56 protein-coding genes and 2 tRNA genes (1 of these 58 only partly in view) are annotated in these 57,671 nt (G+C 36.4%); 6 read left to right on the top strand and 52 right to left on the bottom strand.

The window, feature by feature from the left end:
- The 10 genes from HMPREF0072_RS06220 to HMPREF0072_RS06175 all read right to left on the bottom strand — a co-directional run.
- Positions 1 to 1,957 carry the 5' portion of an AAA family ATPase gene (locus HMPREF0072_RS06220; protein WP_004828401.1) on the bottom strand. Its footprint begins 1,082 nt before the window's first position, so the window shows 1,957 of its 3,039 coding nt (coding positions 1-1,957); its start codon is at positions 1,955 to 1,957; its stop codon lies beyond the left edge, outside the window.
- A complete protein-coding gene (locus HMPREF0072_RS06215) occupies positions 1,947 to 3,068 on the bottom strand; it encodes an exonuclease SbcCD subunit D (protein WP_004828399.1) in 1,122 nt (373 codons plus the stop codon). The genes HMPREF0072_RS06220 and HMPREF0072_RS06215 overlap by 11 nt, the downstream gene beginning before the upstream one ends.
- Positions 3,065 to 3,793, bottom strand: coding sequence for a YaaA family protein (locus tag HMPREF0072_RS06210; RefSeq protein ID WP_004828397.1), 729 nt, complete (start codon positions 3,791 to 3,793; stop codon positions 3,065 to 3,067). Before HMPREF0072_RS06210 ends, HMPREF0072_RS06215 begins: the two co-directional genes overlap by 4 nt.
- Before the next feature lie 56 nt (positions 3,794 to 3,849).
- Positions 3,850 to 4,827 (bottom strand): hypothetical protein, encoded by a 978-nt coding sequence (locus HMPREF0072_RS06205; RefSeq protein ID WP_004828395.1) that lies wholly within the window; start codon positions 4,825 to 4,827, stop codon positions 3,850 to 3,852.
- A gap of 9 nt (positions 4,828 to 4,836) precedes the next feature.
- A complete protein-coding gene (locus tag HMPREF0072_RS06200) occupies positions 4,837 to 5,802 on the bottom strand; it encodes a helix-turn-helix transcriptional regulator (protein ID WP_004828392.1) in 966 nt (321 codons plus the stop codon).
- A 22-nt stretch (positions 5,803 to 5,824) separates the two neighbouring features.
- Positions 5,825 to 6,835 (bottom strand): hypothetical protein, encoded by a 1,011-nt coding sequence (locus HMPREF0072_RS06195; protein ID WP_039931185.1) that lies wholly within the window; start codon positions 6,833 to 6,835, stop codon positions 5,825 to 5,827.
- 390 nt (positions 6,836 to 7,225) lie between these two features.
- Positions 7,226 to 8,083, bottom strand: coding sequence for a CPBP family intramembrane glutamic endopeptidase (locus tag HMPREF0072_RS06190; RefSeq protein ID WP_004828388.1), 858 nt, complete (start codon positions 8,081 to 8,083; stop codon positions 7,226 to 7,228).
- 324 nt (positions 8,084 to 8,407) lie between these two features.
- Complete coding sequence (locus HMPREF0072_RS06185) at positions 8,408 to 9,223, bottom strand: metal ABC transporter permease (protein WP_004828385.1); 816 nt, start codon at positions 9,221 to 9,223, stop codon at positions 8,408 to 8,410.
- Positions 9,217 to 9,876, bottom strand: a complete 660-nt coding sequence (locus tag HMPREF0072_RS06180; protein ID WP_004828383.1) for a metal ABC transporter ATP-binding protein — start codon at positions 9,874 to 9,876, stop codon at positions 9,217 to 9,219. Before HMPREF0072_RS06180 ends, HMPREF0072_RS06185 begins: the two co-directional genes overlap by 7 nt.
- Before the next feature lie 7 nt (positions 9,877 to 9,883).
- Positions 9,884 to 10,960, bottom strand: a complete 1,077-nt coding sequence (locus HMPREF0072_RS06175) for a metal ABC transporter solute-binding protein, Zn/Mn family (protein ID WP_004828382.1) — start codon at positions 10,958 to 10,960, stop codon at positions 9,884 to 9,886.
- A gap of 90 nt (positions 10,961 to 11,050) precedes the next feature.
- Here HMPREF0072_RS06175 and HMPREF0072_RS06170 point away from each other — a divergent pair, with 90 nt between their 5' ends.
- Entirely contained in the window at positions 11,051 to 11,473 is a 423-nt protein-coding gene (locus HMPREF0072_RS06170) for a Fur family transcriptional regulator (RefSeq protein ID WP_004828380.1), read from the top strand.
- A gap of 276 nt (positions 11,474 to 11,749) precedes the next feature.
- On the opposite strand, the gene HMPREF0072_RS06165 is transcribed toward HMPREF0072_RS06170, so the two are convergent.
- The 6 genes from HMPREF0072_RS06165 to HMPREF0072_RS06145 form a co-directional block, all read right to left on the bottom strand.
- Complete coding sequence (locus HMPREF0072_RS06165; RefSeq protein ID WP_004828378.1) at positions 11,750 to 12,016, bottom strand: type II toxin-antitoxin system RelE family toxin; 267 nt, start codon at positions 12,014 to 12,016, stop codon at positions 11,750 to 11,752.
- Positions 12,006 to 12,233 (bottom strand): type II toxin-antitoxin system RelB family antitoxin, encoded by a 228-nt coding sequence (gene relB, locus HMPREF0072_RS06160; protein ID WP_037328504.1) that lies wholly within the window; start codon positions 12,231 to 12,233, stop codon positions 12,006 to 12,008. Before relB ends, HMPREF0072_RS06165 begins: the two co-directional genes overlap by 11 nt.
- 69 nt (positions 12,234 to 12,302) lie before the next feature.
- Positions 12,303 to 12,376: transfer RNA gene (locus HMPREF0072_RS06155), tRNA-Arg, on the bottom strand.
- Positions 12,367 to 13,161: a metallophosphoesterase gene (locus HMPREF0072_RS11085; RefSeq protein ID WP_004828375.1), complete on the bottom strand. Its 795-nt coding sequence runs from the start codon at positions 13,159 to 13,161 to the stop codon at positions 12,367 to 12,369. Before HMPREF0072_RS11085 ends, HMPREF0072_RS06155 begins: the two co-directional genes overlap by 10 nt.
- Positions 13,151 to 14,941, bottom strand: a complete 1,791-nt coding sequence (gene nadE / locus HMPREF0072_RS06150) for an NAD(+) synthase (protein WP_004828372.1) — start codon at positions 14,939 to 14,941, stop codon at positions 13,151 to 13,153. Before nadE ends, HMPREF0072_RS11085 begins: the two co-directional genes overlap by 11 nt.
- Before the next feature lie 86 nt (positions 14,942 to 15,027).
- Entirely contained in the window at positions 15,028 to 16,698 is a 1,671-nt protein-coding gene (locus HMPREF0072_RS06145; protein WP_004828370.1) for an acyl-CoA dehydrogenase family protein, read from the bottom strand.
- Positions 16,699 to 16,855: 157 nt separating this feature from the next.
- Here HMPREF0072_RS06145 and HMPREF0072_RS06140 point away from each other — a divergent pair, with 157 nt between their 5' ends.
- Positions 16,856 to 18,073, top strand: a complete 1,218-nt coding sequence (locus HMPREF0072_RS06140) for an FprA family A-type flavoprotein (RefSeq protein ID WP_004828366.1) — start codon at positions 16,856 to 16,858, stop codon at positions 18,071 to 18,073.
- A 264-nt stretch (positions 18,074 to 18,337) separates the two neighbouring features.
- Here HMPREF0072_RS06140 and HMPREF0072_RS06135 read toward each other — a convergent pair whose 3' ends face one another.
- The 9 genes from HMPREF0072_RS06135 to ispE all read right to left on the bottom strand — a co-directional run bounded on the left by HMPREF0072_RS06135 (position 18,338) and on the right by ispE (position 27,616).
- On the bottom strand, positions 18,338 to 19,705 hold the full coding sequence (locus tag HMPREF0072_RS06135; RefSeq protein WP_004828364.1) for an aldehyde dehydrogenase family protein: 1,368 nt from the start codon (positions 19,703 to 19,705) through the stop codon (positions 18,338 to 18,340).
- Between the two features lie 53 nt (positions 19,706 to 19,758).
- Positions 19,759 to 20,166 (bottom strand): hypothetical protein, encoded by a 408-nt coding sequence (locus HMPREF0072_RS06130; protein WP_004828363.1) that lies wholly within the window; start codon positions 20,164 to 20,166, stop codon positions 19,759 to 19,761.
- A 235-nt stretch (positions 20,167 to 20,401) separates the two neighbouring features.
- Entirely contained in the window at positions 20,402 to 20,887 is a 486-nt protein-coding gene (locus tag HMPREF0072_RS06125) for an NUDIX hydrolase (protein WP_039931183.1), read from the bottom strand.
- A gap of 450 nt (positions 20,888 to 21,337) precedes the next feature.
- Positions 21,338 to 21,709, bottom strand: coding sequence for a RidA family protein (locus HMPREF0072_RS06120; RefSeq protein WP_004828359.1), 372 nt, complete (start codon positions 21,707 to 21,709; stop codon positions 21,338 to 21,340).
- 8 nt (positions 21,710 to 21,717) lie between these two features.
- On the bottom strand, positions 21,718 to 22,716 hold the full coding sequence (locus tag HMPREF0072_RS06115; RefSeq protein WP_004828356.1) for a M15 family metallopeptidase: 999 nt from the start codon (positions 22,714 to 22,716) through the stop codon (positions 21,718 to 21,720).
- A 231-nt stretch (positions 22,717 to 22,947) separates the two neighbouring features.
- Positions 22,948 to 25,125 (bottom strand): RNA degradosome polyphosphate kinase, encoded by a 2,178-nt coding sequence (locus tag HMPREF0072_RS06110; protein WP_004828354.1) that lies wholly within the window; start codon positions 25,123 to 25,125, stop codon positions 22,948 to 22,950.
- 2 nt (positions 25,126 to 25,127) lie between these two features.
- Complete coding sequence (locus tag HMPREF0072_RS06105) at positions 25,128 to 26,033, bottom strand: Ppx/GppA phosphatase family protein (protein ID WP_004828352.1); 906 nt, start codon at positions 26,031 to 26,033, stop codon at positions 25,128 to 25,130.
- 1 nt (position 26,034) lies between these two features.
- Positions 26,035 to 26,784 (bottom strand): glutamate racemase, encoded by a 750-nt coding sequence (murI, locus tag HMPREF0072_RS06100; protein ID WP_004828351.1) that lies wholly within the window; start codon positions 26,782 to 26,784, stop codon positions 26,035 to 26,037.
- On the bottom strand, positions 26,777 to 27,616 hold the full coding sequence (ispE, locus tag HMPREF0072_RS06095; protein WP_004828349.1) for a 4-(cytidine 5'-diphospho)-2-C-methyl-D-erythritol kinase: 840 nt from the start codon (positions 27,614 to 27,616) through the stop codon (positions 26,777 to 26,779). Before ispE ends, murI begins: the two co-directional genes overlap by 8 nt.
- A 137-nt stretch (positions 27,617 to 27,753) precedes the next feature.
- On the opposite strand from ispE, the gene HMPREF0072_RS06090 reads away from it, so the two are divergent.
- Positions 27,754 to 27,843: transfer RNA gene (locus tag HMPREF0072_RS06090), tRNA-Leu, on the top strand.
- Between the two features lie 409 nt (positions 27,844 to 28,252).
- Here the strand turns inward: HMPREF0072_RS06090 and HMPREF0072_RS06085 are convergent.
- The 6 genes from HMPREF0072_RS06085 to rpsF all read right to left on the bottom strand — a co-directional run bounded on the left by HMPREF0072_RS06085 (position 28,253) and on the right by rpsF (position 32,342).
- Positions 28,253 to 28,477 carry a hypothetical protein gene (locus HMPREF0072_RS06085; protein ID WP_004828346.1) on the bottom strand — a complete coding sequence of 75 codons (225 nt, stop codon included), beginning with the start codon at positions 28,475 to 28,477 and terminating at the stop codon, positions 28,253 to 28,255.
- An 11-nt stretch (positions 28,478 to 28,488) separates the two neighbouring features.
- Positions 28,489 to 28,971, bottom strand: coding sequence for a helix-turn-helix domain-containing protein (locus HMPREF0072_RS11080; protein WP_004828345.1), 483 nt, complete (start codon positions 28,969 to 28,971; stop codon positions 28,489 to 28,491).
- Between the two features lie 227 nt (positions 28,972 to 29,198).
- The gene (locus tag HMPREF0072_RS06075) at positions 29,199 to 31,163 is read right to left on the bottom strand and encodes a sodium-translocating pyrophosphatase (RefSeq protein ID WP_004828343.1); all 1,965 of its coding nucleotides are present in this window, start codon (positions 31,161 to 31,163) and stop codon (positions 29,199 to 29,201) included.
- A gap of 130 nt (positions 31,164 to 31,293) precedes the next feature.
- Positions 31,294 to 31,518 (bottom strand): 30S ribosomal protein S18, encoded by a 225-nt coding sequence (gene rpsR, locus HMPREF0072_RS06070; protein ID WP_004828342.1) that lies wholly within the window; start codon positions 31,516 to 31,518, stop codon positions 31,294 to 31,296.
- 25 nt (positions 31,519 to 31,543) lie between these two features.
- Positions 31,544 to 32,056, bottom strand: a complete 513-nt coding sequence (locus tag HMPREF0072_RS06065) for a single-stranded DNA-binding protein (protein ID WP_004828339.1) — start codon at positions 32,054 to 32,056, stop codon at positions 31,544 to 31,546.
- Between the two features lies 1 nt (position 32,057).
- Positions 32,058 to 32,342, bottom strand: a complete 285-nt coding sequence (gene rpsF / locus HMPREF0072_RS06060) for a 30S ribosomal protein S6 (protein ID WP_004828337.1) — start codon at positions 32,340 to 32,342, stop codon at positions 32,058 to 32,060.
- A 164-nt stretch (positions 32,343 to 32,506) separates the two neighbouring features.
- Between rpsF and HMPREF0072_RS06055 the strand changes: the two genes are divergently transcribed.
- A complete protein-coding gene (locus HMPREF0072_RS06055) occupies positions 32,507 to 33,256 on the top strand; it encodes an SDR family NAD(P)-dependent oxidoreductase (protein WP_004828336.1) in 750 nt (249 codons plus the stop codon).
- A 156-nt stretch (positions 33,257 to 33,412) separates the two neighbouring features.
- Here the strand turns inward: HMPREF0072_RS06055 and HMPREF0072_RS06050 are convergent, their stop codons facing one another.
- The 21 genes from HMPREF0072_RS06050 to HMPREF0072_RS05950 form a co-directional block, all read right to left on the bottom strand.
- The gene (locus HMPREF0072_RS06050; RefSeq protein WP_004828333.1) at positions 33,413 to 33,697 is read right to left on the bottom strand and encodes a ferredoxin family protein; all 285 of its coding nucleotides are present in this window, start codon (positions 33,695 to 33,697) and stop codon (positions 33,413 to 33,415) included.
- Positions 33,697 to 34,992 (bottom strand): FAD-dependent oxidoreductase, encoded by a 1,296-nt coding sequence (locus HMPREF0072_RS06045; protein ID WP_004828331.1) that lies wholly within the window; start codon positions 34,990 to 34,992, stop codon positions 33,697 to 33,699. The genes HMPREF0072_RS06050 and HMPREF0072_RS06045 overlap by 1 nt, the downstream gene beginning before the upstream one ends.
- Positions 34,993 to 35,019: 27 nt before the next feature.
- Positions 35,020 to 35,709: a ubiquinone/menaquinone biosynthesis methyltransferase gene (locus HMPREF0072_RS06040; protein ID WP_004828328.1), complete on the bottom strand. Its 690-nt coding sequence runs from the start codon at positions 35,707 to 35,709 to the stop codon at positions 35,020 to 35,022.
- A gap of 1 nt (position 35,710) precedes the next feature.
- Positions 35,711 to 36,631, bottom strand: a complete 921-nt coding sequence (locus HMPREF0072_RS06035; RefSeq protein WP_004828325.1) for a prenyltransferase — start codon at positions 36,629 to 36,631, stop codon at positions 35,711 to 35,713.
- Positions 36,631 to 37,623 (bottom strand): polyprenyl synthetase family protein, encoded by a 993-nt coding sequence (locus HMPREF0072_RS06030; protein ID WP_004828324.1) that lies wholly within the window; start codon positions 37,621 to 37,623, stop codon positions 36,631 to 36,633. The genes HMPREF0072_RS06035 and HMPREF0072_RS06030 overlap by 1 nt, the downstream gene beginning before the upstream one ends.
- Positions 37,624 to 37,625: 2 nt before the next feature.
- A complete protein-coding gene (ldhH, locus tag HMPREF0072_RS06025; RefSeq protein ID WP_004828321.1) occupies positions 37,626 to 39,785 on the bottom strand; it encodes an L-lactate dehydrogenase (quinone) large subunit LdhH in 2,160 nt (719 codons plus the stop codon).
- 23 nt (positions 39,786 to 39,808) lie between these two features.
- On the bottom strand, positions 39,809 to 40,345 hold the full coding sequence (locus HMPREF0072_RS06020; RefSeq protein WP_248601172.1) for a LutC/YkgG family protein: 537 nt from the start codon (positions 40,343 to 40,345) through the stop codon (positions 39,809 to 39,811).
- Positions 40,346 to 40,384: 39 nt separating this feature from the next.
- A complete protein-coding gene (locus HMPREF0072_RS06015; RefSeq protein WP_004828316.1) occupies positions 40,385 to 41,548 on the bottom strand; it encodes an ArsA family ATPase in 1,164 nt (387 codons plus the stop codon).
- Positions 41,545 to 42,729: an ArsA family ATPase gene (locus tag HMPREF0072_RS06010; protein WP_004828315.1), complete on the bottom strand. Its 1,185-nt coding sequence runs from the start codon at positions 42,727 to 42,729 to the stop codon at positions 41,545 to 41,547. The genes HMPREF0072_RS06015 and HMPREF0072_RS06010 overlap by 4 nt, the downstream gene beginning before the upstream one ends.
- Before the next feature lie 23 nt (positions 42,730 to 42,752).
- Positions 42,753 to 43,493 (bottom strand): LrgB family protein, encoded by a 741-nt coding sequence (locus HMPREF0072_RS06005; RefSeq protein ID WP_004828313.1) that lies wholly within the window; start codon positions 43,491 to 43,493, stop codon positions 42,753 to 42,755.
- 1 nt (position 43,494) lies between these two features.
- Positions 43,495 to 43,842 carry a CidA/LrgA family protein gene (locus tag HMPREF0072_RS06000; RefSeq protein ID WP_004828312.1) on the bottom strand — a complete coding sequence of 116 codons (348 nt, stop codon included), beginning with the start codon at positions 43,840 to 43,842 and terminating at the stop codon, positions 43,495 to 43,497.
- Between the two features lie 655 nt (positions 43,843 to 44,497).
- Entirely contained in the window at positions 44,498 to 45,430 is a 933-nt protein-coding gene (locus tag HMPREF0072_RS05995) for a P1 family peptidase (RefSeq protein ID WP_004828310.1), read from the bottom strand.
- Positions 45,430 to 46,107, bottom strand: coding sequence for a beta/alpha barrel domain-containing protein (locus tag HMPREF0072_RS05990; protein ID WP_004828308.1), 678 nt, complete (start codon positions 46,105 to 46,107; stop codon positions 45,430 to 45,432). The genes HMPREF0072_RS05995 and HMPREF0072_RS05990 overlap by 1 nt, the downstream gene beginning before the upstream one ends.
- Positions 46,108 to 47,268 (bottom strand): nucleotide sugar dehydrogenase, encoded by a 1,161-nt coding sequence (locus HMPREF0072_RS05985; protein WP_004828305.1) that lies wholly within the window; start codon positions 47,266 to 47,268, stop codon positions 46,108 to 46,110.
- A 142-nt stretch (positions 47,269 to 47,410) separates the two neighbouring features.
- Entirely contained in the window at positions 47,411 to 48,028 is a 618-nt protein-coding gene (locus HMPREF0072_RS05980; RefSeq protein WP_004828304.1) for a class I SAM-dependent methyltransferase, read from the bottom strand.
- Positions 48,029 to 48,117: 89 nt separating this feature from the next.
- Positions 48,118 to 48,909 (bottom strand): putative ABC transporter permease, encoded by a 792-nt coding sequence (locus HMPREF0072_RS05975; RefSeq protein ID WP_004828303.1) that lies wholly within the window; start codon positions 48,907 to 48,909, stop codon positions 48,118 to 48,120.
- A 76-nt stretch (positions 48,910 to 48,985) separates the two neighbouring features.
- Positions 48,986 to 50,251, bottom strand: a complete 1,266-nt coding sequence (locus tag HMPREF0072_RS05970; protein WP_039931180.1) for a YkvI family membrane protein — start codon at positions 50,249 to 50,251, stop codon at positions 48,986 to 48,988.
- 177 nt (positions 50,252 to 50,428) lie between these two features.
- Positions 50,429 to 51,109, bottom strand: a complete 681-nt coding sequence (locus HMPREF0072_RS05965) for a Crp/Fnr family transcriptional regulator (protein ID WP_004828299.1) — start codon at positions 51,107 to 51,109, stop codon at positions 50,429 to 50,431.
- 9 nt (positions 51,110 to 51,118) lie between these two features.
- Positions 51,119 to 51,838 carry a pyruvate formate-lyase-activating protein gene (gene pflA, locus HMPREF0072_RS05960; protein WP_004828298.1) on the bottom strand — a complete coding sequence of 240 codons (720 nt, stop codon included), beginning with the start codon at positions 51,836 to 51,838 and terminating at the stop codon, positions 51,119 to 51,121.
- Between the two features lie 14 nt (positions 51,839 to 51,852).
- Positions 51,853 to 54,108 carry a formate C-acetyltransferase gene (gene pflB, locus HMPREF0072_RS05955; protein ID WP_004828295.1) on the bottom strand — a complete coding sequence of 752 codons (2,256 nt, stop codon included), beginning with the start codon at positions 54,106 to 54,108 and terminating at the stop codon, positions 51,853 to 51,855.
- A gap of 234 nt (positions 54,109 to 54,342) precedes the next feature.
- Complete coding sequence (locus tag HMPREF0072_RS05950) at positions 54,343 to 54,540, bottom strand: hypothetical protein (protein ID WP_004828294.1); 198 nt, start codon at positions 54,538 to 54,540, stop codon at positions 54,343 to 54,345.
- A gap of 249 nt (positions 54,541 to 54,789) precedes the next feature.
- Here HMPREF0072_RS05950 and hcp point away from each other — a divergent pair, with 249 nt between their 5' ends.
- Together hcp and HMPREF0072_RS05940 are read left to right on the top strand one after the other, a co-directional pair.
- Positions 54,790 to 56,406 (top strand): hydroxylamine reductase, encoded by a 1,617-nt coding sequence (hcp, locus tag HMPREF0072_RS05945; protein ID WP_004828293.1) that lies wholly within the window; start codon positions 54,790 to 54,792, stop codon positions 56,404 to 56,406.
- A gap of 277 nt (positions 56,407 to 56,683) precedes the next feature.
- Entirely contained in the window at positions 56,684 to 57,325 is a 642-nt protein-coding gene (locus HMPREF0072_RS05940) for a Crp/Fnr family transcriptional regulator (protein WP_004828291.1), read from the top strand.
- The last annotated feature ends 346 nt before the right edge of the window (positions 57,326 to 57,671 follow it).

Here is a 57,671-nt window from a genome sequence, read left to right as displayed (position 1 = left end):
TATCAAGACCTGCCATGGTCTTTTCCCCTGACAAATATTTGATCTTAAGGTCTGCCAAATTTTTAAGCTTAGCTGATATTTCCTCGCAAGCTTTCTCCTTTTTTTCTCTCGCTTTTTTAAGGTCCACGCCCTTTTTGCCGATTTCATTCGCCTTTTCTGTCAAAGTCTTAATCTTTTCCTTGGTTTTTCCTCCCAAGTCCTGATAAGATTTTAATAGGTCCTTATTGTCGGCAATTATTTTTTCAATTTCACCTAGCTTATAGGCTGTGCCAAGGTCTTTGAGGTTTCGCTCGTAAATGGCCTTGGTTTTTTCTAAATCAATCCTTATATCAGCCAATTCTTGACTAATTTTTTCCAAATCGAGGTCGGAAACTGCAAGCTTTTCCCTCTCACCCTGGTGGGCCTTGCCACAAACCGGGCAAAGTCCCTCGGCATTTAACCTGTCAATGAGCTTATTTATCTCCAAATTTTCTCGGTCTTCATCTGCCTTATTTTTTAGATTTTCGGTCTTTTCGAGGTCTTTAGCAAGACTTGCTAGCTTTTCCTCATAGGTCTTATTTTCCTTGATTTTTTGGTAGTCTTTGGCCAAATTTTCAAGCCTAGTTTTGATTTCAGAAATCTTCTCCTTGTTGGCAAAGTCCTCTTCCTTGGCCCTTGCTAAATCCTTGCTTATTATATCATAAAGATTTCTAAGCTCATCTAGATTTCTTTCATCATTTTTTATCTCGGTTTGAAGCCTTTCCAAATCCTTATCCAAGTCCTTGATGGCTTCGTAAGATTTTTTCACTCTAAGAAATTCTTCCAAATCAGCAATTTCTTTGACTTTTTTTGAATGAGAAATTTTTGCCTGATCAAGTTTGTTCTTAAGGGATGGGAGCTTTTCGACTTCTTTTTCAACTTCAACTAAGGCTTGATTTTTTTTCGCTAAATTTTTTTCTATCCCGAGCTTATTTTCCTCAAAATCCCCAAGATCGGCCTTGGTTTTTTCAAGCCTATCCTCATAAATTTTTATGGAAAGCGCATAGAAAAGCAAGTCCAAATCTCTTTTAAGGTCGGTATTTTTATCAAAATCTACCAGCAAGGCCTGGTAGGTTTCCTCTGACTTCTTGTATTTTACAATGTTTTCATTGAGAGTCTTGGCCTTTTCCAAGTCACTTATAAGATTTTTTTCATTTTTCTTAAGCTTATCCAAGGATTTTAGAATTTCTTTCAAAAAACCTTCCTGGTCAGCCTCAGTTTGGGCAATTATTTGAAAAATATTTTCAAAATCACGTCTTAAAATGAGGTCTTCGCTGATTTTCCCTTGCAAAAGCTCATTATCACTTAGGACATTAGCTAGGTCCTTATCAACCTGAGCAAGCATTTTTTTGTTTTCATTGGCCCTCTTTTTAAGCTCATCCTGGATGGCTCTTAGGGCATCAGTCTTGAAAATATCTGACAAAAGTGCTGCTTTTTCATCCGATTTTGAAATCAAAAATTTTTGAAATTGACCCTGGGCGAGGAGCATAACCTTAGAAAATTGGTTCTTATCAAGACCTACCAAATCTTTGATCCTTTCGTCAACTTCTTTTATCTTATCAGCTATGAGGGTTTTTTCTCCTGTAATATCGTAAAGCTCAACCCTATGGCCAATATTTTTTGGATTTTTAAGCTCTACTGCCCTCTGACTTGGGATTCTTACAATTTTATAAACCCTGTCAGCAAGAGAAAATTCCAAGTCTACATAGGTGAAATCGTCATCTTCTGAAAGGTAGTCGCTCCTTAAATCTTCCATGGCAATTTCTCTTGGCACTTCCCCGTAAAGGGCAAAGGAAATGGCGTCAAAAATCGTAGTCTTGCCTGATCCAGTTGGGCCCGATATCAAAAATATTTTTTTGTCGAAAAGTCTGGTAAAGTCGATTGTGACCTCGTCTTTGTAGGTCAAAAATCCCCTTAATTTTACCTTCCTAACCTTCATTGATTACCCCTATCACGTCTTCTAGGACGGTTTTTTCATCAGCTGTCATCTGGCGTTTATCCTTGTAGGCAACAAAGTCCTCAAAAAGTTCCAAGGTCGACTTATTTTCTATATCTATATTTATGTCTTCATCATTCATGGCAAAAACAGACCTTGATGCGTAATTTATAAGGACTGCGTTTGGAAATTTTTTCTTAAATTTCGCCATGGCATTTTCAATTGTTGCCCCATCTTCGAGGATAAATTTGATATAAGAATCACTTGCCGGCTCTCCTATCAAATCGTCAAAAAATCCTGTCCTCACTTCAAAATCTCTCAAAAGTTTGATAGGAATTTTCTCAATCTCGATACTTTCAGACCCCAAATCAACAATAGTCACCGATTTATTATTATCTTTTTTATCGAAAGAGTAAGGCATAAAGGTGCCCGAATACCTGATTTTTGGATCTAAAACGTAGTGGGCAGAATGAAGGTGGCCCAAGGCGACATAGTCAAAGCCCATAAAAAGTCCTGCATCCATACAGTCTGAACCCCCGATTGTCAGTGGTTTTTGGCCCTCATTGTAATCTTTTTCTAAGCTCTGGTTAAATTCTGTCGCATAGCAGTGGGTGATTAAAATATTCCTGTCCTCATATTTATAATCCTTAAGAGCCTCTCGGTATAAATCGGTAAAATCAGCGAGATCTTCTCCAAAAATCACCCTAGCCTTGGCAAGAGACATAAAGGGCAAGAGGAAAAAGTGGATTGGCCCGTTTTCGTCTTCTAAGGTCACGACTTCTTTTGTGTATTCTCCTGCCAGATAATATTTATTGGTCTTATAAAACCTCTTATTCACATCCAAACGCTTGGCAGAATCGTGGTTTCCGGAAATAGCTAGAACTGGAATTTTTATGTCAAAAATAATTTTTTCTATGAAATAATTATATAAATCAAGGGCATCAGCCGATGCAACAGCTGTGTCAAAAATATCGCCAGCAATCATTACAGCGTCGATTTTTCTCTCCTCGATGATGTCTAAAATCTGATCTAAAACATATTTTTGATCTTCAAGAAAGGAAAAATTACCCAAAGATTTGCCTATATGAAGGTCCGATAAGTGGAGGAGTTTCATTTTTCATCTCCCTTTCTCACAAAGGTTAGGGTATCTTTTGTCGAATTGTATGGGTCATAGACATAACCATTGACATCAAGCCCTTTAATTTCCTCAACATCCTCGATTTTTCCTGAAATTATTTCCCTAAGCATGGCACCCCTCGCCTGTTTTGTGTAGGAAACAACAGATTTCAATTTCCCATCACGATTTTCCTTAAAATCCACAGTCAAAAACTTATCAGTTTCCTTCAAAAATGGCATTAAGGTCTTGGTATATTCCTTGCTCGCAAGGTTTAAAACCAAATCTCCGTCCTCAAAAAGTTTTTTATACAAATCATCGCCCCAAAATTCGTAGAGGTCATACATGGTGTTGTCAAAATATAGCCTATAATCTCTAATCCCTGTCATTGGCTTTAATAGACCATAAAATGCATCAAGAATGTAGACATGGTCATTTAGATAGTCTATATCATCGAAATCTTCCATGGAAAATTGCTTAAAAACCAAACCATCAAAGGAAAAAAGTGCTGGATTTGTGAGGTCGTTAAAGTCAAAATCCTGAAAATCGTAGTAAGCCTTTTCAGTGAGTTTATCATTAGTCCTATTAAGATTTCCCATTTCATTCATGGAAAGTTTCCTAACTTTATCAAGCAAAATCCTAGTCTTTTCAGGAAACAAAAGCTCTTCAGTCTTTATATTATCAAAATGTTTAAAACCCTTAGCCGGTGAAATAATAATCTTCATAAAAATCCTTTCTTTATATATAATATTATATCATAAAAAGAACTGACCTGGTCTGGTCAGTTCTTTTTATAGCCCCCAAAAAGCTCAATCCAATATTTGATACTTTGAGGTAAATAGTTTTGAAAGTCTTCATTACTTAGATAATTAAATAATTCTTTAGGATCAACTTTTTTTATATTTTCATACTTTTCATCGTAATTATCAATACTGCCGAATGTGGATAGTAGATAAACATCGCCTGTTAAATGTAAATATTCTTCTGCATTTATATTTCCATTCTTAACCTGGATAAAAATATTTTTCCCAGTCTTAGGGTCAAGAAAAACACACTCATAAAGTTCGGTTGATTTTTTGTTTGTTGAAGGAATAACAACATAACCATATTCTTTATTTAAGTACATACAAAGGAGGTCTTCGCAATCACTTGTGGAAATTGACTTATAAAAATTCTCCTGATTAAAAGTTAATTCAGTATTCATGTAATAATTTGTACCAGCTATTTTATCATATATATATTTAGAAAATTCCTTAACCCCTTCTTCGTTTATCCTACAAAAAGTAAGCCTTGAAATAAGGGCAGTTGTCACAGCTCCCGGCACAACACTCTCATCACCGATAGGTATCCAATCAATATTTCTTATCTGAATACAAGCATCCTTTTTTAGAGTTTCTTCTGAAGGATAATAACCAACAATAGATTCAGAACTAAACCTTCCTAGGTAATAAATTCCCTCATGCCTCATCCAAATTAAGTCGCCTTCTTCTATCTCCCTGGTAAATCTTGTGATGTTTGCATTTACACCATTTTTATAAATTTTATATTCATAACAAAATTTATCATAATCATCAATAGTTTTTATATCGTTTCTTTCTTTGCAGACCCTAGCCATGTCTTCTTCTTTTATAGTTCCCCTAAGGTGAGAGTCCTTTAAACTCCAACCTATAGCCATAATGTGCTCATTAAGCATATAACCAGAAATTTTTTTCTCATCATCTGAATCTGTATTTGCGTGTAATCTCCAAACTGTAGTCATAATCTCTCCTTAAATCCCATATAAATTTTCTTTCACACTTTCAATAACCGACTCTCTTAGGCTAACTGGCTCTAGAACTTCCACATAAGGAAGAAATTGCAGAGCCCAGTATTCTATGCCCTTTTCGGGTGCCATAAATTCTCCTAGGTAATAATCGCCATCTTCCCTTAATTTTATATCCGTTCCAAATTGATCTATGACATAGGTTAAAATATCCTTGTCAAAACGAATTTTAATGAATGACGGCTTACCAAAAAAGGCGTGGCTGGCTTTTTCTATTAGCCTATTTAATTCATCTTCCCTAAAGGAATCCCTATTTTCGTCTAAAATTTTTATATCCTTTATAAAATCAATCCTAAAGGACAAAATATTTGTAAAACCTGGCGTCGTTCCCAAAAGATAGTATTTTTTATTGTCAGCTAGGATCCTATAGGCATTTAATTTGTAAGGTCTTTTCCTTTTTGGCACAAGTTTCTTATCTGGCCCATAGGTCAGATAAGTAAATTCAATTTGGCGATTTTCCTCAATTGCCTCGTTTATAATTTCTATATTTAGGAAAACTTCCTTGTTTGAAGTTCTTTTCGTCCTATAAAAATCTGTCTGGCTGATGTATTTATCAACTGACCTTTGGTATTTAGACTGACTTTTGCCTATTTTCCTTAAAAGCTCTGTACACTGGTCCCTGTCAATGTAGGCAAGGGAAAAAATGGCATCCATCAAAAGATATGTCTCGCTTTTTTCAAAATCCCTATCTATTAAATAATAGCCTAGTCCATTGTCCGTAAAGGTTGAAATATCAATTCCAAAGTCAATTAGATCATTAATTGCGCTTGTAACAGTCCTTCTATCTAGATTTACACCATAATATAAAAAGAGTTTTTTCCTTATTTCGGCCATTGAAAGTATATGGTCGGAATCACTTTCTTCACGAAGAATTTCTAGGATATATAAAATATTTAATCTCGAACTTGCCATAGGTCCTCCTGGAAATGTTATATCATATTAAAGCATTAATTTTATAATCTAAATAAGAATAAAGGGTGACTTTTACTAGGCTTGTCTTATCCCAAGTATGGGTGATTTTTTTAAGGTAGTCATCTATTTCTGGATTTATTTCTGGAAGATTACTAGCCTCGGAAAAACTTATGTCACAGGCAAGCTTTGCAGCTCTTTCCCTATCAAGCCCATGGTCTAAATAATAAGCAAAAATTTCTTCCCTATTTGATGGATAATTTCTATTGGCAAAGTCTATAAACAAGGAATATGCCCTGGTAAAGGTCTTTGTCAGCCCTAATAGATAAATAAAATCCCCAAAGCTTCTTATATTTTCCTCATAATCGAAATTTTCTAAAGATTCAGTCGCCTTTCTAGGATAAACATTTTTCAATTCAATTTTTTCATTAAGATAATAACCAAATAAATAATCTTTAAAATCTTCTATATCTATGTCTTGATAGATATTTTTTTCATAATATAAGGGATTTAACTTATCAAGATAAATAAAATGTGTAAAATATAAGCCACATTTTTCCATCCCCTTGTAAATACACCAAAGATACCCTGGTCCATAATCGTAATATTCCAATACCCAAAACCTTACTCTATCCTCATATTTTTTATCAATCTGAACTTCAAAATAAATTTTATTTTCAAATATATATGAAAGATCAATATTAAATCCATCTCGGCTAAACCCATCCTTTTTTTCTAAATCAACCCCATATTCCACCTCATTTACAAAAATAAGTTCCTTGGTTTTTTCGTTGTAATAGTGGGCAGGAAGTGGATTTATAAGGCTAAGACCTAAAAGATAAAAACTAAAAAATGGCAAATTTTCGATAAGGATATTTTGGTCGAGATTTTCCTTTAAGAACAAGAGAAAGTCAATTTCATCTTCCGAAGATTTTCCTCTTATTACTTCCATTTCCTTTTTTATCCTATCTTCTATAAAAGGATTTTCTCCGTATTTGACTCTACTTATACGCAAAATCTTTTCTTCCAGATTCATACCATCACCTCTTATGATTATTATAACAAAGGTCATGTACAAAAAATTGTACAGGTAAATTTTTCCATCAAAAAATGGCCCCCTAATTCCTCATTGAAATAGGTATTTTGTAAAAATAGTTTGGTAAATCTTTAGCTTGTAAGAAAAAAACTATGAGTTTAAACACTCATAGTCTTACCTCTGATTTATATAATTTGCCGACTAGCATAAAACCATATCAAATACTTCTTCACTCAATTGATGAAGGTATCCGTTTTCATAAAGAAGATTTACTGAATCCATTTTTAGTTGTACTTATCATCTCTTTCAATAAAAATTTTAAGGTCACCAATATAATATCCAATAGTTAGAGAACCTAAAGATTGAATTCATTAATAAAATTTTTATCGTCTATTTATTTACTTCTTTTCTTCTTTCTAAATAAAATATAATAAAAATACTTATAATTTCAATAAATGTTACTACTATACTGCCCTCTGGTCCATAAATTTCATCATACAAGTTATAATTTAAAATTTTAAAATTAAGTAAGCTATCAAATCCACTAAAGCCACTTACGTTTAATCCATAAATCATTGCCATGGAAAAGTTCCAACCTGCATGAACTCCAGAGGTCAACATAATATTTCCTTTATAAAATAGTAATTTTGCAAAAAATATGCCCACTAGGATTGTGTTAAGGGTTGATAAAATTGTAACTCCTTCATTACCCAGGTGCAAAAGTCCAAAAAATATCGAAGGTAGTAAGATTGCAACGTTTCTTCCAAATTTATCAGATAAGACCCTAGTTAAGATACCTCTTACCAAGACTTCTTCTGATGTTGATTGGATAAAAAATCCTATAAAGTAGGCAAGAAATATCAAATTAAAATTACCAAAGCTACTTCCACTGTATCCTAAAACTCCCCTCCCCATATCTAATAATACATAAATTGAGATTTGCAGTAAGCCTAGGAAGAGTCCAATGCAAATGTTCTTGGCAAGGTCTTCTTTTTTAAAAAAGATGTAATCAATTTTCTTTTTTAAAATAAATTTCACAAAAAATATGCCTGCTAATAATTGACCCGTAGTTCCCATTAACATCACTAGGTTTGCATTTTTATAGTCGCTATTAAAGTGGGTTTTTCCATAAAAAATTAGTGATAGGGCAAGCATAATCCCGCCAGTGAAAACGGCGATTGCCAGCAACAATACAAAAATCCTTAAGATGATTTTTAAAAAATTCTTTATTTTATTTTTATTTACCATAATCTTCTCTCCTGTCTTCTATTAATATTTTACATAATTTATCATAGGAAAATCCTATATTCCACCTCTTAGGTCATTTCACTTTGAATAATTTTTCTGTAATATTATACCATGCTTTACAACTTAATATTTAAACATTTCTAAAGTTAAACTTGGATCAGTTTTTACTAAATAAATTTAGGAAAATATACTGAAAAATTCAGAAATTCATACTGTATTGAGGCTATTTTCCTTTGATACAAAACCATATATAAACTAATATATAGAAAATTTATTTAGACTATAATTTAAGTGAACATACACCCACCCAAGCAAAAAGACCCCCTATTTGGAGGTCATTTTTTTGATTTTTCCTCTTATTTTTTTACTTATTGCCACTATTAGCAAGGTTCCTATAGCTATCATTACTATGGAGCCTCCTGGTTTTAGGCCGTAGTAGAAGGATAGGGTGATGCCTATTAGCATAAAAATTACCGAAAATATTAAGGATATTAGGTAGGTTTTTTTGTAGGAATCGCTCATTAAAAGGGCTGTGGCGACTGGGATTACCATTAAAGATGTAATCATCAGTGCCCCTACGATTTTGGCTGAGATGGCGATTGTGATGGCTGTTAGAAAGGTAAATACTCCGTTTACTATTCCTACCCTCACACCTGCCAGCCTTGCCATTATCGGATTTATGGATATAAACAAGAGAGCGTTGTAAAAGTAAAGCGACATGGTGACGACTAAGGCAAAAATTATCCCTACCAGGATGACGTCTTCCTTTGAAACTGTTGTGATTGACCCAAAGAGGTAGGATTCAAAGCTCTTGCCTCCTGGGGAAAAGTCCGATAGGATGGCCGCAAGTCCAATGCCAAAACTCATGATGATGGCTGTCGCCATATCGCCAAAGTCCTTAAATCTTTTCCTGATTATGTCTATGGCAAAGGCGCCTAAAACACAAAATACCAAGGATGTCCACATGGGATTTATGGCGAAAATCAGTCCCATGGCAATACCTGCTAGTGAAGAGTGGGATAGGGCGTCGCCTATCATGGATGTTTTCCTATTTATCATTACAAGGCCAATCATGGGGATGATGACTGCAAGCATTACGCCAACAGCTAGGGCTCTTTGCATAAAATCATAACTTAGCATATAAGGCCGTCCTTTAGTTTAAATACCTTGTCTACATAATCGCCAAGGATGTCCATTTCATGGGTTATCATTAGGATTGATATTTTGTGGTGGCGGTTTAGGTGGACTAAAAGATTAAGGAAGTCTTCCTTAGATTTTTGGTCGATGCCGACTGTTGGTTCGTCTAAAATCAATATATCGGGATTATTTACCATGGCCCTTGCGATCATAACTCTCTGGGCTTGACCACCGGATAAGTTGTTGACTGTCCTATCTATAAGGTCTTTTATTTTTAGGGTGGAAAAAGTGTCTTCTATTTTCAATTTGGATTTTTTTGTAATAGTATTAAAAATTGAAAATTCCTTATAGAGGTTTAGGCCAACATATTCCCTGGCTGATACCGGAAAGGCAACCTTTATGGCTTCATTTACTTGGGGCACATAGCCAACCTTGTCAAAATTTTTAAACTCTTCCATATCTATGCCAAAAAGTTTTATGCTTCCGGAATCTTTTTTTAACTCGCCTAGAATTAGCTTGATAAGGGTGGACTTGCCCGATCCATTTTCGCCGGATATCACCGCAAAGTCTCCCTCATCAAGGTCTAAGTTTATACCTTTTAATATTAAATTTTCATTATAGCCAAACTTTAGGTTTTTTATCTCAATTTGCTTCATACATATATTATGCTAGAGACTTATATATATTTTCAAGGTTTTCCTTAATTATTTCTTGAATTGTTACTTCCTTGTCGATTTCTTCTTGGGTTGCAAATTCCATTGTTGATAGTGGGGCTACTTCTGCACCTATCTCATCAGCGATAGTCTTTGCAGCCTTGTCTGAACCACCTTTTTCAAAGAAAACTGTCTTAATCTTGTCAGCCTTAGCTAAATCTGTTACTTCCTTCATTACCTTGGCATCTGGATCTGCTGTCGATGTAAGGCTTGCTAGAGGAATTTGTTCAAGACCAAAATCTCTTGCTACATAGCCAAAGGCCTCATGAGGAACGATGAACTTTTTGTTAGTAACTTTTTCAAATTTTTCCTTGTAGTCTTTGATAATTTCATCAAATTCTTTTGCGATTTTTTCGTAATTTTTTTCGTAATAATCTTTATTAGCTGGGTCAATTTCTGCTAATTTGTCAGCTATTACCTTAGCTTGAGCCTTGGCATTTATTGGTGATAACCAAGTGTGTGGGTCAAACTCACCATGGTGGTGGTGATGGTGTTCTTCTTCGCCATCTTCGTGGTCGTGATCATCGTGGTCTTTATCTTCATGGTCATGGTCTTTATCTTCATGATCGTGGTCATGGTCTGCGTCCTCGTGGTCTTTATCCTCATGGTCATGGTCGTGATCTGCGTCTTCGTGGTCAGCCTTGATTAAATCTAGGCCAGCACTTGTATCTACCATTTCTATTCCAACACTACCTTCAACAGCATCCTTCCATTCTTCCATGCCAGCGCCATTCATAAAAATTAATTTAGAGTCGCTAAGCTCTGCAATTTCCTTAGCAGATGGTTCGAAATCGTGGCTTTCTGTTGTAAGGGAATTAAAGGCCTTTACATCAAACTTATCGCCAGCAATTTGCTTGGTTAGGTTGTAAATTGGATAAAAAGAAGCGTAAATCACCTTTGATTCTGCTTGTTTTTCTGTCTTTTCTTCTTGTTTTGTTTCTGTTTTTGGGCTTTCTTTAGCTTGGTTGCCACAGCCTGTTACAGCTAGGGCAAGGGCTAAAGCCATAAATATATTTTTCTTTTTCATAAACTCTCCTTTTGCAAATCATTTGCAGTAGTATTATATAGGTATTTTCATCTCTGTCAAATAAAGTATAATAAATTTAAGGAGGGAAAAATGCAATTAAACGACCTTTTAAAAGATAAAAACCTCAGAATCACCAAGCAGCGCAGGTTGATATTAGATTACATAGACAAAAAAAACGAACCTGTATCTAGCCAAGAAATCTACGATGACCTCAAGAAAGAAATGGCAATTGACCTTTCAACAGTCTATCGTAACCTCAATATCCTTGAGGAAAACGACCTCTTGCTCAAGACATCTGACCTAGATGGAATTTCCTACTACCAGCTAAAAAAAGACGACCACAAGCACTTTATCACCTGCAGTCACTGCCACAAAAAATATATAATCAAATCTTGTCCAGTCCACGACCTAGAAAAGGAAGTAGCCGCAGAAACAGGCTTCATAATAAACGGCCACAACTTCGAATTTTACGGGATATGTCCTGCCTGCCAAAGAAAAATGAACCAAGCCTAGGATAATCTTTATCTTTTTTCCCTAGGCCTTGCATCAATCAGCCAATTAATAAAGGAAAAAGAAACCATTTGAGTAGGATTTAAACCTACAATATTAGGAATTGTAAAAAATTTAAAATACAGTTGTTTGTACTTTTCGAACTACCGAAAAATTTACATTATTTAAGGAAATATCTTCTTATTTAATATTTGAAATCATACCAAATATTTTTGTAGTTCATTTCTTTATTAAAACACAAAAAGAGCTAAAACCACACTTGTGGTTGATAGCTCTTTTTCACTCATATATATTTTTTCTATGTCCAATATCAATTGCAAGGACAATTAGCTCATCATCTCTAATGTCACAAATTACCCTGTAGGCACCAATCCTGTATCGCCAAAGTCGCTTATATTCACCAACTAAGGCCTTGCCAAATCTTCGGGGATTTTCTAAACCATCAAGTTTGGCTTTCATATCCTTAGCGAGCATGAGGCCAAGATATTTGTCCATTTTCTTAATTTTTTTCCTAACATTTTCTGAAACAACTAGCCTATAAGTCATTTTCTAATTCCAAAATTAAATCATCTATAGAATAGGTTATAGGTTTTTTTTCAAAATCTTTCAAAGCCTTGATCCCTGTATCGTAATCAAACTCATCTTCAATTTGATTTGCAAGAGCTGATTTAAAAAGTTCGGATAATGATTTACCAGTATGTCTAGAATATGTTCTAAACAAGTTATTTTCTTCCTCATTTAGTCTAAGTGATACAACGCTCATAAAAACCTCCAGTTCTTGTTTACATTGTACTACATTTGTAGAAAAATTCAATATTTATGCAAAAATATTTGGCACGTCCTCAGGGAATCGAACCCTGGTCTTGGGCTTCGGACACCCTTATTTTGCCACTAAACTAAGGACGCTTGATTGTGATGTTGGTGTAGGAGATTGGGTCTAAAAACCTTAGGGGCAAGAAGGTGTTGCCGAGACCTGCTGATACGTAAATCTGACTTTGCTTATACTCATAAAGTCCCATGTCGTAGTCTGGAAAATATCCTTCTCCTGGGGCTATTAGTCCTCCTATGAAGGGTGCTCTCACTTGACCACCGTGGGTATGGCCTGAAAAAATTATATCCATCCTTGGGTCGTAATTTTCCCTAATTCTTTTTGAAAAATGTGCCAAAATTAGGTTTAGGCTTGCCTCTGGCTTGAAATTACTTAGGTCCACCCCCCAATATGGGACTCCGTATACATAGACTTTGTTGTCCCTTATTTGCAAAAATTCGCCTTCATTGTCTAGTTTACTGATGGCTAAATCTTTTATTAGCTCATAGAAAATGGTAGATTCTTCTGAAGCTTCCTCGTGGTTGCCGGATACAAAATAGGTTTTTATCCCAAGTTTTGATAGTCTTTTGAGGAAGTACATGGTTCTTTCGATTTTGCTTGGAGTCGGATAATCGATCATATCCCCTGTTAGAAAAATCAAATCAGGGTTAAAGGCCTTGATATTATCGAGAACTTCATCCAAATTACTAAGGACATTTGAATGTAGGTCTGATATATGTGTTATTTTTAGGTCGGTTTTGACCTTGGAATTTTTTATGGTGACCTTTTTCTCCACGCCAACAAAGGCCTGGTCGTGAAGGTATTTGCCTGTCAAAACCATTGTGGCAAGAACAAGTCCTGCCACAAGTTTTTTATTTTTCATCTAGGTCTCCTAGGTAAAGGTCGCTCGCCATGTCGGAGGCAATCTTAAAGCCAAGTCTTGGCGAAAAGCTCCTTCCGGTCACATCTGGACCGTCAACAGCAGTAGAGCGCTTAAATTGAGATTGGGCAAAGCGTTTAAAATATGATTTAAGCCACTTTTTGATTGTCCCCTCATCGTAGCTATCACCAAAGGCGTAGGTCGCTTCGGTTAGGATTTGCCTTGCGCTCTTGTGGTAGGTCAAGTGGTGGTAGATGAAAAAGTCCAGAAGCTCGTAAGGGCCGATTATATCCTCAGTTTTTTGGGTAATTTCTCCTGCCTTTTCGCTGACAAGTTCTGGTGAAATTGGTGTTGCCAAGATATCTGTCAAAACTTTTTTCAACTTATCATTGCCTGTAAAATGGGCGTAGGACTTAATTAGATACCTTAATTCAGTCTTCATCAAGGTCGCATTTAGGCCGTAAGATGCCATGTGATCACCATTGAAGGTGGCAAAACCCTGCATATTTTCAGATAGGTCACCAGTTCCTATAACAAGGCCCCCACCCATGTTCGATAGGTCAAAGAGGACTTGGGTCCTCATCCTTGCCTGAGCATTTTCGTAGGCAAGATCAGCAGTTTTTCCATCATGGCCTATGTCATGCAAATGGGCTGTGACAGACTTTGAAATATTTATTTCCTTAAGGTCGATACCCAAAGCCTCACACAAAAGGTAGGCGTTGGACTTGGTCCTGTCGCTTGTGCCAAAGGCCGGCATGGTGTAGGCACCGATTTTTTCCTTGTCAAAGCCAGCAATTTCATAAGCCTTGTCAATTGCAAGAAGAACTGCAGTTGAATCAATACCTCCAGAAACTCCCAAAAATACCTTTTCAGTTCCCACAGCCTTCATCCTTTGTAAAAGACCTAGGGCTTGAATTTCAAGTGCATCTTCCATATATTCCTTAGAATATTCTGCCTTTGGCAAGTATGGGAATTTCTCCACACGGTAAGGCTCATCGGTAAAGATATTGAAATTTTCAGTCCAATCTTCATTATATATTTCTATATAAAATACTTGGGTGTCTCCATCTAGGATTTGACCATTTTTTGCCAGGTAAGATTCGCCTGTGTAAACCATGTCTGTGGACGATTCGCCTAAGCCTGCTCCTGTGTGGACATAAATCACATCCTTTGATAGAAATTCAATATTTTTGCGGATTTTACCACCAGTGAAAATATTTCTAGCAACTGCTGATGGATTTAGGATAATATCTGGACCCATTTCCTTTAATTTTAATGATTTTGGAATGGTCATTTCCTCGTCTTCACCTATGGTGATTCCGATTTTTAGGCCAGAGATAATACTTACAAAAGGTTCTTCATCCAACCTATAATCAAGGACCTTAAATTCTCCTCTTGGCTCAGATTCGAAAATTGTTTTTTCGTAAGGCTTTAAATTTTCCTTGCTGACAAGACCCATAAGTTCGCCGGATTTTATAAGGGCCATGGCATTATATAGACCAAATTCAGTCCTTATTGGAAGACCTATTGTGAAGGCTAGGTCAAATTTTTCGCTAAAGGCGATTAAATCTTTGAGGCCATCTTCTGCTGATTTTAGCAAATCTTCCTCTAAATAGGCGTCATAAAGACTTGCCCCTGTAAGGCAGAGTTCTGGTAAGGATAGGATATTTACCTTTTCTTCCTCAGATTTTTTGATTAATTCTTTTATTTTCTTAAGATTTTCTGGCACATTTCCCAAAGAAACTGGAAAAGATGCAGATTTTATTTTTATATTTCTTTTCATTTTATCACCTAATCTTATTTTACCCCTTCTAGATAAAAAAAAGAGGACCCTAACGGGTCCTGCTCTCTAAATTTAAAATGGAAATTTTATAGGTTTTTGATTTCTTCAATTAGGATTGGTAAGACTTCGGTAAAGTCGCCAACTATACCATAATCGCAATTTTTGAAAAATTGTGCTCCCTCATCGTTATTAATAACTACAACTTTTCTCGCAGCTTCGATGCCCTTTAAGTGTTGGAGAGCACCAGAAATGCCTATGCCAAAATATAGCTCGCCTGCAAATTTCTTGCCACTAACGCCAATATAGTGGTCATCAGAAACATAGTGCCTAACTTGGGCGGCAGGTCTTGATGCACCGAGTACTGATCCTGTAAGTTTAGCCAATTCTTTGACCATTTCTAGGTTTTGTTTATCTCCTAGACCCATACCTACAGCCACAGCCCTCTCAGCAGAGTCTACTGGGCCTTCTAGGTCAACTGGGTCTTTCTTAAGCTTAATCCCATCAGCAAGAAGGGCAGCCACAACTTTCTTAACAGATTCCCTAACATCTCCAACAAAGACTTCCTTCTTCCTTTCTTCAACCTTAACAGGTTCTTTTTTAACGGCGTCTTCTGCCTTTGTAGCCTTCTTCACTTCTTTTTTATCTAAAATATAGGTTGCAATCATTTCCTTCATAAGGTCACTTGAACCATCATAGATTTGGCAAACCTTGGCATCCCTGTAGAGTGTTTCAAGGTCAGTAGCTTGTGAAGAAATGCCACCACACATATCAAGGGCCTTAGAAGTTAAATCTTCTGCTAACCTTGAAGCAAAAAGTTTGGCCATGGAAGTATCCTTGCCATAAAATTCTGCCTTAGCATCCATTTTTAAAGCCGCATCCCTAACCATCATCTGTGCTGCCTTAAGATCTGTTGCCATAGAAGCGAGGATTGGACGGTTGACCTTAGCAGCCTTACGAGCCTTGAAACTCTTTAGACCACTTTGCAAATAAGCTTGACTCGCCTCATAACTAGCATCACCAAGACCTAGGGCAAGGGCAGCTGTTGCAAGGTTACTTGCCTCAAAAATTTCTTCCATATAAGTTACACCCTTGTTCAATTCACCAAGTAAATTTTCCTTAGGAACCCTTGCATCCTTTAAAATCAAATCTCCAGTGATAGCTGATCTTGAACCTAAGTTGTCATAGGTTTTTGAAAAAGAAAGTCCTGGGCAATCCTTATCCAAGATGAAAAGTGAAAGACCATTTTCCTTATCTCTTGGATTTGTAAGGGCTGTTATTAGGTAATAATTTGCTAGACGGGCGTTGGTTACTAGGATTTTCTTACCGTTAAGTAGGAAATAGTCGCCCTCATCTGTGGCAGTAGTCTTTATTTCCTCATCTTCCTCATAGTGGCCAAGACCTGCTAGATTTTTCCCATCTAAAAATAGCTTTAAATATTTTTCCTTTTGTTTGTCATTACCAAAGGCATTTATAGGCCAAGTCGCTAGGGATGTGTGGGCTATGACAAGGCTTGCAAGCCCAGAATTAATCCTTGCTAATTCTTCGATGGCTATGGCGTAATTTTCAAAACTTAAACCAGCTCCTCCAAATTTTTCCTCAAAAGGGATGGATAAAAGACCAGCTTCTCCAATTTCTTTTAGAACTTCTTTTGGGAAAGCCTCCTGCATATAGCTAGCGAGGGGTCTAAGCTTTTCTTCAGAAAAATCTCTAACGAATTTTCTAAAATCTTTTGTATCTTTTGCTAATTTGTATGTCATATCTTCTCCTCTTATTTATTATGCTTATACATAACTGATACCCCTTATCATTTTCCTAAAACATTTTCATAAACTTTTTTGAATTTAGATAATTATTTAACATCCTCTAAAAAACAGGTATAGTTAAGGTAGAAAAAATTTTTAACAAGGAGAAAATATGCACAATATAATAGAAGTACTAGATAATATATATTGGGTGGGTGTTAATGACCGTAGGATTGACAGGTTTGAGAATATGTTTGAAGTTCCAAACGGTGTTTCTTACAACGCTTACGTTATCAAAGATGAAAAAAATGCCCTAATGGATTCTGTTGAAGGAGCTTTCACAAGACAATATCTCGAAAATGTTAAAGCAGCCCTTAACGGAGATAATCTTGACTACATAGTCGTTTCCCACATGGAACCTGACCACTGCAGAAATATTGATTTCATCTTAAATGAATATCCAAATTGTAAATTTGTCGGCAATGCTAAGACTCACAAATTTTTTGAACAATTCTACGATGACAAATATGCTGACAGATATATAGAAATCAAAGAAGGCGATGAAATCAACCTCGGCAAGAGGAACCTAAAATTTGTCTTTGCTCCAATGGTTCACTGGCCAGAAGTATTTATGACCTACGAAACAACAGAAGGTCTCTTCTTCTCTGCTGACGCTTTTGGCTCTTTTAACGCTATCGCTGGTAATATCGAAGCAAGCAAGGTTATCCACAAGGGTGACTGGCTAGAACAAGCTAGACGTTATTATATCAATATAGTTGGTAAACAAGGTAAGATGGTTCAAAACCTCTTCAAAAAGGTAGCAGACCTTAAAATCAATGCCATCCTCCCACTTCATGGCCCTGTTTACAAGGATCCTGAATCTATTAGCTTTATCCTTGAAAAATACGGACGTTGGGCAGGTTTCAAACCAGAACAAAAGGGTGTAGTTATTGTCTACGCATCAATGTACGGTGACACAGAACAAGCAAGCGACATCCTCGCAAACTACCTAGCCCAAGAAGGCGTTGAAGATATCGCTCTATATGACATATCTGACTGGGATTATTCTTATCCAATCGCTGATTGCCACAGATTTACCCATCAAGTCTTTGCCCCAATCAACTACAACGCAGGCCTCTACTACAAGATGGATGCCTTCCTAAGAGAATTAGTTGGCACAGGCTACCAAAATAGGACAGTATCCTTCCTAAACAACTGGTCTTGGGGTGGAAAATCTCTAGAAATTTCACAAGAAATACTAGAGCCTGCTAAATGCAACTACATCGGCGACGTTGTAAAAATCAACTCAGGCGTAAAAGAACCTCAAGTTGAAGAATTAAAAGCCCTTGCAAAAATAATTGCAGAAGATTTAAAAAATACAGAAATCTAATAAAAAATTAAGCTCGAAGCGAAAACTTCGAGCCTTTTTTTGCTTTTAAGGGTCGGTTAATATACTCAACCTCCCTCCATATTTCTCTCATACATAGGGAAGGTTTTTAAAAATAAATTAATTATCAAAATCAATTTCCCCTATATATAAAGAAGGTTTTTTAAAATTTTTTAGTTAGGCAAGCTTTATTTTAAAATTTTACAAAAAAGATATTATTAGGTAAGAATTTTTTCTGCTTACATATAATTTCACAACTTATAAGTCTTAGCCTAAAATCTTTTTAATTAGCCTCAATTTTTGCTCGCTATAAGGTGGGTACCTCAAAAAATTGTCAAAAAATCTGGCTTTTACCATTGATTTCCTGTTAGAAAAATTCATAAAACCAAAGTAGCCATGGTAGCCACCCTGGCCAGAATTACCAACACCACCAAACTCCAACCTAGGGTTTGTAACCTGCATCAAACAATCGTTAATCGCCCCGTTGCCATATTCCATTTCCCTGATGATTTTCTCTTCAATTTTCCTATCAGAAGTAAAGGTATAAAAAGCAAGTGGCTTGGGCATTTTCTTGATTTTTCTTAAAATCTCATCTAACTTATCATAGGCAATAATCGGAATAATCGGCCCAAAAATTTCCTCACCCATAACAGGATCATCAAAATCCACCCCATCCATGATTGTTGGGGTGATTTTTAAGATTTCTTTATCAAAGTCACCACCAAAAACAACTTTATCTTCGTCGATAAGGCCCAAGAGCCTGTCAAAATGGTGGGTATTAATAATCCTTGGCAAATCTACATTGCTAAGAGGATTTTCCCCATAAAAGCCCCTTATCTTCACCTTTAATTCTGAAATTAAGTCGTCTTTTATAGCCTTATCCACGATGAGAAAATCTGGAGCGATGCAAGTTTGACCAGCATTTACTGTCTTTGCCCAGGCAATTTTTTTCGCTGCCATTTTTATATCAGCCGTTTTTTCAACTAGGCAAGGACTCTTGCCCCCAAGTTCAAAAGTGACCTTGCTAAGGTGAGTAGCTTGGGCTGCCATAATTTTTTTGGCAACACCTGGCCCACCGGTGTAAAAAACGTGGTCGTAAGACTGGCTTATAAGCTCATCGTAATCAAGTTTTGCATTATCGAGATGGATAAGATACTCCTCCCTAAAATTATCCCCTATAATATTTGCGATTACCTTACTTGTCGCAGTTGACTTAGAAGAGGTTTTCAAAATTATGGTGTTGCCAGCAGCAATGGCTCCAACAACCGGCCCTAAACTTAGATTAAAGGGATAATTCCAAGGGGAAATTATTAAAGTAACTCCAAGGGGTTCGTAAACATAAAAACTCTTCGCCGGAAAAGTTGTTAAAGATTTTCCAACCTTCACTTTTTTCATCCAGCTTTTAAGGTTTTTTATTGCATAATCAATCTCTTCAATAACAAAGGAATATTCTGTAATATAGGATTCAAAATTTGACTTGCCAAGATCAACTTCAAGAGCGGTAAGAATTTCCTCCTCGTGATTAACAATAGCCTTCCTCAGCTTTTTAAGCATCTTAAGCCTAAAATCATAAGATTTTGTATTATTCTCAAGAAAAAATTCCCTTTGATTTTTTATAACATTTTCAAGATTCATATTAATCCTTTCAATTTCACAGCTAGTATTTAACTAAATATGTTCTATTCATTTTAATCCTTCAAAACGTCTTTTTCCATCCTTATACAAAGGCCTATCATTCCTAAAACCAAGGGAAATAAGATAATAAACAAGCCCATTAAGGGATCAAAGAGCTTAAAGACTTCCCCTAAGATTGCTTTTATCAATGTAATTCCAATACCAAATATTCCGAATTTTACACTAGACCTATACCAATAAGCATTTCCATTAATCCAATTTGCTTGGCTTTTAACAAGTCTTGGAAGAAGGTAGTGGGATACGCCCCCATACTTATATGAAGATAAGCTTTCTCTTCCTCTTTTAAATTCCTCCCTGACTTCCTCTGGTGGATAGGGTTTGGGATTTTTTAAAAGATGGTAATTTACGATAATAATTAAAATATGTACTCCTAAAAATATTAGATATATCTTATTGTCCATAAAAAACCCCTACAATTCTGCTTTTTAAATTTTATATAATTTTAAAATCTCGCCATTTTAATAAATTTGGCGTATATAAATCAAGATTGGCGAGATTATAAAATATCACCAACCATCTTATAGATTAATTTTTTCCATTGCAAGGTCTTAAAAACCCACCATCATTATATAAATTATTACAAAAGCTAGTCCTTACATTGAGCTTTACAATATTTCAATAACAAGCTTGTTTGCCTTAGTCTCTTTCATCTGTAATTATATGTTCTATGCCCTTATGGTCACTCTTAAGATATTTTTTCATAAAAGTCGGATAGGCCTTGTACTTTTCAAGTTCGTCGATTGGTAGCCAGTGCATAGACTCTTTTAGGCCGCCCTTAGTAAGGCTATGGCTATTAAGATTTTTGTTGCCCTTAGGCTTCATCATGTAATAAAAGGAAATCTCATGGCAAAGACTTCCCTCTAAGTCAGAAGTCCCTACAAAGAAATTTTCGTGGATTATAGCCATATAATCTACATCATATTTAATCCCTGTTTCTTCAAATACTTCCCTTTTTACAGCTTCTTCAGAACTTTCTCCCAAATGGACTCCACCACCTATGGAATAGTAATAATCATCGGCTTCATTTCTCGCAAACAAAACGCAATCATCTTCGACTATAATTGCAGCTGCTCTGTATCTAAACCACTTATCACCTTTACTAAATCCACAATCTTGATCCATCTCTTCTCCCTTAAAATAAATCTCCCACAAAACAAAAATGACCCCTCTGGGTCAAGATTGTATTTTTTCATATTTTTTAATTTCTTATATAAATATAAAACAAATTATAAAATGGTTCGTAAAACAATTTACAAAATGATTTTGTTTTCAAAAATTTTTACAAACCCTATTTAACAATTATTTTTAGTTTCAGTATAGCTTTGCAATCATTTTTAAAACTTATCCACAAATACTAGGAATATTTTCCGTAAATTGAGCTCACCAATCCGTTTTTACCAAAATCTTTTTTTAGACTAAGCCCGGTTATCGGTTGAACTTTCTGCTTATTTTTGTTAAAAAAATAAGGACAAGGCTATAGTGTCAGCTGAACTTTCTGCTCATTTTCTTCCAGAAAATGAGGACAAGTTCGTGCCTCCACATAAGTATTTCCATAATTTTCCTTACGGAAAATTAGGACAAGGCTATAGCTTCGATTTCTATTACTGCGCCTTTTGGAATATTTGCTACTTCTAGGGCAGATCTGGCTGGTTTGTGGTCGCCGAAAAATTCTTCGTAGACTTCATTAAAGGCAGCAAAGTCGTTTACGTCATCTAGGAAGACATTGCATTTTACAATTTTATCAATAGATGAGCCTCCCTCTTCTACTATGGCCTTGATATTTTCGAGGGCTCTTTTGGTTGCCTTTCTAATATCCATTTCTAACTCGCCAGTTTCTGGGTCAAGTGGAAGTTGGCCTGATGTAAAGATTAAATTATCAGTAACAATACCTTGAGCATAGGCACCTACAGCTGCAGGCGCTTTTTTAGTTTGGATTACTTTCATTTTTCCTCCTAAGAGATTTTTAAAAATTCTTCTAAAGTTAGGTTGTTGTCGTACATTTCCTTAGCATTTTCTACACCGACAAATCTGTAGTGCCAAGCTTGAGCCTTGTGGTGAGTTTTATTTTCCTTACCCTTTGGATATCTCTCGATAAAGCCGTATTTATAAGCATTTTCAGCTAGCCACTTATACTCAGCAGTAGCTTCAAATTTGTCATTGTATTTTGTGCCCTCTGTAAAAAAGTCAAAGGCTGTACCAGTCTGGTGCTCGCTTGTTCCAGCTACTTCTGCATCAACTTCACCAGCATCGTGCATCTTGCCTTCAAGTTCATAACCCCTATAGTCAGACGCTATTCTAAGGTCAAGTCCTGCCCTTGCCATATCTTGGCGCATAGTTTCAAAGGCACGCCTAGCAGTCTTATCAACACCTGGATCAAAATTTGCTGGTAGTGGATATGCTTCGCTTACATAAACTAAACCGTTTACGACCTTGATATCTTCACCTGCTTCAGGCTTTGAAAGCCCATACTTGTTCACATAGTAATAAGAATCATCAATCTTAACCTTAGCAAAACCATTTTCACAGCCATAGAAGCCAAGGTATTGACCTTCTTTTACAAATTTATCAGTTTTTGAGTAATCATTTGGAAACTGATAAGCATATTGGGTCTGGAGGCACTTAACATATTGAATCAATTCATCCTGGTAAGCGCTATCCTCAATCTTAAGCTCATCTTTTATTTTTATATTATTAAAACCAATTTCAGTAGCCACATGAACATCAGATGTGCTTGTCTTTTCTTGTCTATTTTCATTTGACATTAATTCGCCAGATGCAATCCTGTATTCACTTGGTCTTCTGATTTGGTAATTATCCTCTTTTTGTAAGGCAAACTTAGCAGTTGTAAGAGTCAAAACTACTCCTATACCCAGTAATACTGCCTTTCTTGTTTTTTTTCTTGCTTCTCTTCTCTTACGTCTCTTAAGCTCTCTGATACCTTTGTTTGACATATTTATTCCTCTATTTATTTCAATATTTTAGTTAAGTCTAAGGGACCGCAATATCTTGCATAAATATTAAATATATTTCAATTTCCTACTATAGTTCGATATTACATTTCGTTATCATTATTATAGCACGAATTTAATAAAAATAATAGGGCTAAATGCGTATTTTTTGAAGAAAAAATCAAAAAATCCGACTTTTTTGTCGGATTTTCATGAATTTTAGATTTATTTTGACTAAATCTTAAAAAGATTTTTGAAAAAGTCTATAAAACTTGCTTTTCTAGGGTCTTTTTTATTCGACTGGACCCTAATTGTTTTATAATTATTTTTTATTTCATTTTCCTCTATGGTTAGCTTTGCTCTCTCATATTTTTCGATAGCATTTTTCATTAATACTTCTTGAGCATTAAAATTCTTCTTATTTTCGACAGGGAGATATTCTCCATTAGGATAGAGTTTTCTGATTTTAACATCGTCTGCAAACATTATATCCATAAAGTTTAGTATATATTTTTTTACCTCAGAATCTTCTATTGGCACAGCCACTTCCACCCTATTTCTAATGTTTCTTGTCATGAAATCTGCCGAAGAAATATAAACTTTTGGGTTATCTCTACCAAATTGGTAGACCCTATGGTGTTCGAGGAACCTGCCGACAATTTGGTAAATTTCAATATTTTCTGTCTCTCCTTCAACACCTGGCAATATACAAGTAATTCCCCTTACCATCATTTTTATTTCAACGCCTGCCTTAGAAGCGGCAACTAAAAGGTCGATTAAGCCCCTATCAGAGATGGAATTCATCTTCAATCTAATATAAGCATCTTCCCCTTTTTTAGCCTTCTTAATTTCTTTTTTGATCAATTTTTCAAGACCTTCAGGCATTGACTTTGGCGAAACCATAAGTTTTTCATATTCGCCATCAAGGTTACCTATCATGATGTTGTCAAACAAATCTTTGGCATCTTGACCAATGACCATGTCGCCAGTCATGAAGGAAAAGTCTGTGTAGAGTTTGGCTGTTTTTTCGTTGTAGTTACCTGTTGCGATTTGGGTAATATATGAAACTTCATCATCAATAAACCTGGTAATCAAACAAACCTTGGAATGACATTTGTAATGATCAAAGCCATAAATAATATTGCAGCCTGCATCTTCAAGCCTTGACGACCACAAAATATTATTATCTTCGTCAAATCTCGCCCTAAGCTCCATCAAAACTACAACTTCTTTACCATTTTCACTAGCCTTAATCAAGCTTTTTGCTATTTCTGAATCCTTGGCTATCCTATAAAGGGTAATCTTTATAGATGCCACATTTGGGTCTGTGGCTGCCTCATCAAGAAGCCTAATCAAGGGGTCCATGGATTCGTAAGGGTAGGATAAAATTATATCCTTCTCTAGGACTTGGTCAATCATTGACCTGTTTGGATTAACCATGGCAGAAGGTTGTGGGCTGAAATTTTCATAGGAAAGGTCGCTTTTCACCTTGCTTGGTAGCTTAGAAATAAAGTCAAAAATAAAACCCAGCTGCAAGGGAGTTTTTGTGACAAAAATTGACTTATCGTTTAATTCAAAATTCTTGCATAAAAATTCCTTATCCTCAATGTCAAGTGGACTATCAACCTCAAGTCTAACTGGCTTTAACCTCTTCCTTTTTTTAAGCTTGCCCTTCATATAGGTCCTAAAGTCTTCCTCAACATCATAATCGTCATCGTCATAAGAAATGTCAGCATTCCTAGTAAGGCTCATAACGAAGGCATTTTGGACCTTATAACCCTCAAAAAGTTCTGCCCCAAATTCCTTGATTATATCTTCAAGGAGGACGTAGGTCCTATCGGCTACCATAACCCACCTATTTAGCCTTTCTGGTAGGTAAATTATGCCAATTATTTCCTTTTGTTTTGACGATTTTGATTTTTTCTTAACCAAGTCAAAGACCACAGACATGCTTAGATTTGCAAGTCTTGGCAAGGGGTGAACCCTGTCGATTATTTGAAAAGATAAAATCGGTTCGATTTTTGTGTCAAAGTATGCCTGGCAAAAGTCTTTTGATTTCTCATCTAGGTCTGAGAATTTTTGTATATTTATACCAACATCTGCCAAGTCATTCACAAGGTCAAAATATATTTGATCCTTTTTTTCATACATTGGACCAAGCTTAGTTAAACAAGCGTCGATTTGTTCACTAGCGCTCATGCCAGACTTCTTGTCAATTGGTTGCTTTTTAAGTTTGGATAGGTCAGTTAAAGACCCAATCCTCACCATAAAAAACTCCTCTAAGTTGGTATCATAAATAGATAAAAACTTGAGCCTTTCAAGGACTGGAACTGTATTATCCATAGCCTCTTCAATAACTCTCTTGTTAAATTCTAGCCAAGATAATTCTCTATTTTGCGTATAATTTTTCATGCCTATTTCCTTCCTAAAAGCTTGCTATAGACATATCCTTCCCTAACTCCAGTTTGACTAACATTTATTGTTTCAACTGAGAAAAATTTGCATATCTTATCCATAATTACCATACCAGGCAAAAGAGTGTGGATTCTATCTGGCTTGATATCAAGGATTAGGTGCATTTTTTTCTTATCGCTCTTTTTAATAATGTCCTTAACCATTTTGTTAAAATCTGCTGCGTTCATTGTCCTTACGTCATCCCCAAGGTCATAGTATTCCCTATAAACCATGAGGGCTGCACGGGCAGAACCTCCAACAGCTGATAAAACCTTAAATTCTTCCCTATACATGGATGCATCGTCAAAAAGTTGGACTACACGTTTTTCGATTTCCTTCCTGCTTAATTTATCCACAAAAAGTCCATCTACATAGTCATTAAAAGCTGAAAGTGAGCCAATTGATAGGGAAGTTGACTTGATAACCTTGCCCTGGTCGATAAGGACAACCTCTGTCGAACCACCGCCTATATCGCAAAGAACTCCCTCTTTCACATCGGTAGATACAGCAGCACCCACAAAGGCAAGCTGGGCCTCTTTCTCACCGGATAAAATTTCTATTTCAAGACCAAGGTCCTCTTTAATTAGCGATAATATCTCCGACCTATTAGCCACATCCCTGACAGTCGCAGTCGCAAAGGGGTGAACTTCGTCAATATCATCAAAGTTATCGACAACTGCCTTAAACTTTGCCAAAGTTGAATGAAGCCTCTTAATCCCCTTTTCTGAAAGCCTGCCACCCTTCACATAAGATTTTAGAGAAACCTGGTCTTTTTCAGAAAATAAATTCACAGCCTCCCCATTTTTTTCCTTGTAAACAGACAGTCTAACTGTGTTTGAACCGATATCCATAATTGCGTAAATCATCTTATAAACCTCCTATAAAGGTCAACTTGTAGTCAACTTCCATTATCTTTTTGATTAAAGCAGAAGTTTCTTGACTTTCTTTGGTCATAAATATATTTACCCCATTTGCCCCATCATCCGTCTTGATATTATCAGCTAAAAAAACTGCTGGATCAATAATATTAGCCTTGTAATCAAGCCTTTTACTGATCTCTCCCTTGATAATAGGATAGTGGGTGCAGGCCAGGATAATATTGGCAAGTTTCTTTTCATTAGCGATGGATAAATATTCATCTAATGCGCCATTAAGTGTCGCACCTTCCAAAACACCTCCCTCAATTAAATTCACTAAGTCAATCGCCTTTGACTCATAAACTTTACAAGGCTTCTTAGCCTCAAGGGTAGTTTTATAAAAATGACTCTCCATGGTAGCCTTGGTGCCAAGGGCTAGATAATCGCCATCATATTCCATAGCTGCCTCTATCGCCATATCAGCAATAGTAATAAATTTCTTTTTAAATTTCTCCCTCAAATAATCCTTGCAAGTCACAGAAATTGTGTTGCAAGCAATTATGTAATAATCAATGTCGTAGCCTTCCAAGAAATTTACAATGTCAGTTGCAAAGCTTGTAATTTCGGCCTTAGACCTATTTCCATAAGGAACTCTGAGATTGTCTCCAAGATAAAAATAATTTGCCTTATTTTTCTTGGCAAGCTCATTTAAAACAGCAATCCCACCCAGACCCGAATCGAAAATTCCAATATTAGTCATCGATAAGGTCCACCTTTCTCGCAAACTTATAGGAATCCTTTAGGTTTTCAAATGCCCTGTTAAGGCTATCCTCATCCCTAAAAACCCCAAAAATACTAGCACCAGACCCAGAAACCAAGGCCTTAATAGCTCCGTTTTTAATCAAATTTTCCTTGATAGGATTTAGATTGGCAAAGTCTTTTAAAACCACATCTTCCATCACATTTTCAAAGTCATTAACAACAGACCAGTCGCCAGCCTTAAGTCCCTCAGCAATTTTCCCAGTCTTAATGTGACCAAAAAGCTTAGTTTTTTTGTAAACGTGAGCAGATGAAATATTTGTCCCATCATTTACCAACAAAACTTTAAGCGGAGTCTTAATCCTAAAAGGCTCGAGAATTTCCCCAATCCCTGTCGCACGGGCAGCCCTATCAAGGAAGAAAAATGGGATATCTGCACCCAATTTCGCCCCAAGATCCATCAGCTGCTTGGTTGTAAGAGATAGGCCCCACATTTCGTTAAGAGCCTTCATAGTCTCCGCGCAATTAGTTGAACCTCCTGCCAGACCTGCAGCAACAGGAATATTTTTTGTAAGTCTTACCCTAATTCCTGATGCCTTATCACCTGCAAGACTTTTCATAAGGTCGTATGCCTTAAAAATCAAGTTATCTTTGACATCTCCAAGGTCAACATTAGACTCATAAGAAAATTTTCCGTCAGTTGTTTTTTCTATTTCTAATTTATCATAAAGACTAATCCTAGCCATCAAAGTGTCGATATTATGGTAACCATCTGGTCTTTTTGAGATAATATCAAGGCTCAGGTTAATCTTTGCAAAACATTTTTTAATCATAAATACCTCAAAATTATTATATCATATCCCAGCCCAAAACCTAATTTTTTTACTATATGTAAGAAAAATTTTACATAAAATCCAAAAATATATTGACATATTATAGAAAATATAGTATTATTTATTAGTAATCTCATGCGGGATTGGCGGAATTGGCAGACGCGCAAGACTAAGGATCTTGTGACCGATTTTAGGTCGTGGAAGTTCAAATCTTCTATCCCGCACCAGTAAATGTTTATTCAGTATAAAAATTAAAACTAAGCAAAATACAAAAGTCAGAATAATAAATATTCTGTCTTTTTTGTTTAAAAATAATTTTCAAACAAAAAAATATGCTAATGTAGCATTTTTGTAGTAAAAATTAAAGCTTAACAATATCATATATCCTGTATCTCATCATCCCTATCCTATAGATCAGTCTTAAATTTGTTTTTTTCATCATTTACTTCCTTAAATCTCTCATAAGGCACATAAGACTTTAATTCCTCCATGGACTTTTCTTCAAGCTTAGAAGCCAATCCTCATCCACACCTAATTTATCAAAGGCCTTTTTCTGAATATAGAAGTGAAAGTAAGCCATGTGTCTTTAGAAACTTGCACGATTTCCTGTTCACTTTTTGAATAAGAAATGATTCATCACCAGATTGCTTCATCATCGAAATTATCTTTAAAGGCTTTTAGATACCTTTCAATATAAGCTTTATGTTCCATTTGCCTCTCTTCATCCCACTCTCCTCTTTCTTTTAATCTTTTTAAAATTAATATGTTCCTTTTTATATGGAAGTAAAGGGAAATTGCTCCATATTCCCTGCCGTCGATGATAATATTTTTTTTACCTTTTTTATAAATTACATCTACCATATTTTTCCTTTCTAGATCTTATCCAACATAGCTTGGAGCTGATCTGACACCCTTGGGCCCCTATATGATTTTCCCCCATCAATTTTTCTCGTGTAGTCTGTATTATCCTTTATATTGTTTATATTTATATTATTATCTTTAAAGTCTCCTTGAATACCCTGCTTAAAGTCTGCTTGGTGTGGGTCACTAAGGCTAGTTTTATAGGCCATAAAGTCTGGTTTTATATAGAGCTTGCGTCTTTCAATCATTTTCGTATTATCTTTGTAATCATAAACTCGTCTTAGGTAGCCATATTTGACTAGGCTTGAAATCCAAGTTGATATGGATACGGTTGATACTCCATAGGTTTTTGCAAAGTAGGCGTTTGTGGCAAAACAATAGCCCTTCTTGTTAGCAAGACTTAGGATATCAGAAAACAAAATTCTCTCAAAGGGCAGAAGTCTCTTATCTAGCCTGACTTCTGCGGGCAATATTGTGTAATATGTCGCTGTCATAAATTCTCCTTTAGCATTAAAGTCTACTTATACATATGATTTTTCATAAAAATATCCCGATTTATGCACAAAAAAATGCAAGATTTAACTTGCACTTTGTTTTCTATAATTTTTCTTCATTTAATATGTAATATTTTTTTAATAAATTAAATTTTTGCATTTATTTCATTTATTATACCATTTTTTAGGGGCAAAAAAAGACCCCATCAAGGATGAGGTCGATTTTATTAGATAAATAGGCCAGCGCAGATTACTGATACTACTGTCATTAGTTTGATTAGGATGTTTAGTGATGGACCTGATGTGTCTTTGAATGGGTCTCCTACTGTGTCTCCTACTACTGCTGCCTTGTGGGCATCTGAGCCTTTTCCATTTTCACCGTCTAGGGTTTCAATGTATTTCTTTGCGTTATCCCAAGCTCCACCTGCGTTTGACATGAAGATTGCCATTAGTACGCCTGTTACTAGGGCTCCTGCAAGAAGTCCACCTAGGGATTGTGGGCCAAATACTAGGCCAACAAAGATTGGTACTATAATTGCTAGTACGCCTGGTAGGATCATTTCTTTTAGGGAAGCTGATGTTGAGATTTCAATACATCTTTGATAATCTGGATTGCTTGTTCCTTCTAGTAGACCTGGGTCGTTTCTGAATTGTCTTCTTACTTCTTCAATCATTTGTGTAGCTGCTTTGCCTACTGAGTTCATTGTGAGGGCTGTGAATAGGAATGGTAGCATACCTCCTACGAACATTCCTGCTACTACATGGCTATCTAGAATTGAAATTGATTCTAGGTTTAATGTTTCTGAGTAGGTTACGAATAGGGATAGGGCTGTTAGGGCTGCTGAGCCGATTGCGAAGCCTTTACCTATAGCTGCTGTTGTGTTTCCGATTGAGTCTAGTTCATCTGTGATGTCTCTTACTTCACTTGGTAGGGCTGCCATTTCTGCGATTCCACCAGCGTTGTCTGTAATTGGACCGTAAGCATCTACTGATACTGTTGTGGCTGTTGTTGAAAGCATTCCTACTGCTGATAGAGCTATACCAAATACTCCGTCTGCCCAGTAAGCTGCTATGATGCCTAGGGAGATTAGGATGATTGGGAATACTGATGATAGCATTCCTGTTGATAGTCCTGCGATGATGTTTGTTGCAACACCTGTTTTTGATTCTTCTGCTATATTTTGTACAAATCTGAATTTATCTGATGTGTAGACTTCTGTTAGTAGGCCGATTGCTATACCAACTATGATTCCCGTGATAATTGCAAGGGCTGCTCTTATGTTGCCAAAGTAGGCGAATGATAAGATTACTGCTGCAATAAGGACGATTGCACCTGAGACATAGATTGTCATCATGAGGGCCTTTTGTGGGTCCCTGTGGTTTTTAGATGTGAATAGGAAGCTTGCTACAAGTGATGCAAGGATACCTACTGTTACTAAAAGTAGGGTGAAGTTTAGTCCAGCATCTCCATATGATACAAGGCCTAGGGTAATGGCTGAGATGATTGCTCCGGCATAGGATTCAAATAAGTCTGCTCCCATTCCTGCTACGTCACCTACGTTATCTCCTACGTTGTCTGCGATTACTGCTGGGTTTCTTGGGTCATCTTCTGGGATGCCTGCTTCTACTTTACCTACAAGGTCAGCTCCAAGGTCGGCAGCTTTTGTGTAGATACCACCACCAACTCTGGCAAATAGGGCAACTGATGAAGCACCGAGTGAGTATCCCATTACTATGGCTGGGTCTCTAAAGATTAAGTAGCAGATTAATAGTCCTGAAAAACCAAGTCCTGTTACTGCATATCCCATTACTGAACCACCTGCAAAGGCAAGTTTTAGGGCAGAATTTGTTCCACCTTCCATAGCTTCATTTGCACACCTAGAGTTTGCTTCTGTAGCTGTTCTCATTCCGATAAAACCAGTTAGCATTGAGAATGCTGAACCTAGGATATAACAAATCATGATTCTAAAGTCTAGGAATATCGAAATTAGGATTGATACGATTACTACGAAGGCAACGATAAATTTATATTCGCTTGCGATAAAGGTCATTGCTCCGTTTTTGATGTATCCTGATATCTCGTGCATTCTTTTTGAACCTTGAGATACAGGAAGGATTCTCTCTTTGATAGTGTAGGCCATTAACACTAGGGCTAATATGGCTACTATAAGAGAAATAATAACAATTAACATAAGTCCTCCTTTATTATTTAATTATAGTTATAACTATACTTTTATATATAAATTATTCATGTTTTAAAGCAAATAAAAAGGGAGCTATGCTCCCTAGATTGCTTATTGAAATTTTTTGTTAATCTTTTTCTTAGTTTTCTTCGTAAGGCAATAGGGCTACTTGTCTAGCTCTTTTGATTGCTCTAGTTATTTCTCTTTGATGTTTTGCATTAAGACCTGTAACTCTTCTTGGAAGAATCTTACCTCTGTCAGTAACAAATCTTTTAAGAGTTTCAATGTCTTTATAGTCTATTACCTTTGATGGGTCTTTAACAAATGGATCAACCTTTTTTCTTGGTTTAAATCTTCTAGCCATTGTAATTCCTTTCTTTTATATTTTTCTAGAATGGAATTCTGCCATCGTCTTGGATTTCAGTAAAGTCATCATCAAAAAAATCATCATTGGTGCTTGGTGCACTTGGTTGGTTATTTTGATATTGGTTTGTTTGAGAATAGGAATTTTGATATACGTCTTGGTTGTCACCAGTATTTGAGCTATGAGCTTGTCTTTCTGACCTAGCTCCTAAAAACTCAACATTGTCTGCGACAACATCTGTTGTATAAACTGTTTTGCCTGTTTCTCTATCTTGGTAGCTTCCTGTTTGAATCCTACCTTCTACTGCGCATTGACTTCCTTTAAAGAGGTATCTAGAGGCATTTTCTGCCTGCTTACCCCAAACAGTTATCCTTGGAAAATCTGCTGTTGGACGATTAGCTGCTTCCGCTTCTTCTCTTTTTTCTCGACTTAGTCTTTTGTCTATCGCTAATGTGAATGTACATACCGCTTGGTTTCCTTGGGTATATCTTAACTCAGGATCCCTAACTAGGCGTCCTATTAGTATTACTTTATTCATATTAGTCCTCTTTTCTTATAACCATGTATCTAAGAACGAAATCTGAAAGTCTTAATCTTCTTTCAAATTCTTTGATATGATCTGGGTCTGACTTGAAGTCTACGATATAGTAATAACCTTCTTTAAGATCAGCGATCTCATAAGCAAGTCTTCTCTTTCCCCAGTCATCAACTGATACAACTTCGCCGTTTTCTTCGATATGACCTTTAAATCTATCTAGAAGAGCATTTCTGTCAGCATCAGCTAATTCAGTCTTGAAAATCAATACTGCTTCGTAATTATTCATATTTTTCACCTCCCTGTGGACTATTGACCCCGTTTATACTACGGAGTAGAGATTACCTATTGATAATACTCGAATTATGCACAAATGTCAAACTCAATTAACCTTTATGATAATTTTTTTAAAAATGGGTATATAAGAAAAGAGAAAAAACTTAAGGAGGTTTTATGAAATTATTAGAAGGTAAAGTCGCTGTTGTGACTGGTTCATCTAGGGGTATTGGTTTTGCTGTTGCAGAAAAATTTCTAGATAATGGCGCTAAAGTAGCCATCCTAGGCTCTAGAGAAGAATCAGCCAACAAGGCTATTGATAAACTTAAAGAAAAATATGACTCTTCCCTATTTAAGGGTTACTGGCCAAGGCTAACTGATGAAGTTAGTGTGAAAGAATTTGTAGGAGAAGTTATAAAAGACTTTGGCAAGGTTGATATCCTTGTAAATTGCGCTGGTATTTCTGATAATATCCCAAGTGTAGATGCTGACCTTGCACATTTTGCAAAAGTTATGGATATAAATGTCAACGGCACCTACAATATGATTCACAATTTTCTCCCACATTTTCTTGAAAGAAAGTCTGGATCTATTATTAACTTTTCATCTATGGTGTCTAAAAATGGTCAACCAACAGGTGTTGCCTACCCAACTAGCAAGTTTGCTATAAATGGTCTTACAGTATCTCTAGCCAGAGAACTCGGCCCATCAGGCATCAGAGTTAATGCAGTAGGTCCTGGCGTTACCAACACTGATATGGTCAAAGTTTTGCCTAAAGAGCAAATCGAACCAGTAAAACAAATGATTCCTCTAAAGAGGATTGGCGAACCAGAAGATGTTGCCAAGGCAGTTTTATTCCTAGCAAGCGACCTTGCAAGCTATGTTTCAGGAGAAATTCTCTACTGCGATGGCGCTACCTTTATGTAGGATTTAATTAAATAAAAAACAACCCCAATGGTTCTTTGCCGGAAGTCCAGCAGAAAGTCCATTACAATAGGGGTTGTTTTTTATTGTTATTTTTATAGGATAAGTAAAGACTTAATTAAGTCCATTTTTGTTAATACCTTAGGCTAAGATTTTTTCTTAACCCTGTCTAAAGGTTACGCCTACTTCGCCTTGTGGGTGCTTCCAATCTTTGACGATTTTGCCATGGGATAAGACCCTGCAAGTACCACATTCCAAGCAACCAAGGTGTGAAAAGCCAAATACCCCATCTACATAGGTATAGCAAGCTGCTGGGCAGGCTAAGATTAATTTATTGATTTCATCTTCATCTTTAAATTCCAAGTCAACATCAATATGTGAATTAAACTCGTCAGTATGATATATATTAAGACCTAACTTGTCTTCTACACTCATTCTTTTCATTATAGTGCCTCCATTACTGTAGAAATAAAGTCTGATAGTTGTGTTGCGCTAATCCTTGTTGCAAGATCATTTACTGTTCCCATTATGAAGCCCTTGCTGTCTCCACCATTTACGGTAAAGGCCCTGCCAGCTACGTCATTTATAATTTCTGGTAGGTCACTGAAGATTTCCCTTCTGCTTAAGATGGTTGGGAAGGCTTTGAAGGTCATAAGGTCTTTCATGATAAAGCTATCATTAACTAAATCTTGATAAACTGCTAGGCTTTCCTTGCTGAAGTCTTCTTTTTCTTTGGCTCTTAGGATGGCAAGGGCAGCTAGCCTACCACTTTCGATTGCAAAATCCATACCCCTTACAGTGTAGCCTAAGTTTATACAAAATCCTGCAGCGTCTCCTACTACGAGGAAGCCATCTCCATAAATTTGTGGAACCATATGGATACCTTCTTCTGGTACTAGGTGGGCAGAATATTCTATGGTCTTGCCACCCTTGATAAATGGTGCTACGCTGTCATGTTCCTTAAATCTTTCTAGCAAGTCAGTCAATTTTGTGTTTGAGTATCCGATATCAGAAAGGGTTGCTACAACACCTATTGATACAGAGTCCTTATTTGTATAAATAAAGCCACCACCAAAACCACCCATGGTTGGGGCGCCACAAGATAGCCAGCTCATTCCCTCGCCACTTTCAAGGTTGAATCTCTCGTTTATAATCTCTTCTGATAATTCAATTACTTCTTTGGCGCCAACAGCTACTTGGTTTGGTTCTAGTTCTTTTTTGATACCTATTTGTTGAGAAAGTAGGGAGTTTACACCATCGGCGATAATAACTGCATCTGCGTACATTTCTTCGCCTGTAGCGTCAATACCAACTACCTTGCCTTCTTCTAATAGGAGTTTTTCTACAAGTACACCTGTAATAATGGCTACTCCAGCCTCTTCAGCCTTTTCTGCCAAATATTGGTCAAACTTGCTATGTAATACCACATATGATGAAGAATCCTTATTCTCACCCAATTCTTTTGATGAGTAACCTATGTCAAGTGAGGATTTTTCGCTCATCATAGATATTCTTTCTTTAACAACTTTTCTTTCAATTGGAGCTTCGTCAGCAAAGTTTGGTATGATTTTCTCTAGGCTATGACCATACAACCTACCACCTGTAACATTCTTAGCTCCACAATAATCTCCTCTTTCAACCAATAAAACTTCTAAATCATTTTCTGCTAAAACTATGGATGCTGCAAGACCTGCAACACCACCTCCAACAATTATAACATCAAACTTATCTTCACTCATTGTTTCCCCCGTTATAAATTTTTTGGTTTAAATTTTTTGTCCACTCACTATAACACAAGCACCAAATAGCATTTTTTTAACCCTTATATTTTTTAATCCAAAAGACTCAAACAACTTCACCAATTCTTCGGGACTAATAAAGAGTTTGGTTGATTCATATAACCAAGCATAATCTTTATATCTTTTTATCCCCCCACCTAAAAGTGGCATAAGGTATTTAAAAAACAAAATATAAAATGGTTTTATAAAAATATTTTCTATTGTAAATGAATCCATCACATATACAAAAGCCTTATCTTTTCCAACCCTGACCATCTCCTCCAAAACTTTTTTGTAATCATCAGTATTTCTAAGCCCAAAAGAAATGGTAATATTATCAAAAGTCTCGTCCTTAAAAGGCAAATTTTTAACATCAGCTTTGATGAAAGATATATTTTTAAAAGATTTTGCCTTAGCCTTAGCTATTTTTAGCATATTTTCCGAGAAATCTACACCCACAACCCTGGCAGGAGATTTTTCTTTCAAACTAAGACCTATATCCCCAGTCCCACAACAAAGGTCTAGGAGATCGGAATCTTCATTTATAGTATTTAAAACCTCGCTTACAAATTTGTTTTTCCGTTTTTTCTGCAAACCTAGGCTAATCCTATCGTTGGCCCTATCGTAATATGGCGATATATTTTGGAATATATCGTAGACCTTTTTGCTCTTATTCATCCTAAGATCCTATAAAACTCAAAGCTAGGCAAAGCAGGTAAGTACCATTAATCAAAACATTGGCCATGCCAATACCCATCATCTGACCAATCCTAGCTTCTGGTAGAAGACTTGCAAAAATTAGGTTTTTAAGAAATTTCCCCTTAATCATAAACAAGATTAGGTTTATGCCGAGAAAGAGATAGCCTAACAAATAATAGGTCAGAACCAACTGGCTTACAATCCAAAGTCCCACAGTGATTTTGTATAAAATCCTGATTTTTTCCCTACCCATGACCACAGCTAGGGTATATCTTTTTGCCCTCTTGTCTTTTTCTATATCGCTGGCGTTGTTGCTCATCATTATCAAGGCTATGCCAAGGATAAAGGGAAGGGAATAGGCTAAAATTTCTGGGTTTAACCTGCCAGAAATAGTAGCATTTACTCCAAGAGGTATCAAACCACCCATCACAAGGCCACTTGTAAGTTCTCCAATTGGCAAATATGAAATTGGAAAGGGCCCCTTAGAATAAAATAGAACTGTAAGGGTTGCGATTATGCCGATTACAATACTGGCATAATTTATTCCATCTAAGGCTAACAACCCCAAACCTATGCCAAGACCTAAAAATATCCAGCCTAAGTTGTCAACGCTTTTGGGTCTGATATGGTTATAAAACATTACGTTGTCGTCTTCCTTTAGGTTATCATCTATACTATCAACTCCATTTACAAAATCACTGTAGTCGTTTATTGTATTTACAGATGCCTGAAAGAATACGCAAGCAAATATCAAGGCCAAGGCTCTTATCAAACTTATGGAATAGCCAAATTTCAAGCTAAGGAGGATGCCAAATATTGCAGGTATAACTGAAGCAACAAAAGATTTTGGATTAGCAAAATTGATTATGTTTTTTACTGTCATTCTTTGGTAGGTTTGCATCAGCTATTTTCCACCTTTTCTAGAATTTTTTCCAAGTACATAACATCCTTACCATCTATACTAGCTAAGATAAACCTGTTTTCATCAGCCAAGTCTCTTATTTTTAGTGCAGTCAAAGTGTCAGCCTTGGATTTTATCAAAAGCTTTCTCAAACTTATTAATTCATCTTCTCCAAGTTTTCTTTCCTTATTTTCTAGCAAGATACGGTGGATTTCTTCTCCGTAATCTTCATCTTTTAGACCAAGCAAGACTGGATAGGTATAAATCCCCTCCCTGATGTCGGAGAATTCTTCCTTCCCAGTAATAAGTTTATTAGAAAATAGGTCCAATAGGTCATCCTTTAATTGGAACATCAAGCCCAGATTTTCTCCAAAGGCTACCATCCTTTCAGTATCCATTTGGCCAAAACCCGCATTTCTCGCTCCAAAATAGCAGACAGTCTTAAAAAACGAAGCAGTTTTGCCTGAAATATTTTCAAAATATTCATCTTCACCCATGTCAAGCCTGTATTTTATAAGGTTTTGCCCAACTTCACCGTTGCACATATGCTTTATTGTATTGGCTATTACTTTAATCTCGTCATATAAGTTTTCATTTGCCAAATAGCTAAAAACTTTTGCTATCATATAGTCCCCAGCGAATACGGCTACATCCTTGCCGTACTTCGCTTGAGTTGACTTGTGTGATCTTCTTAATGTAGAATCATCTATAATATCATCGTGAATAAGTGATGCAAGGTGGGTTATCTCAACAGCCGCAGCTTGGGAAATAACTTTTTTTGAAATTTCTCCATCGCCCATAAGACTTATACTAATTAATAGCTTAGTCCTAAGCATCTTCCCACTTGAAGTCAAGGCGTCTTTGATTATATCGCAAAGATTTTGACTTGACTTATAGTCGGATAAGATATTTTTTATCTCTTCATGGACCTTAGAAACACAGTCATCTATTAACTTTTCCCTAGTCAATGCCTCACTTACAATCACGTTCATTTTTAGATGAGTCCTCTCTTTTCAGATATGATTTCTGAAGTATGTTTAACCTTTATATCAAGGCCTTCTGCTTCTAGACCACCTCTGATTTGCATCATACAACCAGGACAATCTACAGCCACAACATCTGCTCCAGACTTTTTAATATTTTCGATTTTATTCTTTAAGATTTTTGATGAAATATCTGGATACAATACATTGTAAGATCCTGCGAAACCACAGCAGTTATCGCTATCTTCCATTTCAACAAATTCTACACCTTCAGTTGCTTTTAGAAGGTCCCTTGGTTCTTCAAAGACACCCAAAGTTCTCTTTAAGTGGCAAGAATCATGGTAGGTTACCTTAACATTTTTGCCATCACCATGGTTTTCGTGGGTATCTTTTTCGTGGAAAAGCTTGCAGAAGTCAACACACTTGCTACCTAATTCCACAGCCCTCTTGTGCATCTCAGTACCTTCTTCAAAGAAATCCTTGTAAGATTGGAGTTGGTGGGTGCATGATGGACAAGCAAGAAGGATATAATCGTATTTTTCAGCATCCATAGCCTTTATATTTATCTCAGCTTCCTTGGTTGCATTTTCTATATCACCCATGTTGCTAGCAGGACAACCACAGCAAGCTTGACCCATTGGGAATTCAACCTTGTAACCAATTGAGTTCATATTCTTAATCAAGGATTTAGCAGTATCTACATATACAAAGTCTAATAGGCATCCTGCAAATAGGGCAACAGTTCCCTTTTGGTTTTCAACTTTTTGATCTATCTCATCAAAAATATCCCTTAATGGCACCTTTGCTATTGATGGGAGAACCTTTCCACCTGTCATACCTGCTGCAAAGTCAGGAAGGTGTCTAATCATAGTGCCACCCTTAGTAAATGGCTCTTGGGCAATAGATGCTATCCTTAGAAGTGAATGGAAAAGTTTCCTATCTGTTACTGCATCTAGGGCAAATTTCTTAACTGGGTTTGGGTTTTTCTTTACATTTTCTTCCCTAATACCCATGATCATTTGTGCTATTGGTAGACCACCACCACAAACTTCATTGCACCTACCACATTGGAGGCAGACGCTTTCGATTTGGTTAGCCCTATTTTCATCAATTAAGAAGTGGGTTAGGAGGGTACCAATACCACCTGTATAAACATTTGAACCGTAAACGTGGCCACCAACTAAGGCAAAGGCTGGACAAACATCTAGACAAGCTCCACACCTAATACAGTTAAAGATTTGTCTGTATTCTTCTTCTGCTAAGATTTCTCTTCTGCCTGGGTCATCAAGGATTAGACAGTAAAATCCCTTATCTTCTTTGGTATCATTTTCCTTATCTGTAACAACTTCGCAAGCGCCAGTGTAGAGAGATAAGTAAGAGGTAATTCTTTGGGCAGTACCATTACGTGGAAGAGCCTTGAATATCCACCTAGCATCAGTAATAGATTTTACAAATTTTTCTATACCAAATATGTAGAGGTGGTCTTTTGGCAAGGTACCAACCATCCTACCATTACCTTCATTGGTCATTGTGAAAACTGTACCAGTTTCAGCAACAGCAACGTTAGCGCCAGATACACCAAGGTCTGCGTGGGTAAATTTATCCCTCATAACCTTTCTTGCTGTCCTAACTTCTTCAGAAATAACTGGTGCGTGGTCTGTCTTTGTGTAGTCTGAGAATAAGTCTGCTACCTGCTCCTTATTTAAGTGCAAAGCTGGCATTACCATATGTACTGGAGTATTTTCTTCTAGGGAAATAATAAATTCACCCAAGTCAGTTTCTTGGCACTCTACCCCATTATCCTTAAGAATTTTATTAAAATGTATTTCTTCAGAACACATTGATTTTGATTTTACAGCTGTCTTGATGTCTTTTTCTTTGATGAAGTTTTTAACCCATTCAGCTGCTTCTTCCTTGCTTTTAACTACAACAACATGGCCGCCCCTAGCTTCACAATTTTTCTTAAATTCAGCTATCATTTCATCAACATGGTCAGCTGCATAAGATTTTACTTTTTTAATAGCTTGTTGGGTTTGTTCGAAATCAACACCCTTGTAAGAATTCAACCTTCTTTGTGGATAAGTTTTACAAAAATTACCAAGGGTCCTACCTAAAGTCGCGTTATCGAGCGCGTCCTTTATCTCATCTTTTAAACTTATAGTATCAACCATTTTTATCTCCTCAATACTTCAGATTATAGATCTGTCACAATAATAATGCTCATTTGTAAAGGACCGTGAACGCCCACAGTACCAACACATTCAATATCTGCTGTCCTTGAAGGACCTGTAATAAATCCCACATATTTTGGGAAAGGTTTTAATTCTGCTAAGACATCAAACATATCATCATATGTTTTTACAATTGTTGACCCCTTGACTATTCCAATGTAATAATCAGGCATAATCGCCATAAGTCTTGTATCTACATTATCACTAGCTTGGATTACTGAGCCAAGCTCTGCTATACCATAGGCAACTTCTGTGATCCCACCCTTATCGGTTTCACTATTTAACCTAATATGGTCTGTATGTACTGTGATACCATTAGCTTTTAAGCAATCGCTTAAGCCTATTTCCTTGGCCAAGTCTGTTTCAAGCATACAGGTAGAAGCAATTGCATTGTCCTTATAAATTTTGGCTACTGTTTCAGCCAAATCATTTTTACTAACCTTGTAGCAAGTGCCGTTGACACTTTCAAGGTTTTGGGCGAAAGTATCAAATAATTCCATTTTTCCTTCCATATATTTATGACCTCTCATTTTCATATTCTAATCATAATCCAACACAATTCTTAATTTCTTATCTTCTAGGGAAAATGAACTTATCTTCCTTGAAGATACCGTATCTGGCAACTTAAACCTTCTCTTGAAATTTAGGTAAGATATTTCTAAATCTTCACCTATCTTCTCTACCTTAACCTCATCTCCTTTCGCATAGTCAAGGTTAATAAGTATAACCTTGCTCGCCTTTTCTTCGATTAATTCAAAGGACTTTTTATCTATAAAAATATCTTCAAGATATTGGTCCACAAAATATTCGTCATGAAGCCTATTTAAAGCTTCTAAACCAATGACCTCATAATCTTTTAGGCTTAACTTGATTACTTTTTCTTCCTTGAAAAAGTCATCTATAGACCTTATAATCCTAGCCTCTTCATCTAATAAATTATCATAAGATGAATTTCTCATAGCTTCTGGGTAAATCATATTTACAAAAATACAATCAGTTAAAAAATCGTACATATTTGTAAGGCTAAAGGAACGAAAAGTTTCATTCGCCACCACCTTGTTAGCCTTAGTAACAAACCTAATTGTAGTTTGCGCTGGATCTTGTAGGATTTTTTCAAGTTCATATAATTTTTTAGATAAGCTTATAAATTCATCAAAAACTATGTCTTTTGGTTTTTTAACTTCTGTCTGCTTTTCAATAAAACTACCGAAAAGTCGATTAAATCTCTTAACTAAAGGCACTAAAGAATCTGCCAAATTCTTGAATTTTTCTCCCGTAGACAAGAGAGAAATAGTCTCACCACTAGGTCCACAATCCACAACAAGGACTTCAAATTCTCCACTCTTATAAATCTCTAAAATTTTCAAAAGGGAAAACACATCGTCCAAACCTGGCAATAACAGCAATTCATCTAATTGAATGTCATCCAAGGCATTTTCTTCTACCAATTGTCTTATGTAAAGATTAAGATTGCCCCAAGCCTTCTTGCTCTCCTTAATTGCATTTATCTCAAGCGCATACAAGTTATGAGCAACCTTGCGAGGTGTATCATCTAATTTTATGTCTAACAAATCACTTAAGCTGTGGGCTAGGTCACTGCTAATAACCAAGGTCTTGTATCTTTTTGAAATATTTATAGCTGTAAGGGCAGAAATGGTTGTTTTGCCAACCCCTCCCTTGCCAGTGTTTATAATAATTCTCATATAGATAGCTCCTCTTGGTCCTTACTTTCTAAGTAAATAAAAAGTTCATCACCCTGGCAAAAATACTTGCTAAGCTCTGAATTTATGCATACATTTGGCAGGCTAATTATCCTTTTTATATCCTTTAACTTGATATTTATGTCAGAACCTTTTTTATAAACTTCCACATCCTCAACAGCCGGAATATTAATTTTAAGGATGTACCCATCAGGAATTTTTTCAAAGTAATGACCTTCTTTGAAAGGCCTTATATCTAAAAGATTATCTTTAAAGTCTAAGCTATCAGCAAAATCTTCTAGATCAACCAAACTATTTAGGTCCTTATTCATTAGACCTATCTTATAAATTGGCAAATTATAAAAGCAAGCTTTAATCTCCTCAAGCCTTTTATTTTGTATTTGGATGCGTTTTTTAATAAAATCGATATCTTCATCTGCCAACAACCTGTTTGCAAAAAATCCATCCACATTATAATCAAATAAACTTAGGTAGGCAAAATCTCTTTTGCTCTCTTCAATTACCATTTTTTCAGCAAGTCCTACCAACCTTATTGTCGATATAGTCTTATTCTTCAAGATATCTTCTAATTTTTTTAACCTCTGATAAGTAACTTCCAGCTTATCCAAAGCTTCCTTATCCGGCAAATCAATCTGGTATTTATACTTGGATATAGGCCTTAAGGTCCTAATAATACCCTTCCCAACACCAAAAAATTTTTCCAGATACCAGCTAAGCATCTCAGGGATTTTTAGGTAAGCAAAGGTAGATGCTGATGCTGGGCAATCCACAACTATATTTTCAAAGTCGTAATTTTCGTATATATCAAGGATTTTAAGCAAGGAAAGGATATTCACTACAAAGGGCATATCATAGCTAGAATTGTAGGAGATTTTTGAAAAATCAACCTTCCTAAACTCGTTAGCTAGGCTTGCCTTTATGCTTGGAAATTCTTCTTCTAAAATCTTTGAGCTATCAAATTCAATTGCAGTTAGACCATCTCTGACCTTTGTTAAGGTATTTCCTATTTTTATAGAAAAAATATCGGATAAACTATGGGCTGAATCTATACTTATCAATATAGTTTCTATATTTTTTTTAGCAGAAATAAGGGCAGTAGAGCTGGCAAGGGTTGACTTGCCAACCCCGCCCTTTCCTGTGTACATAAAAATTTTTTTAGTCATCTAATATTAAACCTTGGGAAATATTAGAATAATAGAATTATAAATAATGGCATCAATACAACAGTGCAAATACCAGCTACTGCTATAGATAGACCACTCATGGCTCCTTCAACTTCACCCATTTCGATAGCCTTTGATGTACCCATAGCGTGGCTAGATGTACCAATTCCAATACCTTGGGCAACAGGGTCTTTTACTCTCATTACCTTCATCACAGTTGGAGCAGCAATCGCACCTACAGTTCCCCTTAGGATAACTGTGATAGCTGTGATAGCTGCAAAAGTTTTGATAGTTACTTCATCAGCACCGAATTTGGCTACATATTCTTCTGTCAATGACTTAGCGATTGGTGTTGTAACTGATTGTGGCATCATTGAAAGGGTCAAATCTCTATCAAAACCAAAAAGCTTTGATAAAAGATAAGCTGAAAGGATAGCCACAAAGGATCCAACTATTACGCCAATTAAAATCGGAATGAGGTTGGCCTTTAATTTTTCAATATTTCTGTAAAGGCTTACTACTAGGGCAACAGTGATTGGGGCAATCATAAAAGAAATATACTTGCCACCCTTGTTGAAGTTTTCATAAGAAATTCCTGTTAATTTTAGGAAGATTATGCAAAAAACAATAGCAAGTAAAAGTGGATTTAGGAAGGCGATTTTGGTTTTTTTGTTTATTACCATCCCAATTCTAAACATTACTATACTTAGGATAATCCCAAAAAAATCATTATCCGCTACATATGTATTTAAAAATTCACTCATATTATTTCCTCACTTTTTGTACTAATTCTACAACCTTTGCTGTAACAGCCATGGTTATTAGGCAAGAAACTGTCATAACTATAAGAATCTTCACAGCATTATCCTTAATCACATCAAATTGAACCATAAGGGCAACACCAAGTGGTGTGAAGGTAAAGGCTAGGATTGATGTTAGAAAATCAGATGTTTCCCCAATATCGTCTACCTTTAGGAACTTGCTGCAAAGAGCAATAAATAAGAAAATCATACCAAAAACTGGTTCTGGAATTGGTAGTCCTGTTAGTTTCTTAGCAATAAAGCCCAACAATAAGAAAAAAAGTATATAACAAAATTCTTTTAAATATTTCATAAATTCTCCTAAAATTTTCAAAAATAATACAGTATCGTCCTTTGTAATTAGCTGGATTTCTTATGTTAACATTCTAACCACCCCTTCTATTACATATTTCTACTTTAAAAATTAGATTCGCAAACAAAATGATAAATATCAAAAAAATAAGATTTAACAAGTAATTAAAAATATTATTGGATATGTAGAGATTAATTTATCATTTTTATTTTACATGACAAAACTTATCACCTTTTAGCTTATCATTTTTTTTCATTATATCATAATTTTTTGTTAATGAAAAGGTTTTATAAGAAACTAATAAATGCTCTAAATCAAGCAAAAATTCTTTGGAAAAACGTGTTTTTTTACGTATTTCTAAAGCCTACAGCCTTTATAATTTAACTTAGCTTGTAAGAAATAATTTTAGTATTAGTAGAATTTTTAATAAATTTTAATTGAAAAAAAGGCTAACATATAATTTTTCTCCCCTTTATTATGATTTTATAAGTAATACTTTAATCTATCCCTTAAGATGTAAGAGCAAATTTTAGCTTGCTTTATTTTACAAGTTCCTCAACCAGCATGGTAGGTGTTTTTTTGTTTTATTCTCATTCGTTCGCTCAACCCACTTAAATAGCCAACAAAAAAAAGACTAGTTGAACTAGTCTTAAGCTTATTTGTTTTTTTCTCTCGAACTGTAAATCGCATTTGCAATCGCCATAGACATGGCTTCTGCTGCGAGTGTTCCTACCAAGTTGATATTTGCTTGTACTTTGTTTGTAGCTAATGAAAAAATTGTATCACCATCAAAGAGCGTATGAACGGGATTTATTGACCTAGCATAGCCGTCATGAGCCATGCCAGCTATTTTTGTTAGCTCTGTCTTGGTGAAAGTTGCGTTGGTGGCTACAGCGCCGATTGTTGTGTTGGCTGGTTTTATATCAGCAAAAGATCCTAGGATTTTATCAATCATATCAACAGTCTTAAGCATTTTCCCATCCACAATTGGCCCTGCAAGCTGGACTGCCCTGTGGTAGTCAAAAATATCTCCAAAGGCATTTACTGCAACTATAGCAGAGACTACCAAGTCTCCTTTTTTTATAGAAGCTTGACCTAGACCTGACTTTACCAAGTGGTCTGGTCCAAGGGCTTTGGCAACTGTGGCTCCTGTGCCAGCGCCAACTATTCCTTGACTCTTATCTTGATACCTAGCATTACAATAGGCTTTTTCGGTCATCTTTGCGTCTGGTCTTCGCTTGGAATTTTTGTAAGACAAATCGAATAGGACTGCCTGGCTAATGATTGGCACGACCCCAACTCCCACATTAAAGCCCCTGCCTTCTTTTTCAAGGATTTTCATAAGGTGGCTTGCCGCTTCAAGTCCGTAGGCAGAACCTCCTGATAAAATAATCGAACTTACTTCAGATACTTGGTTTATAGGATTTAATAGGTCAGTCTCACGAGTACCAGGAGCCCCACCTCTTACATCAACACCTGCAGTATTGCCAGGATCTGGGAGAATTATTGTAAGGCCTGTGCCACCTTCTAGGTCTTGGGCATGGCCGACTTTTATATTCCCAACATCTGTAAAATATCCACTATACATTAGATATCCTCATTTCTATAAGTATCCATCATTGAACCAAAAACATCAGATGAAGATGGTGGAGTGTATGAAATGGCATTAGCTCCAGCTTTGATTGTCTGAAGTATGGACGCCCCGTCCTTGCCACCTGTGGCAATTATTGGAAATTCATCGCCGATATCTGCCCTAATATGGCTAACGAGGTCGGCTGTATATTTACCACCAGATACATTTAAAATTTCTGCTCCAGCTTCAATCTTCGCCTTGTAATCATCTTTCAAGGATGAAACGGTGGCTATAACAGGTATGTCAACAAATTTTGAAATTTCCCTTATATCTTCGTGAGGTATTGGTCCATTAACTACAACCCCATAGGCACCTGCAAGCTCTGCATAGTAGGCCACAAACCTTGACCTTGGCCCCTGGGTAGTGCCACCACCGACTCCAATAAAACATGGAACTGAAGCTATGGAAATGATAGCCTCGGTGATAGAATTTAGGGGTGTGTAAGGATAGACAGCCATAATTGAGTCAGCATTTGAATTTCTAATTATGGCAAGGTCTGTAGTGAAAAGTAAGGATTTTATCCTCTTATCAAAGATTTTTATACCACTTGCCTTGTAGATTTCCTCTGGCACAGAAATAAATGATTTTCTAAGCTTGGAATGGACTTGGGGCACGTTTTTCTTTTCTGTCATCTAATCCCTCTCAAATAAATCTCTAGTATAAAGCTTATTTTTTACATCTTTAAGGTCATCTTCGACCCTGTTTGCTATTATAAGGTCAACCTTCTTAAAATCATCTAAATTTCGAACGAGTTTCATACCTTCAAAGTCATCGCCATCGAGGTTTGGTTCATAAATTACAAGGTTGGCGCCCTTGGATTTTAGATTATTTATAACATCAAAAATCGCAGACTTCCTAAAATTATCCGAACCTTTTTTCATGACCAACCTATAAACGCCGATGGTTTGAGGATTTTTAGCAAGGATATCCTCACTTACAAAGTCTTTTCTAACTTCATTTGAATCGATAATAGACTTAAAAAGGGCTGACGGAATATTTTCGTAATTGGCGTAAAGTTGCTTGGAATCCTTTGGAAGACAATAGCCACCATAGCCGAAGGATGGGTTGTTGTAGTGGTCGCCTATCCTTGGATCTGCAGAAACACCCTCTATAATAGATTTGGAATCAAGGCCCTTAGCTATGGCGTAGTTATCAAGTTCGTTAAAGAATGACACCCTCATAGCAAGGTAGGTGTTGGCAAAAAGTTTTACAGCCTCTGCCTCACTTCTTCCCATCAAAATTACATCAGGATTATTTAGAGCCTCATTTTTGTAAAGGCCGGCGATTTTTTCACCAATTTCAGTCTTATCTGACACAATAATCCTTGAAGGGTGGAGGGAATCGTAAAGAGCCCTGCCCTCTCTTAAAAATTCTGGCGAGAAAATTATGTTATCACAGTTAAACTCTTTGTTTTTTCCATCAGTATATCCAATTGGAATAGTCGATTTGATAAGGATTGGCAAATCTTTTCTAATAGATTTTATCATTTTTATAGCGTCATCTAGGAAGGAAGTATCAAAAAATTTCTCCACTTCGTCGTAGTTGGTTGGAAGAGCGAGGATGGCAAGGTTGGCATCCTTAAAATCCTCCTCTCCGCTTGTTTTAGCGATAAGATTCAATTCTTTATTGGCTAAATAATCTATTAGGTAATCGTCCTTTAGGGGAGATTTTTTATTATTAATTAGATCGACTTTTTTTTGGTCGATTTCAAGGCCTATAACCTCATTTGTTTGAGCGAGTAGGACTGCATTTGAAAGACCAACATAACCCATACCCATTACTATAATTTTCATCATAACTCCTTTATTAAGAAACTTAATATCATTTTACATTTATATAATTTATTTACAATTCGTAACGCCCCACTAAAGCTTGCTAAATCCTACCTCTCCTAGGCTCTAGAAAAGCTTATACGATAATAAAACTTAGCTAAGTTTAGTTTGTGATAGTTAGGATGCCTGAACAGTAAGAATATGGGATGAAGTCTATATTACTAAAGTGGTTTTTTAGCTCGTCATAAACAAAATAAAATTCATCCTCATCCCATTCGTTCTTACATTTTTCCCTTGTAGCTTCTAAATCTCTTCTTGTTTTGAAAGCCACATCACCAATATATATCTTTCCGCCCACATTCAAGAGGGAAAGCAACGTTTTTATGAATGAAACCTTATCCTCATCACTTAAATGATGAAGTGAATATGTCGCAATTATCGCATCATACTTATGGTTTAACAAGGATGAAACCAGCCCCCTTCCAAAGTCACCTGCATATAAATCTGCATTCGGCATCTTTTCTTTGGCAATTTTCATCATTTCCTCAGAAAAATCTTGGCCATAAATAGTTAGGCCCTTGTCATATAAACCACTTGCGAGCGTTGCCGTACCAAAACCTATATCCAAAACATTTTTTGCTTCAGCTCCTAAGACATCCTTATAAATAGCATTTAAAATATCCTTATAAGCTTCAAATGGATAGGTATTTTCCTCATCACAAAGACCGACACTTTCGTCATATCCATCTGCCCATAGGTCAAAACCTTTATTATCAAGCATCCTTACCTCCAATAAATAAATTGTATAAGTTTTATTGTTTAAATTATACTCCTTTTAGCAAGTAAATATTAAAAATAGGACCTAGGGCCCTATTTTTCTATGTTCTCTATATCTTTGTCAATTTTTTCAACAAGGTCTTCTATTAAATTTGGAAAGGCCTTTATAAGTCGTTTTTCACTCATCTTATCGAATTTATTAGCTATATCCATCCTAATTTTATTTCTCTTTGCCTCAAGTTCCTTAACCCTTGGTTTGATTTCTTCTCTCTTCTCCTTGATAGACATGGTCCTGTCGTAGACACGCTTGCCAATATCATCAGAAACTTCTCTAATATCTTCGCTTGCAGCTTGGAGTTTTTTAAACTTCTTATTAAGTCCAACCAAGGTTAGAATAGTCTGTGCCATATCCACAGCAAAAATTGCCAATAAAATTATGTTAGCATAAAAAATAAATTTTGGATTTAAAAAAGCAAAAAATCTTACAACCAAGGGGTGGATAGCCTCATACAAAACAAAGCAAGCAAGGCCCCAAAGAATTGAAAATTCAAGGCAAATATAGCCGCCGAGGTTAAATCTCATATCAGAATAATCCCACCATTTCTTGTGGAAAATCTTCTCCAAAAGAAAACCCCCAACAAGTTCAAGGGCTGTGGCTATAAAAATCGATCCAAAAAATAAGTATAACTTATTAGTTTTTGCTATATCAGTCAAAAAATAAATCACACCCAAGGCCCCAAAACCGTAAATCGGACAAAGAGGCCCATTCAAAAACCCCCTATTAATAAAACGCCCAGTCTTAATAGCCTGGTAAGAAACCTCCATAATCCAACCAATAAAGGCATATACAAAAAAATATCCTATATAAAACCTAATAAAAAACACCTCCTTTAGATCCTTTTAACTATTATACCCAGATTGAGAAAGATTTAACAAAAAAGTGCCCTTTCGGACACTTTTCTCAACCCTCCCCATGGTCAGTAATAGGCTCTTCGTCGTTGTCTATGGCTTCTTTTACGGTTTCTTCTGTCTTTTCCTCAATTTGATCGTTGTCTATGTGGGAGCGGTCGATTAGTTTGTTTAGTCTTTCTTCATCTTGTTTGGTGAAGTCTAGGTCGTCGTCGAGTTTTTTTCTCATGTAGTGTCTGATTCCCAGTCTTTTCATGGATTCTCGTCTGATGACTGATCTTTCTTTGAAGTAGGCGAAGACTAAAAGGGCCATCATGAATATTCCAATATAGCCGATTATTGGATAAAATATCGAAACTAATTTCTTAAAGCCTAGGAAGGATAGGACGAATCCTACGCCTGTGATTGCTACAAGCATGATTTTAAAACGCTTTTCATCGTCGTTTGAAAATCTCCTTGCTAGAGCATAAAAAAGTGAAATTCCTGTATTAAATATCATTCCAAATACTACCAGAGCCATGACAAATCCTAGAATTGGACTGATATCTTCTATGATGTAAAGCATTGGTATGTCAAGATTATATACTTCTTCGACTCTTATTAAGAGGGTCAAGGTTATTAAGACTCCCATGATTCCAACAATAGCGCCTCCCATTAGGCCACCTTTGCCGGCATTTTCTGTGCTTAATTCATCTCCACCTAGTACAAGTCCCATGGAAACTGCTGTCATTAGGCACATTCCAAAATAATTTAGGACTGCAAAGCCTACATTATCAAAGTTTGATGGAAGTTTTACCGCGAAGGCATTTAGGGCTTGCCAGTCTGGCTTGAATTTAATAAAGGTGTAGACAGACCCGATTAGGACAAAACCCACGATAAAGGGTGTAAATGATCCTAGTATCTTGCTTACCTTGGAAAAATCCATCATGCCAACGACAATTATTAAAAGGGCACATAAGACCCTACCAACGTTGACATTTAGACCAAAGGCCTGGTTTAGGTTAGACCCCGCCCCTGCAAGCATGACAAAACCAACTACAAAGCAGGTGAATATCAAGGATATGTCCATAAATTTTGAAATAAATTTGTTAGTGATTTCGTCAAATACATCGGAATGGTCGGTCGCCAGATAGTGGCTACCGAGAATTAATAAAATCCCACCGATTACCATATGTAGGATGCCTACTAGGCTTATACCGACAAGTCCATTTATTCCAAGCGAGACAAAGTATTGCAAAAGCTCTTGGCCCGAGGCAAGTCCTGCACCTGTGAGGACGCCAACATAGGCGAGCATTATCTTAAATGTTTGTTTATTCATATTTCCTCCGTCCCACCATGATACCGGAAGAGAAGTTTTTATCAAATTAAACAAAAAAAGACTCCACAAGGAAGTCTTTTCATTCGTGCTATTATCAAATTTATTGACTCAAATGGGAAGTCTAATATTTATTAGCCCCCACTTTTCGCTAATTTCGCTAATTTCTATAGTAGATGATTATGAGGTCATCTTTTCAAGGGCTCTTATATTGGTTATTAAGATTTCATTCCTACCGATAATCTTGATTAAGCCCATCTTTTCAAAGTTTGATAACTTCCTCGAAAGGGTTTCTCTCACAACACCCGAATAAGACCCCAGTTCCTCACGGCTAAGGTGGGATGTAATCAAAACTCCGTCTTTTTTGACTATTCCAACATCATCCGCCAAGTCCAAGAGGACTTTGGCGACTTTCATGTCTGCGTTTATGGTCGAAAGCCTGTCTATAAGCTCTTCAGATCTCCTAATCCTCCTGAAGGATTGGTCTAGGATTTTGATTAGAACTTTGTTATTTTTTTTGAGGATATTATTGAAGTCAATCCTTGATATTATCAGGAGTTTAGCCTTGGTTAAGGCCCTCGCCTCATAGATATATTCCTCTTCGGTAAGGAGGTTGTGGGCGCCAACAAAGTCTCCCTCGCTGTAAATATACAAAATCTGCTCCCTGCCGTCAGAAAGGTAGGTGGATATTTTTATAAATCCCTCGAGTATTATATACATAAAATCAGCCGAATCACCAAAGGAAAATATCATATCTCCCTTCCTGTAGGCTAAAACTTGGGGTCTGTACTTAAAACGTTGTAATTCTTGATCGGATAAAAAGGCCAAAAAACTTTTTTCATCTTTTTTGTAGTCGTTCATAATTTGCTCCTACAAAGATTTTAACATATTGTTAGCATAAATTTCAAAGTTTTTTGCCTTATCCTTATCCATGGCCTCCATGTTTTTAATCCTGTATGGCTTGCCCAAATCTGCATATTTACACACTCCCAATTTGTGGTAGGGAAGAATTTCTATCTTATCAATATTTGCCTTTATTGGCCTAATAAAGTCAACAAGCCCATCCATATCCTCTTTGGTATCTGTGACAAAGGGCATCATTACGTGTCTTATCCAGACCCTGGTATCAGTTTTTTTGATTGATTCCATAAATTTTATGAGTTTGTCTTGGTAATTTTTTGTTATTTCATAAAAGAAGTAGGGATCATAATGTTTGATATCCAAGAGAATTAGGTCGGCTTCTCTGGCTATATCATCGTAATATTTTTCATCACCCACACCTGAAGTATCCACTGCCACATGGATGGCTTCCTTGTGGAGGGCTCTTATGGTTTCAAGCACAAAAGCCCCACTTGCCAGAGGCTCGCCACCCGAAAGGGTGACTCCACCTCCGTTTTTGAAGTAGGGTTTCATTCTTAGGGCCCTTTTTACAATCTCTTCTACCGTCACATCCCTGCCATAATCGAGGGATTGGGTGTCGGGATTGTGGCAAAATACACATCTTAGTGGGCAACCAGAAAGGAAGAACACTGTCCTTATTCCCGGTCCGTCTACCAGGCCCATTGTTTCTATTGAATGTAATTTTGCCATAAGACCTCCTTATCTTATTGGTGGTTGTGGAAGGTTCTTTCTAGGACTTCTCTCTTTTGTTCATCTGTAAGTCTGTTGAAGTGAACAGCATAGCCAGAAACTCTGATAGTGAGGTTTGGATACTTGTCTGGGTTGTGGTAAGCGTCTAGAAGTTTTTCTCTTTGAAGGACGTTTACATTTAGGTGGAAAGCATCTTGGCCAAAATATCCGTCCATGATGTTTACAAGGTTATCTATTCTCACTTCATCTTCCTTGCCTAAAGCGTCAGGTACGATTGAGAAGGTGTTTGAAATACCGTCTTCACATACACATTCATAAGGAAGTTTAGCTACAGAGTTAAGACTTGCAAGAGCACCTGATTCGTCCCTACCGTGCATTGGGTTTGCACCTGGAGCAAATGGTTCGCCTGCCTTTCTGCCGTCTGGTGTTGTACCTGTCTTTTTACCATACATTACATTTGATGTAATTGTAAGGGCAGATAGGGTTAATTTAGCATTTTTATAGGTAGCATGTTTCTTAAGTTCATTTGAGAAATAGGTTAGAATGTCAACAGCGATTTGGTCTACCCTGTCATCATCGTTACCATATTTAGGGAAGTCGCCTTCTGTTTCAAAGTCGATTGCTATGCCATTTTCATCCCTAACTGGTTTTACTTTTGCATATTTGATTGCAGAAAGTGAGTCAGCTGCGATTGAAAGACCAGCCACACCTGTTGCTAGATTTCTCTTAACATAGGTATCATGAAGGGCCATTTGACCTGCTTCATAAGCATATTTATCGTGCATGAAATGGATTACATCGAGGGTCTTCACATATAGGCCTGCTAGTTCAGATAAGACTTTTTTGTAATTTGCAAGAACTTTGTCATAGTCAAGGTATTCTGTTGTGATTGGCTCAACATCATTAAATAACCTAATAATGCTACCATCCTTGTTTTTCTTCTTTTCGTCAACTCCACCATTTATTGCATAAAGGAGTGATTTTGCAAGGTTGGCACGCGCACCAAAGAATTGCATTTCCTTGCCAACTTCCATAGCAGATACGCAACAAGCTATAGCATAGTCATCGCCGTACATATTTCTCATTAGGTCATCATTTTCATATTGGATAGAATCTGTCATGATAGAAACCTTAGAACAGAACTTCTTCCAACCTTCAGGAAGTTTTTCAGCCCAAAGGATTGTCATGTTTGGTTCTGGGGCTGATCCTAGGTTTATAAGGGTATTTAGGTATCTGAAGGCTGTCTTTGTTACAAGAGTCCTACCATCTAGACCCATACCACCGATTGATTCTGTAACCCAAGTTGGGTCCCCACCGAAAACTTCATCATAGTCTGGAGTTCTTAGGTGGCGAACAAGTCTTAATTTGATAACAAGTTGGTCAATTATTTCTTGAGCGCCAACTTCATCAAGGATGCCCCTATCCATATCTCTCTTGATATAAATATCTAGGAAGCCTGCATTTCTACCAATTGACATAGCTGCACCATTGTTTTCCTTAACAGCTGCAAGGTAGCCAAGGTATAAGAATTGGGCTGCTTCTCTCGCATTTGTAGCAGGTTTAGAAATATCTATACCATACTTAGCTGCCATATTTTTAATCTTGCCAAGGGCTCTGATTTGCTCGCTAACTTCTTCCCTTAGTCTGATAGTTGCTTCTAGGTTATTTTCATCAATTTCAATCTTATCTAGGTCTTTTTTCTTTTCTTCAACTAGCCTATCAATACCATAAAGGGCAACTCTTCTATAATCGCCGATAATCCTACCACGACCATAGGCATCTGGCAAACCTGTTAAAAGACCAACGTGTCTAGCTGTTCTCATATCCTTGGTATAGGCATCAAAAACACCCTCGTTGTGAGTCTTTCTAAATTCTTTGAAATATTTTGCTTGAACAGGATCCATCTCTTGGCCATAAGCCTCAAGGGATTGCTCAACCATCCTGTAACCACCGTAAGGGTTAACTATTCTTTTTAGAACTTCATCAGTTTGAAGACCAACTATGACCTCGTTTTCCTTGTCAATATAGCCAGCATCAAAACCGTCTATAGAAGAAAACCTGCTTGTATCTGCATTTCTGTAAGATTCTCTGATTTCTTTATTAATCAAATCCTCTACAACAGCAAATAATTTTGTAGTCTTTTCGCTCTTACCAGCTAAAAAATCATCTCCACCTTCGTATGGGGTGTAATTCTCTTGGATAAAGTTACGAACATTGATTTCATCTTTCCAAAGTTCGCCCTTAAATCCATCATATGCTTTTACTTCCATTTTTTCCTCCTAATATATATTTTAAAAACCGAAGTTTTTTTGACTATCTGCCCCTATTCTATCTGGAAAAAGCTTTCTTGTATGTGATTTGAATCACTTCAACATAAAAAAAGACAAGCACAATTGCTCGCCTATAGTAAATAAATATAAATTTTATACTAAATAATAGTTATATCCACCAAGTTCTATTGTTTTTGTAATTTTAAGCTTAACTACATTTGTAAGAACAACATCTTATAAATTATTTTTTCTTTTAATCACATATAATCCGATTATAATAGTTAGCCAATAAGCAAACTCTCCTAAGAAAATAATTAATAAGTCTTCTTTCTGGTGGGGACTATTCATTTGTAAATCTTCAAAAAAAGTTATAGCTAGAATAAAAATTACCACTATATTAAGTCCAATAGCTCTCTTTATACTAATTCTCATTTTCTAACTCCTACTAATTGCTGATTCCTTTGCCAAAGTCTTCCTATTTATTTTGGTATTATAATACTTGATTAGTTTTTGAACCACAAGATTCTTTTCTTATGAAAGATAATATTAAAACAATTTTTATATTATTTTCAAAATTAAAAAGCTATCCTTGTAACATTAGTTACGGATATCTTTCCTAAATTTTTTTATAATAGGATTATAAGATAAAAGTTTGAGAAAAAAAGAAATGAGGAAAAATATATGTTTTGTTATCAATGTCAAGAAACAGCTGGAAATAAAGGATGCAGTAAGGTTGGGGTTTGTGGTAAAAATGAATCTGTAGCCAACCTCCAAGACCTTTTAATTTATACAACCAAGGGTCTAGCAGGACTTGTGGTAAAAAAAGGCAAGGCTTGTGCCAAGGTCTACGATAGGATTTCAAACAATCTTTTCATTACCATCACCAATGCAAATTTCAATGAAAGTGCGATTTTAGATGCAATTAAGAAAACCATGGCCTTTAAGGAAAAAATCATGGGTAAAATCGGCACAGAAGGTCTAACTGATATTGAAAAATACATATCATACGACGATGAGGAGTTAATAAGAAAGGCAGTTGAAGTCGGGGTTTTAAATATTATTAATGAGGATGAAAGAAGCCTTGTTGAGCTAATTACCTACGGTCTAAAGGGTATGGCAGCCTACAACCACCACGCAAACGTCCTTGGCTACAGGGACGAAGAAGTCGACTTCTTTATAGCATCTGCCCTTGCAAAAACAACTCACAATGACAAGGAAATTACAGATTTAATCAACCTTGTAATGGAAACAGGATCTCATGGTGTGAAGGCTATGGCCCTACTAGATAAGGCCAACACCGAAACTTACGGCAATCCAGAAATTACCGAAGTAGATTTTTCTGCAGGAAAAAATCCTGGAATTTTAATTTCAGGCCACGACCTTCACGATATGAAAATGCTCCTTGAACAAACCCAAGGAACTGGAGTTGACGTTTACACCCACTCAGAAATGCTTCCTGCAAATTATTATCCAGCCTTTAAAAAATACGAAAACTTCCATGGCAATTACGGCAATGCTTGGTGGAAGCAAAACGAAGAATTCGAGAAATTTAACGGTCCAATCCTTATGACAACAAACTGCATTGTCCCACCAAAAAAAGATAATACTTACCTAGATAGGATGTTTACCACATCTAACGCAGGTTACCCAGGAGCTTTCCACATAGAAGCTGACGAAAATGGTTTTAAAGATTTTTCACAAATAATTGAAATGGCAAAGAAATGTCAGGCTCCAGAAAATCTTGAAGATATAACGGTTGTAGGTGGTTTTGCCCACAACCAAGTTCTTGCCCTTGCCGATAAGGTTGTGGAAGAAGTAAAGGCTGGCAATATTAGAAAATTTGTTGTAATGGCGGGCTGTGACGGAAGAAATCCTAAGAGATCTTATTACACAGATTTTGCAAAATCTTTGCCAGAAGATACTGTCATTCTAACAGCAGGTTGTGCAAAATACCGTTACAACAAGCTAGGTCTTGGGGATATCAACGGGATTCCAAGAGTCTTAGATGCAGGTCAATGTAACGATTCTTACTCACTGGTTCAAATTGCACTTGCCCTCAAAGACGTCTTTGGCCTCGATGATGTAAATGATTTGCCAATCGCCTACAACATCGCTTGGTATGAGCAAAAGGCAGTCATAGTCTTACTTGCCCTACTTTCACTAGGAGTTAAAAACATCCACCTAGGACCTACTCTTCCTGCCTTTTTAAGTCCAACTGTAGTAGACTTTTTGGTAGAAAACTTCAATATCGCACCAAATTCAACAGTAGAAGAAGACTTAGCAAAAATGATAGGCTAGATAATTCACAATCTAATAAATTTAATAAATAATCCTAGCGCCTGTGTCATTCTTAAAGCCCTAACCACATTTCAGGCAAGCCCGTCGGCTCCAGGAGACAAATGTATGGTAGGAAAATTTCCCTAGCGGCATAGAGCGTGTAGAGGCAGACGAGCATGGCGAGAAAGAATCTCATGAACTTAGGATTTACTATGTAATATTTAATAATCGTCGGCACAAGCGTGCCGACTTTTAACTTTAGAAATAAAGTATAATAGGACTTAGAAAGGACATATTAATGGATTTACGAGAAATAAAAATTTTTAAAAATTTAACAGACCAAGACCTTGACCTCATAAGGTCAAAAACAGAATTTATAGAAAAAACTTATGGTAAGGGCGAGTATATTTTTATGGCCGGTGATAAGAGTGGTGACTTATTTTACCTAATGGAAGGCGTCCTAAATGTCTACCAGATAGATTCAAATGGCAAGAGGTTTATCTTCCAAAACTTTACAAAACCCACACTTTTTGGCGAAGTTTATTCCTATCTGGGAGAGCCCTTTGACTTTGACTGTGAATGCGCCAGCTCTTGCAAAATTTTAATCATAAAAGATTTCAAGAAAATCTTCGAGCCCCCATGCCCGGAAAGTTTTTTAAGATCCTATATAAACTTCCTATCCTACAAGTGCCTAGCCCTATCAAAGAAAAACCAAATCACCTCCCAAGCAAGTCTCCGTCAAAAAATCGGTAAATATCTCCTAGAAACTGAAAATCAAGGCAAGGTAAAACTTTCAATGAAAAGGGAAGACCTAGCCGACTACCTCTCAACCACCAGACCCAGCCTATCAAGGGAGCTATCAAAAATGGCTGAGGAAGGGATTATAAAAGTCGGTGGAGATTTTATCGAGATTTTGGATAGGAATGGAATTGAGTTTTAGTTTTGGGTGGTGATTGTATTTTAAAATTACGCCGAATATATGACTATATTTTGCCTTTGAGCCCACGTAATAGTTCCCTTAGGCCTCCCCTTTTTATAAAGATTCAACCGTAAATAGAAAAATTTAATAAAAGATAAAGATAAAATATAATAATAAATAGATTTATAGAATATTTTTCAAAAATATTTACCACAAAAAAAGACAAGCCTTAATTGACTTGTCTTTTTAAATATCAATTATTATTGTAAATAATCCATATCCTTTCGAAGAAGCTTTGCTCCTTCTAGGCATTTGCTGGACTATCTATTGATTGTCTCAGTTCTACGAGATTTTCCCGTTGTTTTTT

It is taken from the genome of Anaerococcus lactolyticus ATCC 51172 (assembly GCF_000156575.1).
Lineage (GTDB): Bacteria > Bacillota > Clostridia > Tissierellales > Peptoniphilaceae > Anaerococcus > Anaerococcus lactolyticus.
This window is presented reverse-complemented; position numbering and strand designations above follow the sequence as displayed.

Coding starts and splice junctions, on each gene's coding strand:
- HMPREF0072_RS06215 (WP_004828399.1), bottom strand. CDS start 3,068: ATGAAACTCCTCCACTTATCGGACCTTCATATAGGCAAATCTTTGGGT.
- HMPREF0072_RS06210 (WP_004828397.1), bottom strand. CDS start 3,793: ATGAAGATTATTATTTCACCGGCTAAGGGTTTTAAACATTTTGATAAT.
- HMPREF0072_RS06205 (WP_004828395.1), bottom strand. CDS start 4,827: ATGACTACAGTTTGGAGATTACACGCAAATACAGATTCAGATGATGAG.
- HMPREF0072_RS06200 (WP_004828392.1), bottom strand. CDS start 5,802: ATGGCAAGTTCGAGATTAAATATTTTATATATCCTAGAAATTCTTCGT.
- HMPREF0072_RS06195 (WP_039931185.1), bottom strand. CDS start 6,835: ATGAATCTGGAAGAAAAGATTTTGCGTATAAGTAGAGTCAAATACGGA.
- HMPREF0072_RS06190 (WP_004828388.1), bottom strand. CDS start 8,083: ATGGTAAATAAAAATAAAATAAAGAATTTTTTAAAAATCATCTTAAGG.
- HMPREF0072_RS06185 (WP_004828385.1), bottom strand. CDS start 9,223: ATGCTAAGTTATGATTTTATGCAAAGAGCCCTAGCTGTTGGCGTAATG.
- HMPREF0072_RS06180 (WP_004828383.1), bottom strand. CDS start 9,876: ATGAAGCAAATTGAGATAAAAAACCTAAAGTTTGGCTATAATGAAAAT.
- HMPREF0072_RS06175 (WP_004828382.1), bottom strand. CDS start 10,960: ATGAAAAAGAAAAATATATTTATGGCTTTAGCCCTTGCCCTAGCTGTA.
- HMPREF0072_RS06170 (WP_004828380.1), top strand. CDS start 11,051: ATGCAATTAAACGACCTTTTAAAAGATAAAAACCTCAGAATCACCAAG.
- HMPREF0072_RS06165 (WP_004828378.1), bottom strand. CDS start 12,016: ATGACTTATAGGCTAGTTGTTTCAGAAAATGTTAGGAAAAAAATTAAG.
- relB (WP_037328504.1), bottom strand. CDS start 12,233: ATGAGCGTTGTATCACTTAGACTAAATGAGGAAGAAAATAACTTGTTT.
- HMPREF0072_RS11085 (WP_004828375.1), bottom strand. CDS start 13,161: ATGAAAAATAAAAAACTTGTGGCAGGACTTGTTCTTGCCACAATGGTT.
- nadE (WP_004828372.1), bottom strand. CDS start 14,941: ATGAAAAGAAATATAAAAATAAAATCTGCATCTTTTCCAGTTTCTTTG.
- HMPREF0072_RS06145 (WP_004828370.1), bottom strand. CDS start 16,698: ATGACATACAAATTAGCAAAAGATACAAAAGATTTTAGAAAATTCGTT.
- HMPREF0072_RS06140 (WP_004828366.1), top strand. CDS start 16,856: ATGCACAATATAATAGAAGTACTAGATAATATATATTGGGTGGGTGTT.
- HMPREF0072_RS06135 (WP_004828364.1), bottom strand. CDS start 19,705: ATGAATCTTGAAAATGTTATAAAAAATCAAAGGGAATTTTTTCTTGAG.
- HMPREF0072_RS06130 (WP_004828363.1), bottom strand. CDS start 20,166: ATGGACAATAAGATATATCTAATATTTTTAGGAGTACATATTTTAATT.
- HMPREF0072_RS06125 (WP_039931183.1), bottom strand. CDS start 20,887: ATGGATCAAGATTGTGGATTTAGTAAAGGTGATAAGTGGTTTAGATAC.
- HMPREF0072_RS06120 (WP_004828359.1), bottom strand. CDS start 21,709: ATGAAAGTAATCCAAACTAAAAAAGCGCCTGCAGCTGTAGGTGCCTAT.
- HMPREF0072_RS06115 (WP_004828356.1), bottom strand. CDS start 22,716: ATGTCAAACAAAGGTATCAGAGAGCTTAAGAGACGTAAGAGAAGAGAA.
- HMPREF0072_RS06110 (WP_004828354.1), bottom strand. CDS start 25,125: ATGAAAAATTATACGCAAAATAGAGAATTATCTTGGCTAGAATTTAAC.
- HMPREF0072_RS06105 (WP_004828352.1), bottom strand. CDS start 26,033: ATGATTTACGCAATTATGGATATCGGTTCAAACACAGTTAGACTGTCT.
- murI (WP_004828351.1), bottom strand. CDS start 26,784: ATGACTAATATTGGAATTTTCGATTCGGGTCTGGGTGGGATTGCTGTT.
- ispE (WP_004828349.1), bottom strand. CDS start 27,616: ATGATTAAAAAATGTTTTGCAAAGATTAACCTGAGCCTTGATATTATC.
- HMPREF0072_RS06085 (WP_004828346.1), bottom strand. CDS start 28,477: ATGGTAGATGTAATTTATAAAAAAGGTAAAAAAAATATTATCATCGAC.
- HMPREF0072_RS11080 (WP_004828345.1), bottom strand. CDS start 28,971: ATGACAGCGACATATTACACAATATTGCCCGCAGAAGTCAGGCTAGAT.
- HMPREF0072_RS06075 (WP_004828343.1), bottom strand. CDS start 31,163: ATGTTAATTGTTATTATTTCTCTTATAGTAGCCATATTAGCCCTAGTG.
- rpsR (WP_004828342.1), bottom strand. CDS start 31,518: ATGGCTAGAAGATTTAAACCAAGAAAAAAGGTTGATCCATTTGTTAAA.
- HMPREF0072_RS06065 (WP_004828339.1), bottom strand. CDS start 32,056: ATGAATAAAGTAATACTAATAGGACGCCTAGTTAGGGATCCTGAGTTA.
- rpsF (WP_004828337.1), bottom strand. CDS start 32,342: ATGAATAATTACGAAGCAGTATTGATTTTCAAGACTGAATTAGCTGAT.
- HMPREF0072_RS06055 (WP_004828336.1), top strand. CDS start 32,507: ATGAAATTATTAGAAGGTAAAGTCGCTGTTGTGACTGGTTCATCTAGG.
- HMPREF0072_RS06050 (WP_004828333.1), bottom strand. CDS start 33,697: ATGAAAAGAATGAGTGTAGAAGACAAGTTAGGTCTTAATATATATCAT.
- HMPREF0072_RS06045 (WP_004828331.1), bottom strand. CDS start 34,992: ATGAGTGAAGATAAGTTTGATGTTATAATTGTTGGAGGTGGTGTTGCA.
- HMPREF0072_RS06040 (WP_004828328.1), bottom strand. CDS start 35,709: ATGAATAAGAGCAAAAAGGTCTACGATATATTCCAAAATATATCGCCA.
- HMPREF0072_RS06035 (WP_004828325.1), bottom strand. CDS start 36,631: ATGCAAACCTACCAAAGAATGACAGTAAAAAACATAATCAATTTTGCT.
- HMPREF0072_RS06030 (WP_004828324.1), bottom strand. CDS start 37,623: ATGAACGTGATTGTAAGTGAGGCATTGACTAGGGAAAAGTTAATAGAT.
- ldhH (WP_004828321.1), bottom strand. CDS start 39,785: ATGGTTGATACTATAAGTTTAAAAGATGAGATAAAGGACGCGCTCGAT.
- HMPREF0072_RS06020 (WP_248601172.1), bottom strand. CDS start 40,345: ATGGAATTATTTGATACTTTCGCCCAAAACCTTGAAAGTGTCAACGGC.
- HMPREF0072_RS06015 (WP_004828316.1), bottom strand. CDS start 41,548: ATGAGAATTATTATAAACACTGGCAAGGGAGGGGTTGGCAAAACAACC.
- HMPREF0072_RS06010 (WP_004828315.1), bottom strand. CDS start 42,729: ATGACTAAAAAAATTTTTATGTACACAGGAAAGGGCGGGGTTGGCAAG.
- HMPREF0072_RS06005 (WP_004828313.1), bottom strand. CDS start 43,493: ATGAGTGAATTTTTAAATACATATGTAGCGGATAATGATTTTTTTGGG.
- HMPREF0072_RS06000 (WP_004828312.1), bottom strand. CDS start 43,842: ATGAAATATTTAAAAGAATTTTGTTATATACTTTTTTTCTTATTGTTG.
- HMPREF0072_RS05995 (WP_004828310.1), bottom strand. CDS start 45,430: ATGTATAGTGGATATTTTACAGATGTTGGGAATATAAAAGTCGGCCAT.
- HMPREF0072_RS05990 (WP_004828308.1), bottom strand. CDS start 46,107: ATGACAGAAAAGAAAAACGTGCCCCAAGTCCATTCCAAGCTTAGAAAA.
- HMPREF0072_RS05985 (WP_004828305.1), bottom strand. CDS start 47,268: ATGAAAATTATAGTAATGGGTATGGGTTATGTTGGTCTTTCAAATGCA.
- HMPREF0072_RS05980 (WP_004828304.1), bottom strand. CDS start 48,028: ATGCTTGATAATAAAGGTTTTGACCTATGGGCAGATGGATATGACGAA.
- HMPREF0072_RS05970 (WP_039931180.1), bottom strand. CDS start 50,251: ATGAATAAACAAACATTTAAGATAATGCTCGCCTATGTTGGCGTCCTC.
- HMPREF0072_RS05965 (WP_004828299.1), bottom strand. CDS start 51,109: ATGAACGACTACAAAAAAGATGAAAAAAGTTTTTTGGCCTTTTTATCC.
- pflA (WP_004828298.1), bottom strand. CDS start 51,838: ATGGCAAAATTACATTCAATAGAAACAATGGGCCTGGTAGACGGACCG.
- pflB (WP_004828295.1), bottom strand. CDS start 54,108: ATGGAAGTAAAAGCATATGATGGATTTAAGGGCGAACTTTGGAAAGAT.
- HMPREF0072_RS05950 (WP_004828294.1), bottom strand. CDS start 54,540: ATGAGAATTAGTATAAAGAGAGCTATTGGACTTAATATAGTGGTAATT.
- hcp (WP_004828293.1), top strand. CDS start 54,790: ATGTTTTGTTATCAATGTCAAGAAACAGCTGGAAATAAAGGATGCAGT.
- HMPREF0072_RS05940 (WP_004828291.1), top strand. CDS start 56,684: ATGGATTTACGAGAAATAAAAATTTTTAAAAATTTAACAGACCAAGAC.